Source organism: Natronobacterium haloterrestre (assembly GCF_900112205.1).
GTDB lineage: Archaea > Halobacteriota > Halobacteria > Halobacteriales > Natrialbaceae > Natronobacterium > Natronobacterium haloterrestre.
Map to the genome: position 1 here is coordinate 225,435 of NZ_FOKW01000005.1, position 55,466 is coordinate 280,900.

54 protein-coding genes and 4 pseudogenes (2 of these 58 cut by a window edge) are annotated in these 55,466 nt (G+C 67.3%); 31 read left to right on the plus strand and 27 right to left on the minus strand.

Annotated elements, in window-relative coordinates:
* Together BM113_RS11810 and BM113_RS11815 are read left to right on the plus strand one after the other, a co-directional pair.
* Positions 1-304, plus strand: partial view of a right-handed parallel beta-helix repeat-containing protein gene (locus BM113_RS11810; RefSeq protein ID WP_245758034.1) — the 3' portion only. The gene continues 1,331 nt to the left of window position 1, outside the view; only the last 304 of its 1,635 coding nucleotides appear in the window; its start codon lies off the left edge, out of view; it ends in the stop codon at positions 302-304.
* Positions 305-544: 240 nt separating this feature from the next.
* Positions 545-2,179, plus strand: coding sequence for a flippase (locus BM113_RS11815; protein ID WP_089788231.1), 1,635 nt, complete (start codon positions 545-547; stop codon positions 2,177-2,179).
* A 59-nt stretch (positions 2,180-2,238) separates the two neighbouring features.
* On the opposite strand, the gene BM113_RS11820 is transcribed toward BM113_RS11815, so the two are convergent.
* Positions 2,239-3,303, minus strand: coding sequence for a glycosyltransferase family 2 protein (locus BM113_RS11820; protein ID WP_089788233.1), 1,065 nt, complete (start codon positions 3,301-3,303; stop codon positions 2,239-2,241).
* A 69-nt stretch (positions 3,304-3,372) separates the two neighbouring features.
* Positions 3,373-4,668, minus strand: a complete 1,296-nt coding sequence (locus BM113_RS11825) for a polysaccharide deacetylase family protein (protein WP_089788235.1) — start codon at positions 4,666-4,668, stop codon at positions 3,373-3,375.
* A 184-nt stretch (positions 4,669-4,852) separates the two neighbouring features.
* On the opposite strand from BM113_RS11825, the gene BM113_RS11830 reads away from it, so the two are divergent.
* A complete protein-coding gene (locus BM113_RS11830; RefSeq protein ID WP_245758035.1) occupies positions 4,853-5,908 on the plus strand; it encodes a glycosyltransferase family 2 protein in 1,056 nt (351 codons plus the stop codon).
* Positions 5,909-6,047: 139 nt separating this feature from the next.
* A pseudogene (locus tag BM113_RS23080) lies at positions 6,048-6,182 on the plus strand (sugar-transfer associated ATP-grasp domain-containing protein); the annotation flags it as partial.
* 55 nt (positions 6,183-6,237) lie between these two features.
* On the opposite strand, the gene BM113_RS11835 reads toward BM113_RS23080, so the two are convergent.
* Positions 6,238-7,566 carry a polysaccharide deacetylase family protein gene (locus BM113_RS11835; RefSeq protein ID WP_089788237.1) on the minus strand — a complete coding sequence of 443 codons (1,329 nt, stop codon included), beginning with the start codon at positions 7,564-7,566 and terminating at the stop codon, positions 6,238-6,240.
* Between the two features lie 239 nt (positions 7,567-7,805).
* Here BM113_RS11835 and BM113_RS11840 point away from each other — a divergent pair, with 239 nt between their 5' ends.
* Positions 7,806-9,527, plus strand: a complete 1,722-nt coding sequence (locus tag BM113_RS11840; protein WP_089788356.1) for an asparagine synthetase B family protein — start codon at positions 7,806-7,808, stop codon at positions 9,525-9,527.
* 148 nt (positions 9,528-9,675) lie between these two features.
* Positions 9,676-10,200, plus strand: a complete 525-nt coding sequence (locus tag BM113_RS11845) for a hypothetical protein (RefSeq protein ID WP_089788239.1) — start codon at positions 9,676-9,678, stop codon at positions 10,198-10,200.
* 31 nt (positions 10,201-10,231) lie between these two features.
* On the opposite strand, the gene BM113_RS11850 is transcribed toward BM113_RS11845, so the two are convergent.
* Positions 10,232-10,828, minus strand: coding sequence for a DUF7344 domain-containing protein (locus tag BM113_RS11850; protein ID WP_089788241.1), 597 nt, complete (start codon positions 10,826-10,828; stop codon positions 10,232-10,234).
* A 390-nt stretch (positions 10,829-11,218) separates the two neighbouring features.
* Between BM113_RS11850 and BM113_RS11855 the strand changes: the two genes are divergently transcribed.
* Both BM113_RS11855 and BM113_RS11860 read left to right on the plus strand, forming a co-directional pair.
* Complete coding sequence (locus BM113_RS11855) at positions 11,219-12,211, plus strand: DUF1616 domain-containing protein (RefSeq protein ID WP_089788243.1); 993 nt, start codon at positions 11,219-11,221, stop codon at positions 12,209-12,211.
* A complete protein-coding gene (locus BM113_RS11860) occupies positions 12,208-12,786 on the plus strand; it encodes a metal-dependent hydrolase (protein WP_245758036.1) in 579 nt (192 codons plus the stop codon). The genes BM113_RS11855 and BM113_RS11860 overlap by 4 nt, the downstream gene beginning before the upstream one ends.
* 129 nt (positions 12,787-12,915) lie before the next feature.
* Here the strand turns inward: BM113_RS11860 and BM113_RS11865 are convergent, their stop codons facing one another.
* From BM113_RS11865 to BM113_RS11880, 4 genes are all read right to left on the minus strand, one after another.
* Positions 12,916-14,901, minus strand: a complete 1,986-nt coding sequence (locus BM113_RS11865) for a DUF2206 domain-containing protein (protein WP_089788247.1) — start codon at positions 14,899-14,901, stop codon at positions 12,916-12,918.
* Positions 14,898-15,866: a glycosyltransferase gene (locus BM113_RS11870; protein WP_089788249.1), complete on the minus strand. Its 969-nt coding sequence runs from the start codon at positions 15,864-15,866 to the stop codon at positions 14,898-14,900. Before BM113_RS11870 ends, BM113_RS11865 begins: the two co-directional genes overlap by 4 nt.
* A 7-nt stretch (positions 15,867-15,873) precedes the next feature.
* On the minus strand, positions 15,874-16,953 hold the full coding sequence (locus BM113_RS11875) for a DUF354 domain-containing protein (protein ID WP_089788251.1): 1,080 nt from the start codon (positions 16,951-16,953) through the stop codon (positions 15,874-15,876).
* A 78-nt stretch (positions 16,954-17,031) separates the two neighbouring features.
* Positions 17,032-18,465 carry a nucleotide sugar dehydrogenase gene (locus tag BM113_RS11880; RefSeq protein WP_089788253.1) on the minus strand — a complete coding sequence of 478 codons (1,434 nt, stop codon included), beginning with the start codon at positions 18,463-18,465 and terminating at the stop codon, positions 17,032-17,034.
* A 359-nt stretch (positions 18,466-18,824) separates the two neighbouring features.
* On the opposite strand from BM113_RS11880, the gene BM113_RS11885 reads away from it, so the two are divergent.
* From BM113_RS11885 to BM113_RS11895, 3 genes and pseudogenes are all read left to right on the plus strand, one after another.
* Positions 18,825-19,583 carry a helix-turn-helix transcriptional regulator gene (locus BM113_RS11885; RefSeq protein ID WP_089788255.1) on the plus strand — a complete coding sequence of 253 codons (759 nt, stop codon included), beginning with the start codon at positions 18,825-18,827 and terminating at the stop codon, positions 19,581-19,583.
* Between the two features lie 388 nt (positions 19,584-19,971).
* A complete protein-coding gene (gene glmS / locus BM113_RS11890) occupies positions 19,972-21,780 on the plus strand; it encodes a glutamine--fructose-6-phosphate transaminase (isomerizing) (RefSeq protein WP_089788357.1) in 1,809 nt (602 codons plus the stop codon).
* Positions 21,781-22,148: 368 nt separating this feature from the next.
* Positions 22,149-22,850, plus strand: a pseudogene (locus tag BM113_RS11895) (transposase); the annotation flags it as partial.
* A 186-nt stretch (positions 22,851-23,036) separates the two neighbouring features.
* On the opposite strand, the gene BM113_RS11900 reads toward BM113_RS11895, so the two are convergent.
* Together BM113_RS11900 and BM113_RS11905 are read right to left on the minus strand one after the other, a co-directional pair.
* Positions 23,037-23,897 carry a carboxypeptidase regulatory-like domain-containing protein gene (locus BM113_RS11900; RefSeq protein WP_245758037.1) on the minus strand — a complete coding sequence of 287 codons (861 nt, stop codon included), beginning with the start codon at positions 23,895-23,897 and terminating at the stop codon, positions 23,037-23,039.
* 978 nt (positions 23,898-24,875) lie between these two features.
* Complete coding sequence (locus BM113_RS11905; protein WP_342708119.1) at positions 24,876-25,211, minus strand: hypothetical protein; 336 nt, start codon at positions 25,209-25,211, stop codon at positions 24,876-24,878.
* A 400-nt stretch (positions 25,212-25,611) separates the two neighbouring features.
* Here BM113_RS11905 and BM113_RS11910 point away from each other — a divergent pair, with 400 nt between their 5' ends.
* From BM113_RS11910 to BM113_RS11920, 3 genes are all read left to right on the plus strand, one after another.
* Positions 25,612-26,214, plus strand: a complete 603-nt coding sequence (locus tag BM113_RS11910) for an AAA family ATPase (RefSeq protein ID WP_089788261.1) — start codon at positions 25,612-25,614, stop codon at positions 26,212-26,214.
* The gene (locus tag BM113_RS11915) at positions 26,211-26,624 is read left to right on the plus strand and encodes an RNA-binding domain-containing protein (protein WP_007141341.1); all 414 of its coding nucleotides are present in this window, start codon (positions 26,211-26,213) and stop codon (positions 26,622-26,624) included. The genes BM113_RS11910 and BM113_RS11915 overlap by 4 nt, the downstream gene beginning before the upstream one ends.
* An 89-nt stretch (positions 26,625-26,713) precedes the next feature.
* On the plus strand, positions 26,714-27,661 hold the full coding sequence (locus BM113_RS11920) for a CBS domain-containing protein (RefSeq protein ID WP_089788263.1): 948 nt from the start codon (positions 26,714-26,716) through the stop codon (positions 27,659-27,661).
* 57 nt (positions 27,662-27,718) lie between these two features.
* On the opposite strand, the gene BM113_RS11925 is transcribed toward BM113_RS11920, so the two are convergent.
* The 3 genes from BM113_RS11925 to BM113_RS11935 form a co-directional block, all read right to left on the minus strand.
* Entirely contained in the window at positions 27,719-28,714 is a 996-nt protein-coding gene (locus BM113_RS11925) for a hypothetical protein (RefSeq protein WP_089788265.1), read from the minus strand.
* A gap of 132 nt (positions 28,715-28,846) precedes the next feature.
* Positions 28,847-30,232 carry a signal recognition particle protein Srp54 gene (locus BM113_RS11930; protein ID WP_089788267.1) on the minus strand — a complete coding sequence of 462 codons (1,386 nt, stop codon included), beginning with the start codon at positions 30,230-30,232 and terminating at the stop codon, positions 28,847-28,849.
* A gap of 159 nt (positions 30,233-30,391) precedes the next feature.
* Positions 30,392-30,856 (minus strand): FxLYD domain-containing protein, encoded by a 465-nt coding sequence (locus BM113_RS11935; RefSeq protein WP_245758038.1) that lies wholly within the window; start codon positions 30,854-30,856, stop codon positions 30,392-30,394.
* A 285-nt stretch (positions 30,857-31,141) separates the two neighbouring features.
* On the opposite strand from BM113_RS11935, the gene BM113_RS11940 reads away from it, so the two are divergent.
* The gene (locus BM113_RS11940) at positions 31,142-31,399 is read left to right on the plus strand and encodes a type II toxin-antitoxin system HicB family antitoxin (RefSeq protein WP_007141336.1); all 258 of its coding nucleotides are present in this window, start codon (positions 31,142-31,144) and stop codon (positions 31,397-31,399) included.
* A 9-nt stretch (positions 31,400-31,408) separates the two neighbouring features.
* Here the strand turns inward: BM113_RS11940 and BM113_RS11945 are convergent, their stop codons facing one another.
* Entirely contained in the window at positions 31,409-32,365 is a 957-nt protein-coding gene (locus tag BM113_RS11945) for a TIGR03557 family F420-dependent LLM class oxidoreductase (protein ID WP_089788269.1), read from the minus strand.
* A gap of 165 nt (positions 32,366-32,530) precedes the next feature.
* On the opposite strand from BM113_RS11945, the gene BM113_RS11950 reads away from it, so the two are divergent.
* The 4 genes from BM113_RS11950 (at position 32,531) to BM113_RS11965 (ending at position 36,094) form a co-directional block, all read left to right on the plus strand.
* Complete coding sequence (locus BM113_RS11950) at positions 32,531-33,979, plus strand: dihydrolipoyl dehydrogenase family protein (RefSeq protein ID WP_089788270.1); 1,449 nt, start codon at positions 32,531-32,533, stop codon at positions 33,977-33,979.
* A 182-nt stretch (positions 33,980-34,161) separates the two neighbouring features.
* Positions 34,162-34,779, plus strand: coding sequence for an NAD(P)/FAD-dependent oxidoreductase (locus BM113_RS11955; protein ID WP_089788272.1), 618 nt, complete (start codon positions 34,162-34,164; stop codon positions 34,777-34,779).
* A gap of 2 nt (positions 34,780-34,781) precedes the next feature.
* Entirely contained in the window at positions 34,782-35,411 is a 630-nt protein-coding gene (locus tag BM113_RS11960; protein WP_089788274.1) for a VOC family protein, read from the plus strand.
* Positions 35,408-36,094 carry an alpha/beta hydrolase gene (locus BM113_RS11965; protein WP_089788276.1) on the plus strand — a complete coding sequence of 229 codons (687 nt, stop codon included), beginning with the start codon at positions 35,408-35,410 and terminating at the stop codon, positions 36,092-36,094. Before BM113_RS11960 ends, BM113_RS11965 begins: the two co-directional genes overlap by 4 nt.
* A gap of 6 nt (positions 36,095-36,100) precedes the next feature.
* Here the strand turns inward: BM113_RS11965 and BM113_RS11970 are convergent, their stop codons facing one another.
* Positions 36,101-37,501: a phosphoglucomutase/phosphomannomutase family protein gene (locus BM113_RS11970; protein ID WP_089788278.1), complete on the minus strand. Its 1,401-nt coding sequence runs from the start codon at positions 37,499-37,501 to the stop codon at positions 36,101-36,103.
* A gap of 101 nt (positions 37,502-37,602) precedes the next feature.
* On the opposite strand from BM113_RS11970, the gene BM113_RS11975 reads away from it, so the two are divergent.
* The 3 genes from BM113_RS11975 to BM113_RS11985 all read left to right on the plus strand — a co-directional run bounded on the left by BM113_RS11975 (position 37,603) and on the right by BM113_RS11985 (position 39,906).
* Complete coding sequence (locus BM113_RS11975; protein WP_089788280.1) at positions 37,603-38,229, plus strand: NADPH-dependent FMN reductase; 627 nt, start codon at positions 37,603-37,605, stop codon at positions 38,227-38,229.
* Between the two features lie 301 nt (positions 38,230-38,530).
* Positions 38,531-38,941 carry an ArsR/SmtB family transcription factor gene (locus tag BM113_RS11980; RefSeq protein ID WP_089788281.1) on the plus strand — a complete coding sequence of 137 codons (411 nt, stop codon included), beginning with the start codon at positions 38,531-38,533 and terminating at the stop codon, positions 38,939-38,941.
* Complete coding sequence (locus tag BM113_RS11985; RefSeq protein WP_089788283.1) at positions 38,938-39,906, plus strand: permease; 969 nt, start codon at positions 38,938-38,940, stop codon at positions 39,904-39,906. The genes BM113_RS11980 and BM113_RS11985 overlap by 4 nt, the downstream gene beginning before the upstream one ends.
* An 18-nt stretch (positions 39,907-39,924) precedes the next feature.
* On the opposite strand, the gene BM113_RS11990 is transcribed toward BM113_RS11985, so the two are convergent.
* From BM113_RS11990 to larB, 3 genes are all read right to left on the minus strand, one after another.
* Positions 39,925-40,188, minus strand: a complete 264-nt coding sequence (locus BM113_RS11990) for a GIY-YIG nuclease family protein (protein WP_089788285.1) — start codon at positions 40,186-40,188, stop codon at positions 39,925-39,927.
* A 119-nt stretch (positions 40,189-40,307) separates the two neighbouring features.
* Positions 40,308-40,457 carry a DUF7563 family protein gene (locus BM113_RS23085; RefSeq protein WP_449289596.1) on the minus strand — a complete coding sequence of 50 codons (150 nt, stop codon included), beginning with the start codon at positions 40,455-40,457 and terminating at the stop codon, positions 40,308-40,310.
* A gap of 108 nt (positions 40,458-40,565) precedes the next feature.
* The gene (gene larB / locus BM113_RS11995; protein WP_089788287.1) at positions 40,566-41,333 is read right to left on the minus strand and encodes a nickel pincer cofactor biosynthesis protein LarB; all 768 of its coding nucleotides are present in this window, start codon (positions 41,331-41,333) and stop codon (positions 40,566-40,568) included.
* 290 nt (positions 41,334-41,623) lie between these two features.
* On the opposite strand from larB, the gene BM113_RS12000 reads away from it, so the two are divergent.
* Positions 41,624-41,791, plus strand: a complete 168-nt coding sequence (locus tag BM113_RS12000) for a DUF1931 family protein (protein WP_005578700.1) — start codon at positions 41,624-41,626, stop codon at positions 41,789-41,791.
* A gap of 132 nt (positions 41,792-41,923) precedes the next feature.
* On the plus strand, positions 41,924-42,517 hold the full coding sequence (locus BM113_RS12005; RefSeq protein ID WP_245758039.1) for a GNAT family N-acetyltransferase: 594 nt from the start codon (positions 41,924-41,926) through the stop codon (positions 42,515-42,517).
* 19 nt (positions 42,518-42,536) lie between these two features.
* Here the strand turns inward: BM113_RS12005 and fni are convergent, their stop codons facing one another.
* Positions 42,537-43,598, minus strand: a complete 1,062-nt coding sequence (gene fni, locus BM113_RS12010) for a type 2 isopentenyl-diphosphate Delta-isomerase (RefSeq protein WP_089788289.1) — start codon at positions 43,596-43,598, stop codon at positions 42,537-42,539.
* A 128-nt stretch (positions 43,599-43,726) separates the two neighbouring features.
* On the opposite strand from fni, the gene BM113_RS12015 reads away from it, so the two are divergent.
* Positions 43,727-44,149, plus strand: a complete 423-nt coding sequence (locus BM113_RS12015) for a hypothetical protein (protein WP_089788290.1) — start codon at positions 43,727-43,729, stop codon at positions 44,147-44,149.
* A 42-nt stretch (positions 44,150-44,191) separates the two neighbouring features.
* Positions 44,192-44,614: pseudogene (locus tag BM113_RS12020) on the plus strand (hypothetical protein); the annotation flags it as partial.
* An 11-nt stretch (positions 44,615-44,625) separates the two neighbouring features.
* On the opposite strand, the gene BM113_RS12025 reads toward BM113_RS12020, so the two are convergent.
* Together BM113_RS12025 and rpiA are read right to left on the minus strand one after the other, a co-directional pair.
* On the minus strand, positions 44,626-45,336 hold the full coding sequence (locus BM113_RS12025) for a class I SAM-dependent methyltransferase (protein ID WP_089788292.1): 711 nt from the start codon (positions 45,334-45,336) through the stop codon (positions 44,626-44,628).
* A 76-nt stretch (positions 45,337-45,412) separates the two neighbouring features.
* Positions 45,413-46,123 (minus strand): ribose-5-phosphate isomerase RpiA, encoded by a 711-nt coding sequence (gene rpiA, locus BM113_RS12030; RefSeq protein ID WP_089788294.1) that lies wholly within the window; start codon positions 46,121-46,123, stop codon positions 45,413-45,415.
* Between the two features lie 126 nt (positions 46,124-46,249).
* Between rpiA and BM113_RS12035 the strand changes: the two genes are divergently transcribed.
* Both BM113_RS12035 and BM113_RS22320 read left to right on the plus strand, forming a co-directional pair.
* Positions 46,250-46,657, plus strand: coding sequence for a DUF5788 family protein (locus tag BM113_RS12035; RefSeq protein WP_089788296.1), 408 nt, complete (start codon positions 46,250-46,252; stop codon positions 46,655-46,657).
* Between the two features lie 43 nt (positions 46,658-46,700).
* Positions 46,701-46,871 carry a hypothetical protein gene (locus BM113_RS22320; RefSeq protein WP_177209156.1) on the plus strand — a complete coding sequence of 57 codons (171 nt, stop codon included), beginning with the start codon at positions 46,701-46,703 and terminating at the stop codon, positions 46,869-46,871.
* Positions 46,872-46,902: 31 nt separating this feature from the next.
* Here the strand turns inward: BM113_RS22320 and BM113_RS12045 are convergent.
* From BM113_RS12045 to BM113_RS12060, 4 genes and pseudogenes are all read right to left on the minus strand, one after another.
* Positions 46,903-47,293 (minus strand): annotated as a pseudogene (locus BM113_RS12045) (MaoC/PaaZ C-terminal domain-containing protein).
* A gap of 7 nt (positions 47,294-47,300) precedes the next feature.
* Positions 47,301-48,077, minus strand: coding sequence for an enoyl-CoA hydratase/isomerase family protein (locus BM113_RS12050; protein WP_089788301.1), 777 nt, complete (start codon positions 48,075-48,077; stop codon positions 47,301-47,303).
* Positions 48,078-48,215: 138 nt separating this feature from the next.
* A complete protein-coding gene (locus BM113_RS12055) occupies positions 48,216-49,181 on the minus strand; it encodes a transcription initiation factor IIB (protein ID WP_089788303.1) in 966 nt (321 codons plus the stop codon).
* 218 nt (positions 49,182-49,399) lie between these two features.
* On the minus strand, positions 49,400-50,197 hold the full coding sequence (locus BM113_RS12060) for a S24/S26 family peptidase (protein ID WP_143095821.1): 798 nt from the start codon (positions 50,195-50,197) through the stop codon (positions 49,400-49,402).
* 123 nt (positions 50,198-50,320) lie between these two features.
* On the opposite strand from BM113_RS12060, the gene BM113_RS12065 reads away from it, so the two are divergent.
* Positions 50,321-51,172 (plus strand): ABC transporter ATP-binding protein, encoded by an 852-nt coding sequence (locus BM113_RS12065; RefSeq protein WP_089788305.1) that lies wholly within the window; start codon positions 50,321-50,323, stop codon positions 51,170-51,172.
* Complete coding sequence (locus tag BM113_RS12070; RefSeq protein ID WP_089788306.1) at positions 51,169-52,461, plus strand: ABC transporter permease; 1,293 nt, start codon at positions 51,169-51,171, stop codon at positions 52,459-52,461. Before BM113_RS12065 ends, BM113_RS12070 begins: the two co-directional genes overlap by 4 nt.
* A gap of 180 nt (positions 52,462-52,641) precedes the next feature.
* Here the strand turns inward: BM113_RS12070 and BM113_RS12075 are convergent, their stop codons facing one another.
* Positions 52,642-53,442, minus strand: a complete 801-nt coding sequence (locus BM113_RS12075; protein ID WP_089788308.1) for a DUF5518 domain-containing protein — start codon at positions 53,440-53,442, stop codon at positions 52,642-52,644.
* Between the two features lie 81 nt (positions 53,443-53,523).
* Entirely contained in the window at positions 53,524-54,783 is a 1,260-nt protein-coding gene (locus BM113_RS12080; protein ID WP_245758041.1) for an AI-2E family transporter, read from the minus strand.
* A 101-nt stretch (positions 54,784-54,884) separates the two neighbouring features.
* Between BM113_RS12080 and BM113_RS12085 the strand changes: the two genes are divergently transcribed.
* Positions 54,885-55,466: the 5' portion of a thiamine ABC transporter substrate-binding protein gene (locus tag BM113_RS12085; RefSeq protein WP_089788311.1), read on the plus strand. The gene runs 585 nt beyond the window's last position; 582 of the gene's 1,167 nt are visible here — the first part of the coding sequence; it begins with the start codon at positions 54,885-54,887; the stop codon falls past the right edge of the window.

Below are 55,466 nucleotides of genomic sequence, written 5' to 3' on the forward strand. Positions count from 1 at the left end.
GTTCAGCCACGTGACCGTCGATCAGCCGGGCCGCAACGGCGCCGATCGGAACGGGATCGTCATCTCGGGCGACGAAACGACGGTGTACAAGGGAACCTTTCACGCGAGTCAGTACCCCTACATCGACCAGGGCGACGGGAACCACCTCCGGAACTCCGAGACGGTGTCGTACGAGGACGGCCTCGAGGGCGTTCGCCTCTACCCCGGCATCGAGGGGCCGGAGTTCCGGGTCAACCGGATCGTCAACGGGATCGACGACCTGGGAGCCAACGACGTGTTGACCTGGGAGAACACCTACGAGTAACCGATCGGAGTCGCAAGCGAGCTCTCGGAGCCGCTCGAGGGCGTCGGTCGCCGAGACCGTCTCGCGGCGAGCCCCAGTCGCGTCGGAGGGGAGAACCGCTTTCTGGGCGTTTAACACTGCTATAATAAGGACCCGTGCGGGAGACCGGGTCGATACTGTGGCGATCGTTTACGACGCCGACCGGTCGGGCGGGACGCACCGCCGGCCGTCGGCACTGAGGGGAGGACAGCGACCGTAACCATGAACAGGAGCATCGCCAGCGGCATCCTCTCGGTCGTCAGCGCGAAGGTCGTCGTATTGGTCGTGACCGCCGTCTCGACGCCGCTCCTGTACCGGTTCCTCGGCGCGTCGGGGTACGGGGACTACGCGTTCCTGCTGTCGGTGTTCGCCATCTACATGATCTTCGTCAGCTCCGGGATCACCGACGGCGTCCGGAAGTACCTCGCGGAGGATCGGTCCGTCCCCCACTGGGAGGCGTACGTCGTCGGCTTCTACCTGCGGTTGGCGATCTGGCTCGCGGCCGTCGGGACCCTCGTCATGGTCGCCGCCGCCGAGTTCGGCTACGTCGCCCTCGCGTTCGGCGATGGACTGGCGTCGTACTTCTACGTGCTCGCGATCCTCGTGGTCACGGCCCAGTTCCGCGACTTCGCCCGGAAGACGCTGATGGGGTTCGGCCTCGAGCGGTACTCGGAACCGCTGAAGATCCTCGACAAGGTCGGCTTCGTCGCGGTCGCGATCCCGCTCGTCTACGCCGGGTTCGGCGTGACGGGCGCGCTGCTTGGACACATCGTCGCGAGCGCGCTCGTCGCCGTCGTCGGGCTGGCGCTGGTCCACCGCCGGATCTCGCTGGTTTCGGTGTTCTCACACCCGAGCGCGCGGTTCCCGCGAAAGCGAATGCTGACGTTCAACTCGATGAGCATCGTCCTCGTGCTCCTTCTAATGTCGCTGTATCACGTCGACATCCTGATGCTCCAGCAGTTCCGGGAGAGCGCGGAAGTGGGCAACTACCGGGCCGCCCTCCAGCTCGCGGAGTTCCTCTGGTTCGTCCCGCTGGCGCTGCAGACGGTGTTCGTCCACTCGACCTCCGAACTGTGGTCCCGGGACCGCACCCGGAAGATCACGGAACTCGCCTCCCGCACGACCCGGTACGCGTTCCTCCTGACCGCCGTCATGGCGGTCGGCCTCGCGGCCCTCGCCGACGTCGCCGTCCCCCTCTACTTCGGCCCCGAGGCCGAACCGGCGATCGAGCCGCTCCTGCTTTTGTTGCCCGGCGCGCTCGGGTTCGCGCTCGCCAGGCCGATCCTCGCCGTCTCCCAGGGGAACGGGACGCTCCGATACCCGGTCGTCGCCACCGGCGTCGCGGCGGGGATCAACGTCGTCCTGAACGCGTTGCTGATCCCGTCCTACGGCATGCGAGGCGCCGCGGTCGCGACCAGCGTCGGCTACGGCTCGATGTTCGTCCTCCACTGCTGGAGCGCCCGGCTCGTCGGGTTCGATCCCCTGGCCGACGCGCGCCTGGCACGGACGGTGCTGACGACGGCCCTCTCCGCCGTCCCCATCGTCGCGCTGGCGGCAGCGATCGAGAACCCGTGGCTCGCCCTGACCGTCGTCCCGCCGGTCGGTCTGTCGCTTTTCGTCGCGGTCGCGCTGCTCGTCGGCGCACTCGATCCGACCGAACCGCTCGAGGTGCTGGCGGCGTTCCCGGACCCCGTCGGTTCGGCGGCGGCCGGACTGCAGGCCCGCCTCGAGGGGGTCGGGGGCACTGCCTCGGGCAACTGGCTCCAGGTCCTGCTGTTCGTCGCGGGCCTCGTCCTGCTGGTGGCGGGACTCGTCGTCGGGCTTTTGGGGATCGACGCGGGGACGGTACTGGCGTAGGAACCGAACGAAAACGGATCCGATAACCGCGGACGGAGTCGATCGAGCCGCGTCGAGGCCTATCGCACCTGCGTCTCGAGGTGTTCGCTCTGTCCCATGTCGAACACCATCGCGAACAGGAGGAAGGCGACGCCGGCGACGAGCAACAGCAGTCCGCCGACGCCGGCCACCGGCACGGCGACTATCGCGAGCGCCGACAGCAGGGCCAGGCCGAGCGCGAGGACGCCGGCCCCGGCCATCCCCGCGCCGACGAGGTAGAACAGCGCGAGGGGATGGAAGTCGAGCACGAAGTACTTCGTCTTCAGCCGCCACAGGAAGTTCCGCAACAGCATGGTCGACACCTTCGGGACGTACTCCGAGTACCGGATGCTCGACTCCTCGTCGCCGTAGACGGCCGGCATCGCCACGTCCGCGACGCGCATCCCGCGGACGTTCAGTTTCACCAGCAGGTCGTTGCAGTAGCCGTAGTACTCGTAGAGCCCCTCGAGGTCGATCGCCTCGAGGGCGTTCCGGGAGATGGCCGTGTACCCGTTCTGGGGGTCCATCGTCTTCCAGTAGCCGGCGGCGACCTTGGTCAGGAACGACAGCATCGCGTTCCCGACGAAGCGAAACCGGGGCATGGCCGCGCGGTACTCCGCCGAGAGGAGGCGGTTCCCCTTCGCGTAGTCCGCCTCGCCCTCGACGATCGGATCCAGCAGCCGCGGCATCCGCGAGAGGTCCATCTGCCCGTCCGCGTCGACCGTCACGGTCGCGTCCACCCCGTCCGCTCGGGCGGCCAGATAGCCGGTCTTGATCGCGCCGCCGGCACCGCGGTTCTCCCGGTGCTGGATCGGGACGACGCGGCCGATCCGCTCGTGAACGTACGCGCGGGACTCGAGGGCGGCGGTGCCGCCGTCGGCCACGAGACGGTCCGTATCGGGATCGGAGCGTTCGCGAGCGGGACGCCCGTCTCCGGCGTCCGCTCGCGCGGCCTCGAGGATCTCCGTCCAGGTGCCGTCGGTCGACTGGTCGTCGATCGCGTAGATGCGATCGACGTAGTCGGGCATGTCCCGGATCACGTCCCCGACGAACCCCTCCTCGTCGTAGGCGGGCAACACGACGCCGACGGTCGCGTCGCGGTACATCAGCGCCACCCCCGTATCGGGCCGAACCCGTCGGCGATGGCGGGGCCGTTCGGGCCGGTGGCGGCGGGTTCAGTCCCGATCATGGTCCAGGAATTCCGTCGCGGTGACGACGTCGACGTCCGCCCGATCGACGTGCTCGAGCAGGTCCGCGAACCGCCGCTCGGAGAGGCCGTCGTCCCCGATGTGTTCGAAGTGGAGGACCGCGAGCTGGCCGAACTCGGCCGCGCGATCCACGTACTCCTTCGTCACCTCCCCCTCCGCGCCGGAGAAGAACCCGAGGTTGTGCGGGTCCGTCAGCGGCAGGGCGTTCGGCGCGCCGCCGAAGCGAAACGCCGCCTCGTGGTGTTCCCTGACGAGGTCCATCGTGTTCGGGCCGACCACGTTCCGCGGCGCGACGAAGTGATCGGCGCCGTCCTCGAACCCGTTCGTCTCGAGGTAGGCCTTCGTCCGCCGGATCAGTTCCGCCTGCTCGTCGGGCGCGTAGTCGGCGAGCGATCGGGCCCCGGTTCGCGGCCGCGCCACCAGGTCCCAGCCTGCGTCGGCCAGGTCGTCCAGTTGCTCGCGGGTGAGCCTGCCGGAACGGATCTCGCCGACCGCCTCGGGAATGACCGCTTCGACGCCCGCGAAGCCGTACTCCGACAGTCGCTCGAGCGCGACCGAGCGGTGGCTCTCGAGGGTCCCGTCGAACAGCAACAGGACCTTCCCCGTCTCCGGCCGGTCGACCGCCCGGAGATCGTCGACCCGACAGTCGACGGGCCCGGTCGAATCGCCCCGGGGCCGGACGCTCAGGCGAATCTCCCGGACGTCAGCGAGCGACGGCTGCCCCTCGACCCGTCCGGTGCCGAAGTCGACGCGTACCCACCTGTCGGTCGGGCCGATCAGCGTCCGGCGCAACGCCACCGCGTTCCGGTGGTCGGGGGCCAGCAACTCGAGCGTGAGCTGTAACTGCTCGCGTTCGGCGGCCTTGACCGCAAGCGAGAGGTTCGACTCCCGGAGGTCGATCCCGTCCGGGTTCGTCGTGTAGACGGCCGCGTACTCGGCGTCGTCGGCCCGCAGCCGGGCCGACTGTGTCCCCGCGTACGGTTCGTCCGTCGCGGCCTCGAGCGTTCCGGCGTCGATCATCGACACCCAGTCGTCGAGCGGTTCGAAGGAGGCGATCCGCTCGCCGGGCAGATCGGGCCGCTCCGCGGCGGTTTCGTGGCCATCGTCGGAATCGCCGTCTTCCACCGAATTCGGGGACGATTCCGCCGGCGTCGATCCGTTGCCGCCGTCCCGGCCCGAAACGTTCGAGAGGCACCCGGCGCTGCCGAGCGCACCGGCCGAGACGACCGCCGTCACGAACGATCGTCGGGTTCTGTCCGTCATCACCGGCCGGAACGAACCGTGTTCCCTTTCTTATACAGGCGTTAGTCCCGCGTCGGATCGACGCGGGCTCGCGGATCGGGCGGGCGACCCTCGAGCCGAATCCTCCCGCCACGGCGGTCCGGTGACCGCGAGCGGCCGTTTAGCGACGCGATAATAATCCCGCGGGGGTTCGAACCCCCGGAAAATGACTCGCGTCAGCGTGGTTATCCCGACGTACAACCGGGCCGAGACGCTCCCGCGCGCGATCGACAGCGCGCTCGAGCAGACGATCGACGACGACCTCGAGGTGATCGTCGTCGACGACGGGTCGACGGACGGAACCGAGTCGGTGCTCTCCGCCTACGAAGAGGAAGGCGTAGGCGTAGTGCCGGTCACCCACGCCACCAATCGCGGCGCCAACGTCGCCCGGAACACCGGCATCGAACACGCGAGCGGCGAGTACGTCGCGTTCCTCGACTCGGACGACACCTGGCATCCGGAGAAGCTGGAGTACCAGCTCGAGGCGCTCGAGGGCCGGTCCGAGGAGTGGGTCGGCGCCTACTGCGACACGGCGTACGACCTGTCCGGCGCCGGCGGGACGCTCCGCTCGGCCGCCGCATCCCTTCTCGCCCGCAGCGACGCGGAGCCGACCCGGGAAGGCGACGAGCAGTTGATGGCCGAGATCCTCGCCGACAACGTACAGCCGGGGGCCGGTTCGACGCTGCTCGTCCGGACCGACGTCGCGAGGGAAGTCGGCGGCTTCGACGAGACGCTGGACCGGTTCCAGGACCCCGAGTTCTGTCTGCGCGTGCTCGAGCGTGGGAAACTCGCCTACGTCGACGAGGTTCTCGTCCGCCGGGACGAGACCGGTCACCCGCCGGCCGACGTCGTCGAGGAGGCGAGCGAGCGGTATCTCTCGGCCTACGAAGCGGAGGTCGAGCGGTTCGAGTCGGAGGGATACGAGATCCGCTCGACCCACCGGTTGCTCCTCGCGAAACGGTACCTCGCCGAGGGGCGAACGCTGCGTGCCGGTCGCCACCTCGCCGGGGCGTCGGTGTCGGCGCGACACGTCCCCGGGCTCTGCTGGACCGCCGCCGGCGGGGTCAGGCGGCGTCCGCTCCCGCTCGTCGTGACCGTCCTTCTGGCCGCAGCCGCGGGGCTGCTGTGCCGGTCGCGACTCGGCGGTCACGCTGGGACGGGAACGGGAACGGGAACGGGAACGGGAACGGGAGCAGCCGAGGCCAACTCCAAAGGGTCGTAGTCGGTACGGCCGTCGCGTTCGACCGCGTCGGCGAAACAGTCGTGGCCTCCGGGAACGGCCCCGAGGATCCGACAGGACTACGTGAGCGGCAACCATCGGCACGTGCGAACGAAACGGATCGAGGGGACGTATCGTCACCGACGGCAGGTCGTTCACCGTCATCGAGGCGAACAGCTACCCGGGGCTGAACTCGGTCCAGGTCCACGGGCCGCTGTTGACCGACGACCGGGTCCGTCGGTTTTACGCACGTCACGGCGTCTGCGAGAAGAATTGACTACCGTTTCGGACAGCACAACAGTTCGGCACGGCGAAACAGTCGGTAAACCGGCTCAGGACTGTCTCGAGGTCCGCAGTTCCCACAGGTCGTCGAACGTAATGACCTCGACGTCGGCTTCGTCGATGTGTGCAAGCAACTGCTCGTAGTCGTCTTCGGACATCGTGTTGTCCGCCTCGAACGCGTGGAAGTTCAGGATCGTACACTGGTTGTGCGCCGCCGCGAGGTCGACACAGCGTTTGGAGATCTCGAGGTCGTGGCCGATCGTCCGCGGAAGCGCCAGCGGGTCGAACCCGTGGACGCCCGTCGTGTTGACGTTGCCGGCCTGGTTGAACCCGCCGCAGTAGTGATAGCCGGTCGCGTGCTCGAGGCTCGTTTTGTCGAAGCTGTTGTGCGGGAAGACGATGTAGTTCGCCCCCTCGAACCCGTTGTCGACGAACCACCTCTTGTCCTGTCGGAGTCGCCGCTCGATCGTCGACTCGTCCTCGTACTCGTGGATCGGTTCGTGCGTTCCGTGGACGACGATCTGGTCGCCCTCGTCCTGGCGTTCCTGCAGTTCCGAGACCGACATGACGCCGTCGCGTCCCTGCTCCGTCCACCGGGGGACCGGCGCCTGGACCGTCCGGAACCCGTACTCGTCGTGCAGCGGCGACGCCGTCTCGTAGTAGTCGCGGAACCCGTCGTCCCAGGTCAGTACGACGTACCCCTCGTCGGGTTTCTCGTGACGGCGGAGGTCGTCGATCCAGACTTCGGCCTCGTCCATCGAGTGGAGGACCTGGATCTCGAGCCGGTCGAGGTGATCCATCGCGGGTTCGTGCTCGTCCTCCTCGAAGACGCCGGGGCTGGCCCGGAACCAGCCGACGTCCGGGGTCCGGTACGTGACTTCCCGGAGCGAGTGTACCCGGGCGCTCCCGAACTGGTCGACGATGCGCAGATTGACCGTCAGGTTCTGCGGGGTCGTCGTCCGAATCGCGACGGACAGGTCCGTCTCCGTCAGGTCCGTTTCCTCGAGGGACCGCTCCGCGACGATCGTCTCACGGCCGTCCGACTCGAGGTGGAAGCTCTGCTCGCCGTCGAAGACTACGTCCTCGTCGGCTTCGCCCGATCCCTGAACGACCTCCCAGGCGTCGAGGTCGCCGAAATCGTCCAGCGACTCGCCGGGCTGTCGGTACCGTTCGCGGCTGTCGTACTCGGTTTCGATCGGCGGGACCCCGTCCGCGAGCGCCGCCGGGGCCGACGGATCGTCGTCGGTCGCCTCGTTGCCGGCGTCGTCGCTGGAGTCGGTCACCGACTCGAGCCGATCCGCGCAGCCGGCGACGCCGGCGAGGCCGGCGGCACCCGACAGCGCGAGGAATCGTCGTCGAGTCGCGTTCGTTCGTGGCATTGGCGGGTCGACGCTACCGACGGCCACCCCATTATTATAGAGCCGATAGGCGGCGGCGACCGACGGCCAAGCGGGGCGCGAACCGCCTCGAGCGGCCGGCTCCTGGGCTTAACGATGGCATAGTTATTGCGGCGTCCGCCGGAGTCGAAGAGGAGCGACGTATACGGGCACCCGGCCTCCGTCTCGGACCGTCGGGTCGCCTGCAAGCGCCACAACGTGTGGCGGAGTCGACGAACACGATGAACAGGGAACTCTTCGGCGTATTCGGCGACAGAGAGGCGTTCGACCGGTTCAGAGACGACGACGAGTTCGACGTCGTCCTCACCGGATCGAGACTCACGGTCGGGATCAGGGACCCCGACCTCGGCACTACCGGCTGGACCGACGCGCACGGCGACGACGCCGGCTGCTGCGTCGTCTGGGGGGAATCGTACGTCCCCGATCGGGAGTCGAACGCGGCCCGGTGGCTCCTCGAGCGATACGAGCGCGACGGAACGACGGCCTTGTCGACTCTCAACGGGTCGTACCTGGCCGTACTCGATCACGAGGCGACCGACGAGGCGTTCGTCGCCACGGACCCGGTCCGGTCGCGGGGGTGTTTCTACACCGACGACCCCGGGGTTCGGGTCTTCGGAACCGACGCCGCCGCGGTGGCGGAGACGGTCGCGGATCCGACGCCCGATCGGGACGGCGTCCTCGAGTTCCTCCATCTGGGAGTGGCGCTGGGCGAGAAGACGGCCATCGAGGAACTGCGTCGGCTCCCGATGGACGGGCGACTCACGCCGACGGCAGTCGAGTCCCTCGATCGGTTCGTGTATCGGCCGCGCGAGGATCACGACCACGATCACGATCACGATCACGACTACGTCGGCGACCTCGCGGACCGCCTCGAGCGGGCGCTCGAGCGCCGGTCGAAACTCCCCGGCCGAAAGGGGGTGTTGCTCTCGGCCGGCTACGACTCGCGGATCATCCTCTCGCAAGTCCCCGACCTCGAGCGGAGCTACACCGTCGGCGCGCCCGACGCACAGGAAGTGATCGGTGCCAGCCGTCTCGCCGACCAGTACGGGACGGCCCACACCGCGTTCCCGCCGGACGAACGCTACCTCCGGCCCGACGAGTCGAAGGTCCGATACTCCCAGGGGATCAAGGAGTCGCTTCACATCCACCACGCCGGCTACGCCGACGAGATCGACGTCGAGACGATGTATCACGGCCTCCTCTGTGATACGTTCTTCCGCGGTCACTTCACCGCCCGCGAGACCGTCGATATCGCCGGAAAGCCCGTCCCGCTCGGGCGACTCGACCCCGACCCGGACCCGGTCGACACCCTCCTCGAGAAGTTCGGATACAGCCGCGAGGCGAGCCGCGAGCTGGCCGAGCGGACGGGGCTGGACGTCGATCCGGAGACGTTCGTCAGGCACGCGATCGACGACGAGTTCGCGTCGAACCGGTCGCGGGCGGACGGCGTCCAGAACGCCCTGACCTGCTGTGGCATCGCCAATCAGCCGTCGATCCCCTTCCACGACCACCTGTCCGACCAGTTCGTGACGTCGTTTCTCGCGACCGACCGGGAGCTGATCGACTGGCACCTCCGGACGCCGCCGGCCCACCGGACGACCGAGACCTTCCTCCGGGCCTGCGAGCGGCTGGACGACGACATTCTGCGCCACAGACCGCCCGACCGTCCACACGATACCGAGCTGTTCAACGAGATCGAGGGATTCGTCCGGCGGAAGACGCCGTTCCTCTCGTCGTTCGAACCCCCGTGGCCGGACCGCGAGACGCTGTTCGAGCGCCACGACTTCGACCGCCGCCTGCTCGGCGACCTCGAGCACGTCCACGAGTTGCCCGCGAGACACAAACTCCGAATCGTCGACCTTCGACGGTGGTTCGATCGGTGGGGCGGCCCGAAATCGCGGCTGATCCCCCTGCTCCGGCCGGCCAATCCGACCCTCGCGTGAACGCCCGATCGCGTCTCGAACGTGACGGCTATCTTATCGATACGGAATCGGCAAATGCGTCCTGAAAGACGCTCTAAGCGGCTGTTATTTCGGTTTAGAAATATAAACCGTGAAAATGCTTATATACCAAGGGAAGATAGGCCGGAATATGCGTCTGACGCCGTCGTGGTTGCGCTCTTCGTCGGACACTTCTCGGGGGGAGTGTCGCGGCGACGAGACATCCACGGAACCGGAAGTAGCCGTCTATCACGACCCGAAAGGGGAGTTCTCGAGTGAAGCGAGGGACGCAGGCGAGTTCGTTCCCGACTCCGACGAGGAGTTACTGGCCGTCCTCGAGGGGATGCAGATGCCCGCCACCGTCGACGAGGTGACCGACCGACTGGTCGAACCGGCTCAGCCGCCGATCGATACGTGGGCGGCCGTCCACGAACGGCTCCACCGAACGCGACTGCCCGCACTCGACGCGTCCGGCGACATCGAGTTCGACGACGCACAGGGCATCGTCGACCGCTCGAGATCGCGAGCGGCCGGTCGAAATCCGTTCTCTCCCGCCGTGTTCGGAACCCTGTCGATCGTGGCGCTGTTCGTCGCGATCGCTCTCGTCTGGGCGTCGGTTCTGACCGCGGTGACGGTACTGCTCGTTACGACTACGTTCGCTGCGTGGCTCGTGTAGGGGCGCGAACCGGCGAGCACGACCGTCGTCCTCAGTCGATAAAGCGGGTTATCGTGAGCATTGTAAAGAGGAACAGGATCAACGCGCTGAGCCCGAGGCCCGACAGGATCGACATGAACGGGAGTTCGATCACCGCGCCGAACACGAGGACGTAACAGAGGGCAGTGGCACCGATGTAGTAGTCGTTCCAGTTCGGCTCCGCCTCGTCGGCGTCCGACTCGTCCGTCGACTCCTCGCCGGGTTCGATCCGAAGGTAGGCGTCGAACTGATCGGCGAGCGGTTTGCGCTCGACGATGCCCCGATCCTGCTGATAGTCGATGACGCCGGCCTCGTCTAGCTTCGAGAGGTGGGACTGGTAGAGCGGAATGTAGACGCGCTGTCGCTGCTTCGACGAAAGTTCCTCGACGGTCGTATCGTGTTCCCAGGCGGCGACCTGCTCCGCGACGTCGCGCATGCGGACGGGACCGTCGGTACCGCGCAGATACCGGAGAACCATCCGACGGCGTTCGTTCTGGAGCAGGTGGAAGATCTCGTCCTTCGAGAACGCGGACTCGTCGTCGGCGGGCTCGTTCTCGAGGGGAACGTCTCGGTCGGACTGTTCTTCCGATTTGATAGATTTCGATTTCATCGCGCCGATTCCACCTAAAGAGAAGTGGGTAATAAAGGATAGAAACCGTGTCCCTCGGATTGGTTCAATTTGCGTGACTTTAATTGTCACGTGAGTATTTTTTCTTGTTTTTAAACCCTGTATTTGCTGTTTATGAGGCCTGAAAACCGATATCTCCTGATTGGAAAACCGGCTTAATTCCCCTCTAGATGGACGTCAAATATCCGTAATCTATCCCAGATTTTCCGTTAATTGCGTTCACTGGGACAGTTCATACGGGCCGAAATTCAGGTCGAGACAATCTGTATCGGGATTGTGATAGGAATCGGTCAGACGCCCGTCGAACGGCCCCGATCGAGCGGCGTTTACCGGAGCGATAATAAACCCCCATCCGCCCGTCGATACGAGCAAATGAGCGACACAGACTGGTGGTTCTTCGATCTGGCGCTCGTCGTCGCGGCCGTCGGGGGGCTCACGCTCGCCGTCGTCGCCGGCGCCGGCGGCGTTGCACGGATACTACTGACGATCCCGCTCGTCTGCTTTCTCCCGGGATATGCGCTCGTCTCGGCGATGTTTCCGGACGGGCCGACCGACGACTATCAGGCCTTCGACGAGGGGAAGACGGGCCTCGGAAACCCCCTGCTGGTAAGCGGGGGGCTCGAGGGGGTCGAACGGACCGTCCTCTCGGTCGTGTTCAGCGTCGCACTCGTCCCGGCAGTTGCCCTTTTCGCGTCCGCAACCCCTGGGGGTTTGATTGCCGATCAGGTGCTCCTCGGGATTTCGGCGCTGACAGCTGGACTCGCCGTAATCGCGATCCTCTCTCGATACCGCTGTGAGCCCGAGAGACGGTTCACTCCGTCCCTCTCGTCAGCCTCTCCGTTTTTCGACTCGCGGAGTTCGTTCTACGAGCGGCGTAACGTGGGGCCGTACAACGCGGCGATCGCGGTCGGCCTCGTGCTGGTCGTTCTCAGCGCCGGTTTCGCGCTCGCCAGTCCCCCCCAACACGACGGGTTCACCGAGTTCTCGATCGAAACGGAAGCGGTCACGGGAGAGACCGACACGATGTACGACTCGACCTACGAAATCGATTCCCAGCCCCAGGAACTCGAGGCGACGATCACGAACCACGAACACGAGGAGCGGACCTATACGACGGTGGTCTCCCTCGAGCGGGTGAGCTACGGGGACGGCGGCGACGTGACCGTCCACGAGCGGGACGAACTGGATAGACAGCGGACGACGGTTCCGGACGGCGAGAGCGCCCGGCAGACCCTCGAGGTCGAGCCGACGATGGAAGGCGACGAGTTGCGCTTGCAACTGCTCCTGTACGAGGGAGAACCGCCGTCTGATCCCACCCCCGAGAACGCGTACCGGGTCGTGACGCTCCCGATCGAGGTCGAATGATGTGGCCCTGGGAACACCTCCTCGTCGCGTACGGGCTCTACTCGCTGACGACGAACGTCCTCCTCCGGCGGTCGCCGTCCGCCGGCGAGACGATCGCCGTCGTCGTCGCCTCGCAGCTCCCGGATCTGGTCGACAAACCGCTGGCCTGGACGTACGGGGTCACGGAGACCGGCTACGCGATCGGCCACTCCGCGTTCGTCGCCCCGCTCGCCTGTCTGGCGACCCTCGTCGCGGCGGACCGATACGGGGATCGAGTCCTCGCGGGGGCGTTCTCGCTCGCGTACGGTTCGCACCTCGTCACCGACGTGTTCAACCCGATGCGGTCGGGACGACCGCCGGAGCCTCGAGTGCTCCTCTGGCCGCTTGCGTCGCCGCCTACGGGCGATCACGGCGGACTGTTCGATCACTTCGTCGTCTACTTCGTCCGGTACGCGAACCAGCCCCTCGCCGGCGGCCTGTCCGCTGCAGTGGCCCTCCAGCTCGCCGCCGGGTTCTCGATCGTCGCCCTCTGGCTCGTCGACGGCGCGCCGGTCGTCAGCGACTGCTTGCGGTTCGTTCGCGATCGGCTCCGATAAAGCCGTCTCGAGGCGGTCAGCAGTCGGTCAGCGGGCCCTGCTTTGGAAAGCAATCGCGGTCCGACGGGTCCCCGCAGCGATCGGAGCGACTCGAGAGCGGCGACGGAGGAGAAAGAGTCCGTCTAGCGATCATCCGGACGCGGGCGAGGGCGTACACATCGTCACCTCGCCGTTGGTGTAGACCGTCGCCTGGTCCGGTCGACAGAGCCGTTCCTCGGAGATCCGCTCGATCCGTCCCTCGCCGTTCTCGTCGGAGAAGTAGACCGCCGTCGACGACTGCGCGGATCGATAGACCGTGTACTCGTGGTCCGCCGCGCCGTCGTCGGGGACGGTCGCGGTCGTCGTCGACGGGTACGCCCCGGTTCGAGAGAACAGCGTCTGGTACGGATGGTCCGTGTAGAGGCGCTGATCGGGACGGATCTCGCTGCCGCTTGGGGAGCCAGTCATCTCGGCGATCGACTCCGCCGCCGCCAGTTCGGGTTCGTCGTACGCGAGTTGCTCGTGGTGGTCCGAGAACACCGGGTCGTCGATGTTACTCTCCGGGGCGAGGATCATCGCGCCCGGATAGACCAGGACGAAGAGCAACAGGACCGAGAGGGCGACCCCCGTCGTAACGTTCCCGCTGAGGGTTCGAATGCCGATCACGCCGAGCACGGCCATCGGCGCGAAGAGGAACGCGAACCAGCGGTTCGGAATGAAGTTGTGGATCCCGAACATCGGGAACCCGAGGACGAAGACGAGCATGAACGCCGACGCCAGCAGGAGGGTAAACACCGACTGCTCCGCCCGCCGCCTGTGGACGACGTACAGACAGCCGACGAACGTCGCGCCCAGCAGGAGGAGAAAGCCGAGCGCGTCGACGTAGGGGACGACCTGGTCGAGCAACGTCGAGGGTGCCGTCGACGCCGCCTCGGCCTCGGCGTCGCCGCCCGAGGACCCGCTCGCGATGTTGAGGAAGCCGGCACTGTCCTCGAGCGTCTGCGTGAAGAAGCTCAGGACCGTCGCCAGGAACGAGTCCTGCCGGTACGGCGTCAGCGACCAGACGAAGATCGTCAGCCCGAAGTTGAACACGACGAGGCCCACGAGGTTGACTGGCTTCTTCGCGCGGAAGACGCTCGTATCGAGCCGCGTGAGCCCGAGCGGGCCGACGACGAACACGATCTGGGCGACGAACGCGGCGAGCAACAGCACGAGCATGATGAACGTCGACACCTGATGCGTGAGGATCACGGCGACGCTGAACAGGACCAGCAACGAGAAGTCCCGGACGGTGTACTCGATGCGCATCACGCGGATCAGGGCGTAAAGCATCGCGAGGAAGAACAGCAGGCCGAGGCTCGTCGGGATGAGGTGGATCCCCCACATCGAGACGTGGCTCGCGAGGGCGTAGAACGCCGCCGCCAGCACGGCCCACCGCTGGGAGACGAGCAGGTTCGTGGTCGCGTAGACGAGCAGGACCGAGAGCGGCAGCACGACGCCCACGGAGAGGTACACCGCGAGGCGAATCGGGACGTCGTACAGCAGCGCCGACGACGCGACCAGGAGGTGGTAGAACGGCGCCGCGTAGTGTTTGTCGTCGGAAATCGCGCCGAGCGAGCGTTCCTCCAGGATCGCGTTCACGAGTTCCGTGTGGGTCCAGATGTCGATGCCGACGTACCCCGGCGTCGCGTACAGCGCCGTAAAGCGGAAAACGACCGCGAACAGGACGATCTGGAGCAACAACAGCCCGGGATGGAACTCCTCGTCGCGCGCGAAGACGATCTGCGCGATCAGGAGCGTGCCGACGACGCTCGCGGCCCCGAAAAAGAGGGGCGTCCGCGACCCCTGGATCACGGTCAGCGCCACGAGCGCCGCGAGTCCGGCGAGGACGACGCTGGGGAGCGCCATCGTCACGCTCGAGGGCAGCGTCGGAGCGGCCCGGGCGTCCTCTCCCTGGTACAGCGAGAGGAGATACAGCACGCACGCCGTGCCGAGGAGTATCGGGACCGTATCGAGGTAGACCTGGGACGCCAGAAACCGCAGCGGGAACAGGGCCAGGGCGATCACGAGCCCGCAGAGCGCCGCGACCGTGTCGAGCCGGAGCGGTCGCAACTCCGACAGGGACCTGTAGTTCATGCGCCTCCCCCCACTGCGGGTTCCCGTCGATCGGTTTCACCGTCGGTTCGACCGAGCGCCCGCCGATAGACGCCGACGAGACGCTCCCCGAACGAGTCGAGTCCGAGCCCGTCGATCGCTTCGCGGGCGTCGGTTCGGCCCCCGTTCGCGAGGACGCGCTCGAGGCCGTCGACGAGTTCCGCGTCGTCGTCGCCGACGACGCAGTTCGTCACGCCGTCGACCGTCTCGCGAACGAACCCGACGTCGGTCGAGACGATCGGCAGGTTACACGCGGCCGCTTCCTTGACGACCATCGGGCCGCTCTCCCGGCGCGAGGTGACGAGAAGCACGTCGCTCGCGTTCATGTAGTAAGGCATCTCCTCGTACGCGACGCCGGAGACCGGCCGGAGGTCGACGTCGACGTCCGCGCGCTCGACGATCCGTTTCGCCCGCGGGAAGTCCTTCACCGTCCGGGTGCGGTCGTACGGGAACAGCGCGATCGGTCGGTCCGACTCCCAGCCGACGCACGTGCGGGCGGTCTCCTGCGGGATCGGCCTGAACAGGTCGGTGTCGACCGCGAACGGAAGCAGTTCGTGGTCGACCTCGAGTTCGCGGGACATGGCCGGGCTCGGAACGATCGCGGCGTCGGCCCGTCGGGCGCCGAACCGGCTGAGCGACCGGAGCCACGAGTGTTCGCCCATCAGATCGGTTCCCCAGAGCGTGACGACGGTCGGCCGGACGGGTTGTGCGACCGCCAGCGGCGCGACGAGCCCGTAGTTCGCGTGTACCAGGTCGTACTCCGCCGAGCGGACCTCGGCGAGGGTCTTCGAATAGAACTTCGCGTACGCCGTCGGCGACCGCGACGAGTCGCCCTCGTGCTCGCCGGGAGCGGTGAGGACCGTACAGTCGACGCCCTGCCTCTCGAGGGCGGCGACCTGCTGCTCGAAGAACGGCCGCGGCGACGTGGCCAGCTGTAACACCTTCATACCGTGATCAGCCCGCGTTGGTCGCGGGCGTCGTCCCGTCGCTCGTACGCGTGCGAGCGAGCGATTCGACCTGACGAACGACGAACGCCGTCACGTCGATGCGCTCGTCCAGCAACCGTTCCCGCCGTCGCCGCCAGGGGTCGTCGGTTCGCTCGACGATCGAGGCCGCTCGCTCGAGCCCGCGGACGTGGCGGTTCTCGCCGTCGTGTTCGAACAACAGTCCGTACTCCGCGTCGAGTTCCGTCGTGTAGCCCAGTGACAGCGGATTCACGTAGACCGAAGGAGTCCCGAGGACGGCCGCTTCCGCCGCGGTGGTCGCGCCCTCGCTCAGGACGACGTCCGCGAACGAAAGCAGGTCGTGCAGGCGGTCCGGCGACGTCTCGAGCTGATAGGGCTCGAGGTCCGCCGGCGGCTCCCCTTCGGCCGAGAGCAGGACGTCCGCGCCGGCCGCCTCGAGGCGCTCGACGATCGCCCGGGGATCCTCGAAGCCGCCGTGGCCGACGTCGTGGGACGCTTCCCAACTGCTGAGTCGAACGACGGCGAACGGGTCGTCCGGCTCGAGGTCGACGTCGGCCTCGAGCGACTCGAGGACGGTCGGATCGGGCTCGAACCGGTCGGGGTGGAGATAGGCGAGTTCGTGATACCCCGGGTACGTCACCTGGTTCGGTCCGATCTCCTCGCGGTAACACGAGGGCGTACAGATCACGTCCGCGAAGGGGTAGCCGAGCCTCGTGATGAGCGTCGCGTGTTCGGTATCGTAGAAGACGAGGCTCTTCGTGCCCAGTACCGACGCGACGTGTGCGGCCGCGACGCCGCCGATCGCCGTGATGACGTCGGGATCGATCCGGCGCGCGTGTCGCAGCAGCCGCGCCTCGTAGGTGGCCTGGACGGCCGCCAGCGAGACTAGCGAATCCGACGAGCCGGCCAGCACCCGGTGATCGATCCCGTACGCCTCCAGCAGTTCGACCGCGACGTCGTTCTCGCGGGCGAAGACGTGGATCTCGTGGCCTCGCTCCCGCAGCTCCTCGATCGGATGCCGGAAGAAGTGTACGTGGCCCGGGTGCTGGATCGTGATCACGACTCGCATCGCGAGTCACCTCCGGGATCGACCGTCGCGTTCGGACGACGATCGACGCTCGCGGTCGCCTTGGGGGGTCGCATCGACTCACAACCTCCGGTAGACGAACCCCGCCTCGACCGCCTCCGACTTCTCGAGGCAGCCGTTCACGTCGACGAGCGCGGGATCCTCCTCGAGTTCGGCGGCGACCGCCTCGAGGTCCATTCGCTCGAACTCCGCGTGCGAGGTCGCAAGCAGGATGGCGTCGATCCCCTCGAACGAGAGCCGTTCCTGTACCTCGATGTCGAACGTCTCCCGGACGGCGTCGTCGTCGGCGAACGGGTCGAACCCTTCGACGTCGACGTCGTACTCCTGAAGCTTGTCGACGACGTCGACGACTTTCGAACTGCGGATGTCCCCCACGCCCGGTTTGTAGGAGAGTCCAAGAACCAGGACACGGCTCTCCCGGAGCGTCTTGTGACAGTCGTTGAGCGCCTTGATCGTCAGTTCGGCCACGTGGTCGGGGAGGGATTCGTTCACTTTCCTGCTCGTGCGCACGAGTTCGGGGTCGAACCCCTCCCGGGAGGACCGGTGGGCGAAGAAGTACGGGTCGACGGGGATGCAGTGGCCCCCGACCAGCCCGGGACGGTAGTCGTGGAAGTTCCACTTCGTGCCGGCGGCCTCGAGCACCGCCTGCGTGTCGACGTCCATCCGCTCGAGCGCCATGGAGAGTTCGTTGACGAACGCGATGTTGAGGTCGCGCTGGGCGTTTTCGACGACCTTTGCGGCCTCGGCGACCTCGATCGACGGCGCGCGATGAACGCCCGCGTCGACGACCGATTCGTACAGTCCCGCCACGTCCTCGAGGACCTTCTCGTTCTGTGCACCGACGACCTTGACGACGTCCTCGAGCCCGTGGTCGGGATCGCCCGGCGTCGCGCGCTCCGGGGAGTAGCCGACGAAGAAGTCCTCGCCGGCGGTCAGCCCGGACGCGTCCTCGAGTGCGGGCACGAGCACCTCGCGGGTCGACCCGGGGTAGACGGTCGACTCGAGGACGACCGTCGTTCCGGGTTTCATCTTCGATCCGACGGTTCGGCCGGCGCTCTCGACGTAACTGAGGTCCGGCTGGTCGTCGTCGTCGATCGGGGTCGGCACGGTGACGATGACGTAGTCCGCTTCGGCGATCTCGCTCGCGTCGGACGTGTACGAGATAGCGTCGTTGCGAACCGCCGCGTCGGAGAGGTCGCCCGTAGTGTCGACGCCGGACCGAAGGCGTTCGACGGTCGCGTCGTCGACATCGTAGCCGATCACGCGGTAGTTCGACTCCGCGAAGCCGACCGCAAGCGGGAGCCCGACGTATCCGAGCCCGACGACACAGATCGTCGCCTCGCGCGTCGTCGCTGCCGTCGTCTCGGTTCCCGCGTCGTGGTCCAGGGGCGAATGCGACCCCGTATCGTCCGGGACGGACCCGCTCGCGTTCCCCTTTCGGTCGCTCTCGCGCTCGTCCGCTCGGTTCTCGGTATCGCTTATTGTCGTGGTCATAGCTGAGACGTTGTGGCTGGCCGTCGTACGATCGGGTACGACGGTACGTTCTGTTTCGCCGCCCCGGATCGCCGGGGCGTTCCTCGATCCGTCCAAAACGAGGGGAGCCGTTTACTATACCGCGAATAAACGGTTGCAGCGCTCGCATCGAACGGTCGTTCCGCGCTCGGACGGCTCTCGAGGGGAGATACCGGGTGTTCGGCAGATCGGCAGTCTCGAGCGTTTAGAACGTTGTTAAACCAGTCTGTAGGGGTCCATAATGAAGAGGGAATAGCGGGAATCGCCGATGCGGTCGGCGGGCACGATCTCACGCGATCCACCCGCTCGGCCCGTCGACCGCAACGGAACCGCGACTAACGATGGTATCAAACGCCCCGACCGGAGTCCGAGCCACCCTCACGTCGTCGGCAACCACGTGGACCGACGCCGACCCGGCAGCGATTCGGGTAGACGACACCCACTGGGTCGTGTCGGTTCTCGCGAGCGGCGATCACGCCATCGGAGCCCCGTCCCGGCGGATGCCGTTCCAGTTGTTCCAGTTGGCGTCGTCGTGGGAGGCGGCCCTGATCGCGGTTCTGTTCCTTCTCATCAGCGGCCTCGTCGGCCTCCGAGCGGCGGAGCTACTGTTGGAACGCGACGTCCGCGACCCGTCGTGCTGGCTGCGGACGGAGGAAAGCGACGACTCGGGCGAGAGGAACCGCTCACACGACACGTCCGACTCACGTGACGATCATCGCTGGGGGATCGAGTACGACAACGACAACGACAACGACCAGGATCACGATCACGACCACGATCACGACCAGAACTACCACCTCCAACACTACATCTCGCCCGAAACGCCGCCGGACCTCCTGAGCGACGAAGGAAACGTCGTCAGGCTGCTCGTCGAGCACGGCGGGCGCATCCGCCAACACCGGATCGCGGACGAAACCGGCTGGTCGAAGTCGAAAGTCAGCCGCATCTGTTCCCAGATGCACGCCGACGGGCGGATCGAGAAACGGTCCGTCGGCCGGGAAAACGTCATCAGTCTCTCCGGAGTCGATCCCGCCGACGGCGACGAACCCGCCCACGATTCGGACACCGGGTCCGACGACCTCGAGAACCCGCTGACGTGAGCCCGCCGCGCGGAGGCGGGCACTCCACTCCCTATCCGTCCACTCCCTGTCCGTCGATACGCACCTGTGCACACCGGTATCCGCCTCCCACGTAGCTTCGACCCCGGCCATCGAAGCCCGCTCCCGTTCCGACGCTACTGCGGCGAAACGTTGCACGAGATGAAACTGTATTCGGTATTATACGGCCGATAGCGACGGTCTTATCGGTCGTATAGTAATGGCCGCCGTCCCTGTCGGTGTGAGTGAAGACCCGCCCGTCCCGTACCGGACGACGGCGCGGGCAGGTGACAACAATGATACGGAACGATACGCCATCCCGACGGACGGTACCGAACCGAGTCGACGCGGCAGCCGGCAGTTCGCTCCCGCGAACGGTGGTGAACGGCTAATGTGTGGAATTATCGCACGCGTCGGCTCCGGAGACGCGGCCGACACGCTGCTCTCCGGGCTCGAGAACCTCGAGTATCGCGGCTACGATTCGGCGGGGATCGCCGTCCAGAACGGATCCGGCGTGAAGGTCCACAAGACCTCGGGCGAGGTCGACGACCTCAAGTCGACGCTCGAGACCCGGCCGAGCGGGAACATCGGCATCGGGCACACCCGCTGGAGCACCCACGGCCCGCCGACGGAGGAAAACGCCCACCCGCATACCGACACCGCGGGCGACGTCGCGGTCGTCCACAACGGCGTCATCGACAACTACGACGAACTCCGGGAGACGCTGCGGGAGAACGGCCACGAGTTCGAGAGCGACACCGACACCGAAGTGATCCCGCACCTCATCGACGAGTACCGCGAGGAAACCGGCGACACCGAGGGGGCGGTCCGCCGGGCCGTCGAGACGCTAGAGGGGAGCTACGCCATCGCCGCTATCGTCGACGGCGAGGAGCGCGTGTACGCAGCCCGGAAGGGGTCGCCGCTCGTCCTCGGACTCGACGACTCGGAGTGGTTCCTCGCGAGCGACGTCCCCGCGTTCCTCGATCACACCGACGAGGTGATCTACCTCGAGGATGGCGACCTCGTCGTGCTCGAGCCCGACACCTACCGTATCACCGACCTGGAGGGAGACCCGGTCACGCGCGCGGTCGACACCGTCGACTGGGATCCAGAGGACGCCGGGAAGGGACAGTACGACCACTACATGCACAAGGAGATCCACTCCCAGCCGACGGCGCTCGCGAACACCATCGAGGGTCGGATCGAGGACGGCGACGTCGCCTTCGAGGGGCTGCCGCCGGGTTCGTTCGCAGACGTCGAGTCGGTCCAGTTCGTCGCCTGCGGCACCTCCTATCACGCCGCGATGTACGGCGAGCAACTGTTGCGGGCGGCCGGGATCCCGACCGAGGTCGTCCGCGCGAGCGAGTACGGGACGAACGCGGGGCCGGTCGACGACGGGACGCTGGCCGTCGCGGTCACCCAGAGCGGCGAGACCGCAGACACGCTCGATGCGGTCCGGACGGCGGCCAGCCGCGGTGCACGGACCCTGGCAGTCACGAACGTGGTCGGATCGACCGCTGCGCGGGAAGCCGACGACGCGATCTACATCCGGGCCGGTCCCGAAGTCGGCGTCGCCGCGACGAAAACCTACTCCTCGCAGGCGGTCACGCTCGCGTTGCTGACCCAGCGGCTCGCGGCGGACGTCCCGGACGCCACGCCGGTCGAGGACCGTGAGGGGATGCTCGAGGCCCTCGAGGAGTTGCCCCAGCACGTCGAGCGCGTGCTCGAGATGGGACGTGTCACTTCCCTGGCGCGCGAGTACCTCGACAGCGACTCGTACTTCTTCATCGGGAACGGGTTCGGCCACTCCGTGGCACTCGAGGGCGCGCTGAAGTTCAAGGAGATCACGTACGAACACGCCGAGGGGTTCGCCTCCGGACAGCTGAAACACGGCCCCCTCGCGCTCGTGACGCCGGAGACGCCGGTCTTCGCCGTCTACACCGGCGGCGACGACGAGAAGACCAGGACGAACGCGATCGAAGCCCAGGCTCGAGGCGCGCCGATCGTCGCGGTCGGTCCCGACGACCACCCGCTGATCGAGGTCGCCGACGCGCATCTGGGGGTTCCGGACACCCACCCGGTCTGGGCGGGACTGCTCGCGAACGTCCAGCTTCAGTTGCTGTCCTATCACGCCGCGAAGCTACTCGACCGACCGATCGACAAACCGCGCAACCTCGCGAAGAGCGTCACCGTCGAATGAGGACGGGACCGAGCCGGCTCACCCGTTTCTGACGCACTTTTCGTCGCGTTCCCGTTAGAGTACGGCCGCTGCTGTACTACGGCCGGTCACACGTTACCCGAGACTTCCGCACGGATACCGTTCCGGCGTTGTTCTCGAGTCCAGCGTTCCCGAAGTCTACCGAACGATCCGTCTCGAGTCCGGACGCTGGATGGCCCTACGCGAAGGGAGTTCCCGCCGAGCCACCGGTAGCTCCGGACCGCTCGCCCGCAGCCGAACGTGGCCGGGCGGAAAAGCGATGTCGGCACCACGATCGGGTTCCCACGGAACACTCGGTTCGACTGACAGCCAGACAGCGGAAGCCCACGACTTCAGTCGTGGGGGACCAATTCAGGGCCTTTCAACCAGTCACGATCGACGATTCTCGACTGGATTCAGCGCTAGCCGACGAAGCGGCTGCCCTGGATATTGGCGCGAACAACCTCCTCGCGTGTACGACGACGACCGGCAAGCAGTACCTCTACGAAGGACGCGACCCGTTCGACCGGTTCCACGAGACGACACACGAGATCGCCGATCTCCAGTCGGAACTCGAGGACGGGCGGTACACGTCGAAGCGTATCCAGCGCCCCTACCGGCGTCGGACGCGACGGCGAAACCACGCGATGGACACACTCGCCCGCGATCTCATGGAACGGCTTCACCGATGGCGTTGGGACGGTCTACGTCGGCGACCACACGGACGTCCTCGAGACCCATTGTCGGTTCGAACGAACGAGAAGCTACACGCCTTCTGGGCGTTTCGCCGATTCATCGACCGACTCGCGTGTACGGCCGAAGAGTACGGCATCACCGTCGAAGTCCGCTCGGAAGCGTGGACGGCCCAGGAGTGTCCCGCCTGTGGCTCTCGAGAGGATACGACGCGCCACCGCGAGACACTCACGTGTTCGTGCGGCTTCGAGGGACATGCCGACCTCGCCGCGCCCGAGACGTTCCTCAGGCCGTACGAATCGATAGGCAGGCCGATGGCACGGCCCGTGTGCCTCAAGTGGGACGACCACTCATGGTCGGCGTTAACGAGACGCGATCGTCTCGTTCGCACACCAGAAATCGGAGATTTCTGGGGACGTCATCACGCGCTCACCGTCTCAACGAGGAGCACAGAAACCGGAGTATCCGCGTCTAGGAGAAAGTCGCTCGCGTGGTGGTTCGGCATGAGCCGAGACCCCCAACGTGAGGAATCCCACGGCTTTAGCCGTGGTGGGGATGTCAACGTCCTAGTCGTTCTCCGCTTCCGAGAGCGTCAGCAGAACCGCCTCGTCGTCGCCGTCCAGTTCGACCATCTCCCGTGTCTCCTCGTACTCGTCTTCCGCTCCGCCGGCAGTGATCTCGTACTCGCCGTCCGCCAGGTCCTCGAACTCGACGAGTCCGTCGTCAGTCTCGGCTTCCCGCTGCTCGCCCGACCCGAGAAGCGGGTCGTCGGTCGACTCGAGTTCGACGGCGACGCCGTCGATCGAATTCCCGTCGTCGTCCTCTACGAGCACGGTTAGCGCGTTCGTTTCGTCCTCGTCCGCCGACGCGAGCGTCAACAGGACCGCCTCGTCGTCGCCGTCGATCTCGACCGTCTCGCGCGTTTGTTCGTACCCGTCGGCGTCGGCGACGAGTTCGTACTCGCCGTCCGCGAGGTCGTCGAACTCCGCCTGGCCGTCCTCGGTGTGGACCTCACGGTCCTCGTCCTCGAGTTCGACGGTCGCGTTGTCGATCGAGTCCCCGTTTTCGTCCTCGACGAACGCGGTCAGGGCGTAACGGTCGTTCTCTTCTTGCTCGTCGTCGCTATCGTCCCCGTCGTCAACGCCGTCCTGTTCGTCGCTATCGTCCCCGTCGTCGCTCCCGTTTTCATCGTCCTCTTGCTCGTCGTCTCCGCTATCGGCTCCGTCGTTCCCGTCACCGCCCCCGTCTTCATCGCTGCCCCCGGTGCCGTCGTCATCCGCCGTCTCGTCTTCGCCATCCGTGACGTCCGTCTCTTCGTCCGTTTCCGCAGTCCCGCCGCCGTCGCCGTCGCCGTCCGTACCCCATCCCTGGTCGTTCCACTCGTCGTTTACCGCTCCGAAGGCACTGCCGACTGAGGCCCCGCTCACGGCGAGGACCAATCCGGCTACCAGAAGAACGACTCCGCTGAGTGTGAGCAAAACCTGGACCGTCGACGTTATCGACCGGGTCTTCGATCGCTGTCGTTGGACGTTTCGGCGCATTATCGAACCCCCTCGGTTAGTGCCACACCGTTCGATTTCCCGTCTGGATCACCCAGTCTCGGACTCGAGCGATCGGATCGATACCCTCGTCGGATCCCGATAGCAGCGAGACACGTTTCGGGACGGGCAGCGGTGGCGGCGACCGACCGAGCCGCGTCGATTCTGCACGCCGTCGGAACCGTTGACGGTGTCTGCGGTGTGCGGATACAGGTGAGTTCATTACGTCACCGTTTCATCCCGTACCGGTTCACTATGGGCCGTATAAGCGACTCCCGCTCGTGAAAACGATCGGATCGGGAGCGGGATACTCGGGGACTGTCGGTGCGATCGGTGAGTGGCACTCGACGGTTCGCCGTCGCCTCGTTTCGCTTCGGCCGATCCATAGCGAAGGCGAACCGGTGACGGAACATCCGGACGGGAACCCGCGTCAAAAGGACGGGCTTCGGCGGGCGGAGCGATCCTCGAGCGGGAGCGATTCGCGGTTTATACTCGTGTTAAACCGCGGTCTGTGGCGCGGACGATCCCAGAGCCGAGCAACCGAAGCCGTCGAACCGGAGGGATTCTCGAGGGGACCGAGGACGTGATCGGAAACGAGACGCCGCGGAACGAACCGACGTGGGGTGCCGCGTCGGTGGACTCGGCCTGTCCGTGTCTACGTTCGCTCAACCCGCGGACGAGGGGTCAAAAGAACTGCGAGCGCACTGCCGGCGTATCTCGTCGGTAGTGTCTCCTACACGCGGCAGTTCGTGAGCGACTCGAGGTATCCACGCGGCGGTCCGTCGATCGCGGGCTCTCTCGTGGGCACGATGGGTCGAAAAATAGTCCGAAAATCGGAATTATCGATGAGCGTCGACAACAGCGGGGTTACTCCCCGGTGTCGTCTTCCTCGTTTTCGTCGTTCTCCTCGCCGTCTTCGCCGTCTTCTTCGTCACCGGAACCGTCCTCGTCGTCGGTTTCTTCTTCGTCTTCCTCATCGTCGCCGGATCCGTCCTCTTCCCCGACCGCGTCTTCCTCATCGTCGCCGGATCCGTCCTCTTCCCCGTCCGCGTCTTCTTCATCGTCGCCGGATCCGTCCTCTTCCTCGTCCGCGTCGTCACCGAACCCGCCGTCTTCGTCGTCTTCCTCCATGGGGTCGTCGGGATCTTCATCGCTGACCGGGTTGGTTTCGTCGTCCGTACAACCAGCTACTGCCGCAATCATACCGACACCGAGCGCCTTCGTGAATCGACGTCGATCGAGGATTCGTTCCGTCATAGCGCGTCCGGGGCGACGAGGGACTGGAAAATAAGAGGGAAACTCCGTTTCTACGATTGGTGCTAATTCAGACGAGTTGCCGATTATTACCGTCACGACAAGCGAACCGTTGCGTTCGCCACCGACGTTTCCCCTCGCACAACGATCCGCTCGCAGGGGAAAACGGATCTTTGAACGGCCGGAGGACCCGCTCGTGGGATCCCGCCGAGGGAGTCTCGAGGGGCACAACCGTTCGCCACAGCGAAACCGAGCCGAATCGAAGTTACACTGGCGACAACCGCGGCATACGGGACGTCGCGATCGACGAACACAGTCCTTATGCGGGTGTCGCTGCTATCTCGTCTCGATGCACGTCATCGGAACGGTGGGTCTCCCCGGCAGCGGGAAAGGCGAGGCCGCCACCGTCGCACGCGAGGACGGAATCCCGGTGGTGACGATGGGCGACGTCGTCCGCCAGGAGACGGCCGACCGCGGGCTCGATCCCGCGAAAGACCACGGAAAAGTCGCCCAGGCGCTGCGCGACGAGAACGGCCCGGCCGCGATCGCCGAGCGCTCGTTGCCGATGATCGAGGATCGCCTCGAGGACGGCGACGCGGTGCTTGTCGACGGCATCCGGTCGGGGACCGAGGTCGACGTCTTCGAAGAACGGTTCGGCGACGACTTCACCCTGATCAGTATCGAAGCGCCGTTCGAGGTCCGGGCGGAGCGGATCGACGCCCGCGGGCGGGACGCCGACGAGAACGACGGCGGCGAACCCCTCGCGGCCCGCGACGAGCGCGAGCGCGGGTTCGGGATGGACGACGCCATGGAACGGGCAGACGTCGTCGTCGAGAACACCGGCTCGCTCGAGGCCTTCCACGAGCAGGTTCGGCGGATCATCCGCGAGGGGCCGGAGGCGGTCGCCGACGAGTCCGGAACCGACGCCGAGAACACGGAGGTACGACAATGAGCGACATCTACCGCGTCGACGTCGAGATCACGGCACCGGTCTACGACACCGAAGTCACGAGTCGGGTCGCCGACGCCGTGAGAAACGTCTTCCCCAACGCCGACCTCGAGGAGGAGTTCGGCGAGATCAGGGCCGAGACGCACTCGCTGGAGCACTTCTCCGACCTGTTGCACCGCCAGGAGATCCTCGACACCGCCCGCGGCGAGTTCTTCGCGAACCGCGACGGGGACACCTTCTCCTTCGCGCTGAAGAAGCAGGCGGCGTTCGAGGACCGGGTGAACTTCTCGGTCGGCGAGCCGGACGAACTGGGCGAGATCAGCGTCCGCGTCCGCGTCGAGGAACCGACGGTCGAGGAGTACATCGACCAGATCGCGCCGCCGACGGAGGACGGGCGGCCGGTCGACGGGTAGCGCCGGGAGCCGTTTTCCGTCCTGTCCGAACGCCGACCCGACGACCGGAGGGTGGGTCATAATAGGTCCCGATCGTGTAGGACGGTACCATGCACGACACGATCCCCGCCGCCGAGATCATGGTCACCGACGTCGTCACGGCCCCGCCGGACGCGAGCGCGACCCGGGCCGCGACCCTGATGCGCGACGAGGGCGTCAGCTCGGTCGTCGTCTGCGGCGGTCGTGACGACGGACCCGTCGGCATCGTCACCGAAGGCGACTTCGCGACCCAGCTGTGCGAGCGGACGGACCTCGGCGACCTCGCGCTCGAGTCGGTCATGTCCGAACCCCTCGAGACGATCACCGAGGAGACGTCCATCGTCGACGCAGTCGCCGCCCTCGAGGCCGAAGGAGTCGAGCACCTCCCTGTGGTCGACGACGACTCCGGCGACCTCGTCGGCATCGTCACCACGACGGAGCTCAGCTACTTCGTTCCCCACCTGCTCCACCGGGGTCGCCCCGGGGCGATCGAACTCGAGGACGGTCCGCAGCGACGGCAGGTGCGTACCGACACCCAGTACGAGCGCGACGACTGGGAGTTCGAGTACCGCGGCGAGGACGAGTCGACCGTCTCGGTCGGTGACGTCGCGCGCTTCTCGAAGGTCCTCTCGGACGAGGACGTCGAGGCGTTCGCCGAGGTCAGCGGCGATACGAACCGGCTTCACCTCGACGACGACTACGCCCGCGAGACCAGGTTCGGGGAGCGGATCGTCCACGGCGTGCTCGCGAACGGGCTGATCAGCGCGGCGCTGGCGAGGCTGCCGGGATTGACGATCTACCTCTCCCAGGAGAGCAGTTTCCACGCGCCGCTGTCGATCGGCGACCGCGTCACCGCCGCCTGCGAGGTTAGCGAGGACCTCGGCGGCGAGAAGTACCGGATCGAGACGGTCGTGACCGACGAGGACGACACCGTCGTCCTCGAGGGCGATGCGGTCGTGTTGATCGACGAGATCCCGGCGGTACCGGCGACGGGGGAAGAGTCGGCGACCGCGGAGTGAGTAAATCGCCTCGGGGTCAAGCCCCGTGGCATCCGCCTCGATTCTTCTGTGAACGAGTCAGTCCGCGCAGTCGTTTGCGTCCTCGAGCGCGTCCTCGGCCTCGTCCCGGTGATCGCGGGCGTCGATCACGTCGCCGTCGGCGGCGGCCGCGGACGCCGCCGCGAAGGAGCCGGCCGCATCCGAGAAGTTGCGACTCTGGCAGAGCGCGGTCTCGAAGTACGACACGAGCCCGTCCGGCGCGTCTGCTTTCCCGCCGTCACCGGTGAGCGTCCCGGTCGCCGCCTCGAACGCTTCCTCGGCCGCGCGGAACGCGTCCTCCGCTTCTTCGTGGTTCCGCTCGTCGGCCTCGTCCTGCCCGCGCTCGAGGTGTTCGGCCCCGTCCAGGATCGACTCGTAGCCCCTGCCGAGCGTCCGAAGCGAGTGCAGGACCGTACCGAGCCGTTCCGCACCGGCCTCGACTTCGTCGAGATCGACGATCGAGAGTTCCTCCAGGCGATCGGCAGAAAGCGCCTCGAGACCGGACATCGCCTCGTCGTACCGGTCGGCCGCCGCCCCGAGGTCGGCCGTCCGTTCGTCGAGGATACCCCTGGCCGTCTCGATGTCGCTGTCCTCCTCGCTCAGGGCCTCGTTGACCGCGTCGATGTCCGCCTCGAGGCTGTCGTCGGCGATGGTCGCCGTCACCTCGATCAGCGCCGCGAGGACGTCCGCGTACCGCCGGAGCGCCTCGATATCGTCGTCGCGGTCCTCGAGTTCCGCCTCGGCGGTCTCGAGGTGGTCGCGGGCCGTCTCGAGGTGGTCACGGGGCTCTGCGGGATCGAACTCGAGGTCGTCGGGGTCGTCGACCTCGCCGACGTCCAGGGCGAGCGCGGCGTTGTTCAGTTCCCCGACCGCGCGATCGAGCGCGCGTTCGCCCGTTCGGTCCGGGACGTCGGCCTCGCCGCCGTCGTCGCCGCCGGGGTCGTCGTCCGCGAGTTCGTCGAGACACCCCGCGAGCGACACCGCGCCGAGGGCGACGCCGGAGCGAACGAGATACTGTCGACGGTGCATACTCATGGTACTCGAGGCTTGGTCTAGCCGTTCTTGAAGGTGGCGGGCGGAGACCTGTCGGTAGCGTGTAACGATCGGGGAGCACTCGAGACGGGAGCGCAAACGCGAAATCGCGAAACGACCGGGGAGCAGCCGTCGTCAGAACGGGCCCATACCGCCCATGCCGCCGCCACCGCCGCCCTGTTGCATCTGCTTCATCATGCGTTGCATCTCCTGTTCGGAGCCCATGCCCTGGAACTGCTTGATCGTCTTCTCCATCATCTTGTACTGCTGGAGGAGTTCGCGGACGTCCTCCTCGTCGGTCCCCGAGCCACGTGCGATGCGCTCGATCTGGCTCGCGCCGATGGCCTTCGGGTACTCCTTTTCGGCCTCGGTCATCGAGTCCATGATGACCGAGAACTTGCGCATCCGCTCCTGGGTGACGTCCATCGCGTCGTCGGGCAACTGGTCTTTGATCCCGCCGCCGAAGCCGGGGATCATGTCCATCACCTGGTCGAGCGGCCCCATGTTGTTCATCGCCTCCATCTGTTTCTGCATGTCGTTGAGGGTGAACTGGCCCTGCAGCATGTCCTCGGGGTCCCAGTCGTCCTCCTCGATCTCCGTCTGCTGCATGGCCCGCTCGACGCGCTCGGCGAGCTGGGAGAGGTCGCCCATCCCGAGCAGCCGGGAGATGAAGCCGTCGGGCTCGAACCGTTCGACGTCCTGGACCTCTTCGCCGGTCCCGAGGAAGGCGATCGACGAGTCGGTCTGGTCGACCGCCGTCAGCGCGCCACCACCCTTCGCCGTCCCGTCGAGCTTCGTGATGACGACGCCGTCGATGCCGATCGATTCGTCGAACTGCTGGGCCTGGTCCTTCGCGCCCTGACCGATCGCCGCGTCGAGCACGAGCAGCGACGTGTCGGGTTCGACGACGTCCTCGATCTCCTCGATCTCGTCGATCAGGTCGTCCTCGAGGGCGTGGCGACCCGCCGTGTCCACGATGTGGACGTCGGCGTCGCTGGTCTCTTCCAGCCCGTTGCGGGCGATCTCGACCGGATCGTCGTTGTCCGGGTTGCCGTAGAAGTCGACCTCGGCGCGCTCGGCCATCTCCTTGGCCTGGTCGTACGCGCCGGGCCGGAAGGTGTCGGTCTGGATGACGGCCGGACGCAGCCCCTTCGTCGAGAACCACCAGGCCATCTTCGCGGCGGAGGTGGTCTTCCCGGACCCCTGCAGCCCCGCGAGGAGGATCGTCTGCTCCTCGAGGGGCAGTTCCGTGGAGTCGCCGATGAGTTCGACCAGTTCCTCGTAGACGATACGGAGGACGAAGTCCCGCGCGGGGGTACCGGCGGGTGGCTCCTCCTCCATGGCGCGTTCCTTGATGTTGTCGGACAGCTCCTGCACGAGCGAGATTTCGACGTCGGCGGAGATCAGCGACCGCTGGATCTCCTTGACGATCTCATCGACGTCCTCCTCGCTAATTCGTGACTTCCCGCGGAGCTTGTCGAGGCTGCCCCGCAGAGAACTGCCGAGATCGTCGAGTACCATTTACGGGAGTTACGGGACGACGGCGTTAAAGGCTTTTTCTACGGGGACCCGGATTCGCAAGCACGGGATCGGCGGGACGGCCGTTCGCTCGAGATCAGCCGAGATCATCCGAGATCGAACCGGGCATCGCTGGCGGCGTCGCCGTCGCCATCGCCGTCGTCACCACCTGACACCCTCGAGCGAGAGATCGTAGTCCGCTACCACGTCCGTGTCCTCGTAGATCATGATCTCGAACTGTCGGGAGGACCCGGGAGCCAGTTCCCGGACCGTCTCCTCGTACTCGTTCAGGACGGTCCCGTCGCCGTCGAAGACTCGCACTCGCAGGTCGGCCCTCGAGAGCCGGGAAGCGCCGCGGTTCTCGAGGGTACCCCGGACGTAGAGTTCCTCGATCACCTCGCGCCCGCTCCCGGTCGCTTCGTCGCCAACGCCGCAGGCGGAGACGCGAAAGTGGTGCGTGACGAGGTCGTCGTCGGCGATCACGAGGTCTGGATCGGGACTCACATCGGGCGAAGCGTCACCGTCGCTCGTTTCGTCGTCCTCCCGTCCCGAATCGGCAGTCGTACAGCCCGCTACCGCGGCCGCCACCGAGACGCCGGTCGTGCGCAACAGCGTGCGTCTGTTCATGGATCGGAAACGTCGAACGGTCCGAAGCGAGGTCTCGACCGACTTCGAGGCCGAGTCGGTATACCCCTCGTGCCGTCGAGGCCGGGGCCGTCCCTACCTCTCCCGTCGAGCGATCGAGCCCTGCGTACGGTACCGAATCCCGCGCGTCGGACGGTAAAGGGACTGGTTCGATCGTAGAACGTGTCCGGCGAATCGAACGTCGGCCGAAGTGCCACGCGACAAAGTGCCGTATCGCCCGCGGTCCGCGTCGGTGCGTATTTCACTCGAGGGGGACTAGACCGGGACATGAGCTCCGAGGACTCCGCGGAACACGAGCCCGTCGACCTCGAGGACGTCGACGCCGATCCGTCGGCCTACGACGCGCTCGAGGACGCCGAGGTGGCGATGCGCGTCAACGAACACGGTCTCTACATCGTCGACGACGAGGAGACCGGCGTCTCGAGCCAGGGGGGGACCCCCGAGGAGGCGGTCGCGAACCTGGCCGAAGCCGTCGCCTCACACGAGCAGGCGATGTCGGGCGGTTCGGGCGACGACTGGCTGTAGATCGGCGCGTCAGTCGATCGCCGGGACGACCTCGTTCTCGTAGAACTCGACGAACTCGGCCTGGTTCGGCCCGATCTGGTGGATCGCGACGTGATCGAACCCGGCGTCGACGTACTCCCGGATCGCGGCGACGTGGTCCTCCGGATCCGGGCCGCAGACGACCAGTTCCGCGACGTCGGACTCCGAGACGGCCTCGGTCGCCTGCTCGAAGTGGGCCGGCGTCGGGAGCTCCCACATGAGTTCGCCCGGCAGCGCCGCTTGCGGCCAGATCTCGTGGGCCGTCTCGATCGCCTCCCGCTCGTCCTCGGCGTAGCAGACGTCGATCTCGGCGTACCGCGGGTCGTTCGTGCCGCCGGCCGCCTCGTACGTCTCGACCAGGCCGTCCTCGGGTTCGACCGCGACGAGTCCGTCGCCGATCTCGCCCGCGGCCCGCGCCGCGTTCGGCCCGTCCGCGGCGACCGGGATCGGCGGCGGCTCTTCGGGCACCGTGTACAGGCGCGCGTTTTCGACGGTGTAGTAGTCCCCGCGGTAGCTGACGGTCCCGCCCTCCCACAGCGTCCGGATGATGTCGACCGCCTCGCGGAGCATCTCGAGTCTGACCGCGTGTTCGGGCCAGCGGTCGCCGAGGACGTGTTCGCTCAGCTGTTCCCCGGTGCCGACGCCGAGGAAGAATCGGTCGGGCAGCTGTACGGCAGCGGTCGCGGCCGCCTGCGCGACGATGGCCGGGTGGTAGCGGATGATCGGACACGTGACGGCGGTGCCGAGCGTGAGGTCGTCGGTCGCCGCCGCGATCGCCCCGACCACGTTCCAGACGAACGGGCTCTCGCCCTGCGTCGACGTCCAGGGGTGGAAGTGGTCGGAGATCATCGCGAACTCGAACGACGACTCCTCGGCGAGGGTCGCGTACTCGACGAGGTCGCGCGGGCCGTGCTCCTCGCAGATGAGTTTGTAACCGATGTCGGTCATGGTAGGTACTGGGTCGAACGCCGCTGGCGTGGCCGCACCGACGCCGACCGTGCGCTTAGTGGTCCCACTTGCAACCGCACCGCTCGAGTCGCGACACCTCGCGTCGCCTTGCGGGCGGCAACGCCACGCGCCCGTTTTACGATCCAGTCCGTCGTGACACGCGGCATGGAGACCCACGAGTACGACCTCGTCGTCGTCGGCGGCGGGTCGGGTAGCCAGGTCGCGACCGCCGCCGCCGACCGCGGCCTCGAGGCGGCCGTCGTCGAACGCGGCCCGCTCGGCGGCGCGTGTATCACCCGGGGCTGTGTCCCGTCGAAGGCGCTCATCCACCGGGCGGACGTCGCGGAGACGGTTCGACACGCCGAGCGCGCGGGCCTCGAGGCCTCGCTCGACCTCGATACCGTCGCCTACGGCGAGATCACCGACGCGATCCACGAGTTCGTCTACGAGAAGGCCGATCGGCAGGCCCAGAGCCTCGAGGACGCCGACCGGATCAGCCTCTACAGGGGCGAGGGGAAGTTCGTCGACGACCGCGTCCTCGAGGTGGAGCCAGTCGACGCCACGGAGGCGGATCGGGTCCGCCGAATCGAGGGCGAACGGGTCGTCGTCGCCGTCGGCAGTCGGCCGATGACCCCGCCGATCGACGGCCTCGAGGAGGTCGCCTCCCTCACCAGCGACGACGCGCTCTACCTCGACGAGCGACCGGACGAACTCGTCGTCGTCGGAGGCGGCTACATCGGGGCCGAACTGGGCTACTTCTTCGGCGCGCTCGGCACCGAGGTGTCGATCGTCGGCCGCAGCGACCGGCTGGTCCCGCGGGAGGACGACGACGTAAGCGAACAGATCACGGCCGCGCTCGAGTCGTCCTGCGACCTCTACACCGGCCACGAGGCCGCCGGGGTGGAGGGGACGGACGACGGCGTCGTCGTGACCGCGCAAGCGGGCGACGGCGAGACCGTCGATCTCACCGCCGACGAACTCCTGGTCGCGACCGGCCGAGTCCCGAGCACAGACGCGCTGAACCTCGAGGCGACGGGGATCGAGACCGACGACGCGGGCTACGTCGAGACCGACGCGACGCTCGAGACGACGGTCGACGGCGTCTGGGCGCTGGGCGACGTCGTCGGCGACCAGCCGTACAAACACGCCGCGGACTACGAGGCCCGCGTGGTGGCGGCCAACGCCCTCGATCTCGCGGACGGCGAGCGGACGGTCGACTACGAAGCGATGCCTCACGCGATCTTCACCTCGCCCCAGGCGGCGAGCGCCGGGGCGACGGAGGGAGAACTCCGGGAACAGGGCCGATCCTACGAGTCGGCGACGGTCCCGTTCGACGTCTCGCCGCTCGGGACGATCCGCGACGCCGACGGCCTGGTCAAGGTGCTCGCCTCGCCGGGCGGCGAGATCTTGGGCTGTCACGTCGTCGGTCCGGAGGCCTCCGCGCTGATCCAGGAGGTCGTCGTCGCGATGGATCGCGGGACGGGCACCGTCGCGGACGTCGCGGAGACGGTCCACGTCCACCCGGCGCTCTCGGAGTCGCTCGAGGCGGCGTTCGAGGAACTCGCCGACCCCGAGGTATCGACGGCACCGGACTGGCGGGACGTCGGGGAGTGATACGGGTTGCTGTCCCGATGTACCGGCGCAACCGCAACCCGGGCGGCGATTGCGCCGGAACTGACGCACAGTAACCCGTATGACGGCCCCGTCAGGTCGGCTCGAGGCCGGTAACAGTGGTGTCACGTGATTGGTTCCGGGTCCCTGCTAGGTTGATACGGCTGCGGTAACATAATGTAACCGTGAGCAACGATACTGACGACACGGCGTCCGAAGACGCATCGGTCCTCGTCGTCGGCGGCGGCCCCGCCGGCCTCAGTGCGGCCCTGTTCGCGGCGAAGAACGGCCTCGAGACGACCGTCTTCGACGGTGACGACACCTGGATGCACAAGGCCCACCTGTTCAACTACCTGGGGATCGGTTCGGTCGGCGGCAGCGAGTTCATGGCGACCGCCCGCCAGCAGGTCGACGACTTCGGCACGGACCGACGGCAGGGCGACGAAGTGACGGCTGTAGGCGAGACCGCCGACGGCTTCGCGGTCGAGACCGACGGGGGCGAGTACGAGGGGGACTACCTCGTCCTCGCGACGGGTGCGAACCGCGACCTCGCCGAGGAACTCGGCTGTGCGTTCACCGAGGAGGGCGTGGTCGACGTCGGCGTCGACATGGAGACGAGCGTCGACGACGCCTACGCGACGGGGGCGATGGTCCGACCCGAAGAGTGGCAGGCCGCCATCGCGGTCGGCGACGGCGCGGCCGCCGCACTGAACATCCTGTCGAAGGAACAGGGCGAACACTACCACGACTTCGACGTCCCGGCCGACGCCGAGCGCCTCTTCGGCGAGGAACTCGCGGAGTGACCATGACCGGAAACGACTCGAACGCCGACGAGGCGCCGGTCACGCCCGATCTCCCCGACAGCCCGTTCCACACGACGGGGACCGACCACATCACCATCTGGGGAAGCAACGAGGAGGACACGATCGAGTTCTACCGCGACCTCCTCGGAATGCCGCTGGTGCTTCGCCAGCCGAACCTCGACGACCCCTCCCAGACGCATCTGTTCTTCGACACCGGTGACGGTCGGATCCTGACGTTCTTCGTCGGCGACCGTCCATCCGCACGCGGCCAGCGCGGCGGCGTCGGGGCCGTCCACCACCTCTGTTTCAGCGTCGATCCCGACGAGTACGAGGACGTGATGGCCTCGCTCGAGGAGGCCGGTCACGGCTACAACGTCTTCGACCGGGGGATCTTCCACTCGATCTACACCAAGGACAACAACGGGCTGGTGATCGAACTCTCGACGGACAAGTACGAGATTCCCGACGACCGCCGCGGCGAGGTGCTGGCGAAGGCCCAGGAACTCCGCGAGGCAGACGGGGCCGACTACGCCAAGGACGAACACCTCCGGGGAGCGATCGAGGAACTCGGCCTCGAGGTCGTCGAACACGACCTCCCCGAGGCGAGCGCGGGCGTCGGAGGCGTCGAATGAGCCGGCGCGGTCGGGGGCCCACGGGACACCGGGGGGAGGACCCCCACGGCGACCAGCCGCTGGTCACCGCCGGCACGGCGCTTTCCGACGCCGAGGCCGCCGTCGTCCTGGCCCACGGCCGCGGCGCGACCGCGCGGGGCATCGTCGGGATGGCAGACGAGATCCACCGCGAGGGCGTCGCCTTCCTCGCGCCGCAGGCGGCCGGCAACACCTGGTACCCGAACTCGTTTCTCGCGCCCGTCGAGCGAAACGAGCCGGGCCGGACCTCCGGCCTGGGAGCGATCGAGGATGCGATCGACGAGGCCGCCGACGCCGGGGTTCCGGCCGAGCGCGTCCTCGTGCTGGGGTTCTCCCAGGGAGCCTGCCTCGCCAGCGAGTTCGTCGCGCGCAACCCCCGCCGGTACGGCGGCCTCGCCGCACTGAGCGGCGGGCTCATCGGCGAGGAACTGGACGACCCCGACGCGTACGCGAGCGAGGGGAGCCTCGAGGGCACACCCGCGTTCCTGGGCTGCAGCGACAGCGACCCCCACATCCCCGAGGAACGCGTCCACGAGACGGCCGCGGTTCTCGAGGAACTGGACGCGGACGTCACGACGCGAATCTACGAGGGGATGGGCCACGGCGTCAACCGGGACGAACTGGCCCGCGTCAGCGAGCTGGTCGCGGACCTGCTCGAGCGGTAGCCGGCATCAGACGAGCGGGTCGACCAGTTCCTCGCCGACCTCGAGCAGTTCGCCGACCCGCTTCTCGTCGGTCGACTCGGCGTAGACCCGCAGGACCGGCTCGGTCCCGCTCGGGCGGACCAGCAGCCACGAGCCGTCCGACAGGAGGAGCTTGAACCCGTCGGCCGTGTTGACGTCCTCGACGTCGACGCCGGCGACGGCGTCCGGGATCTCGTCGCCCAGGTCGTCGATCACCCGCGCCTTCTCGTGGTCCGGACAGGGGACGCTCGTCTTGTCCTGGACGACGGTGCCGTGTTCCTCGAGGAGGCGGTCGATCCGGGCGTCGAGCGGTTCGCCGGCGTGCATCGCGGCCGCCAGCAGCGCCAGCAGGACGCCGTCCTTCTCGCGGACGTGACCGCGGATCGTGAACCCGCCGGACTCCTCGCCGCCGACGAGGGCGTCGCCCTCGGCCATCGCCTCGGCGACCCACTTGAACCCGACCGGCACCTCCCGGACCGACTCGCCGTGAGCCTCGGCGACGCGGTCGATCAGGTACGTCGTCGACACCGTTCGGACCGCGGGACCGGTGTCGTCCTCGAGCAGGTAGTCGTACAGCGCGGCGAAAAACAGGTTCTCGTCGAGGTAGCCCCGATCGGGCGTGACGACGGCGATCCGGTCGGCGTCGCCGTCGTTTGCGATCCCGAGGTCCGCGTCGCCGCTCGTGACGCGGTCGATCAGCCCCTCGAGGTTCTCCGGCGCGGGTTCGGGTGCGCCGCCGCCGAACTCGGGGTCGCGCTCGCAGCGCAGTCGCTCGACCGCGAGGCCGGCGCGCTCGAGGACGGCGTCGGTCGTCCCGCGGCCGCTGCCGTGCATGGCGTCGTAGGCGACGGACAGGTCGGCATCGGAGAGGTCGGCGGTTCCGGTCACCGACTCGACTAGGTCGAAGACGGCGTCGGCGTGGGGCGTCGCGAGGTCGACCTCGCGGACGGTACCGTGTTCGCTCTCGGGGAGGGGGTCCGGCTCCGCGAGTCGGTCCGCGATGGCGTCGGTCACCTCGGGGAGCGCCGGCGCGCCGTCGTCGGGGATGAACTTCACGCCGTTGTACTCCGGCGGGTTGTGCGAGGCGGTGATCGCCAGTCCGCCCGCGAGGTCCCGCTCGACGATGGCGTGGGCGACCAGCGGCGTCGGCCGGTCGCGCTCCGGGACGAGGACGTCGAACCCGTTCACACACAGCACCCGGGCGAGTTCCTCCGCAAAGCCCCGCGAACTCTCGCGGGCGTCGTACCCGATCACGACCGGCGCGTCGGCCCCCTCGTCGGCGAGGTAGGTCGCGACCGCCTGGCCCACCATCCGGACCCGCGGCGTCGTGAACTCCTCTAACGTCGCCCGCCAGCCGTCGGTACCGAAACTGATCGTCTCCGTCTCCATACCCGTTCATCACCGCCCGGTTCGAAAAAACCGACGCCCTCGGATCGCCGACGGCGACGGAAAGCGCCGCCGATTTCCGGATCGATCCCGTACCGGGTGGCATGACGTCCCCTGAATCTCCCGCCTCGCCGCCTTCCGAGCCTCCGACAGTCGTCGCCGTCAGCGGCAGCCTCCGCGAGGGGAGCTACACCCGGACCGCCCTCCAGTACGCGCTCCGGGCCGCCGCGGACGCCGGCGCCGAGACCCGCCTGCTCGACCTCCGCGAGTACGACCTGCCGGTCTACGATCCCGACCGCGAGGACACAGAGCAGGGCGACGCCCTCGAACTCCAGCGTCTCGTCCGCGAGGCCGACGCCGTCGCCCTCGGGACCCCCGTCTACCACGGCTCCTACTCGGGGGCGCTGAAGAACTTCCACGACTACTGCGGCTGGGACGAGTACGAAGACACCACCGTCGGCCTGCTCGCGACCGCCGGCGGCGGGAGCTACGGGTCGACGCTGGATCATCTCCGGATCACCGTGCGAGGGGTCCACGGCTGGGTGCTCCCCCACCAGGTCGGGATCCGCAACGCCTCGAGCCGGTTCGTCGACGACCCGGAGGCGATCGACGGCCGGACGTTCGAAGAGGAGGACCTGCAGGAACGCGTCGAGAAACTCGGCCGAATGCTCGCGAGGTACGCGTTCATCGATCCCGACGTGAGTTCGGCTCGAGCCGACGCCGACGACTGAACGGCGATCGACCCCGACCCCAGAACGAACTTCCTCGATACGAACTGTCGCCCACAGCGCCCCGTATCGGTGGGCCCCGGCCCCAGTATAGCGGTACGAGGGGCCGTGCATCCTGATTTTGATGCGTTCGGGAACGACGAGCTACCTCACCGCCAGATTAAAGTTATATCGGAGAATACCGATTTGTATGTCGCTCATCGATCGCGTCCTCGGCACGGAGAAGGGAGAGAAAGGCGAAGAAACGGACGAATGCTGTGACGTTCAGATCGAAGAAATCGAATCCGACGGAGACTGATCGACCATGTCCGATCTACCATCGAGCGGTTCGACCGACGGAACGGAATCGGCAAGCGGCACGCTCCGGCGGCTCGAGAGCGACGAGGCGGGCGACAGTTGCTGTGACGACCCGATCCTGGAGACTCGCCGTGCAGACGACGAAACCGTCGCCGCCGAACTGGCGGTGTTCAAGACGCTGGCGAACGAGAAGCGGCTCCGAATCGTCGAGGCCCTCCGTGGCGGCGAACTCTGTGCCTGTGAACTGGAGGCCATCCTAGACGCGCCCCAGTCGACGGTCTCGTCACACCTCTCGCGGCTCCGGGAGGCGGGGATCGTCAACACCCGGAAAGAGGGGAAGTGGACCTACTACAGGATCGCCGACACGGCCAGCCTCCAGTTGCTCGATCTGGCCGCGGCGCTGGGTGACGACTCGTGATCCCCCCCGGTTACGAGACCGCGCTGCTCGAGTCCTGGGAGTACTTCATCCACCTGGCGATGGTGCTCGCGCCGCTGTTTATCGCGGCGTCGTTCGTGGTCGGACTCGCACAGGAGTACCTGCCGCCCGAGCGCGTCGAGGCGGTCCTCCGGTCGCGCGACACGGGGAGCGGGAACGTCCTCGCGGCCGTGCTGGGCGCGATAACCCCGTTCTGTTCGTGTTCCACGGTTCCCGTTCTCGCCGGCCTGTTGGGAGCCGGTGCGCCCATCGGTACGTCGTTTTCGTTCCTGCTCGCGTCGCCGATCGTCAACTGGATCGCGGTGTTCCTGCTCGTCGGCCTCTTCGGCGCGAACGTCGCGATCGCCTACGTCGTCGCGGCGCTTCTCGCAGCGATCGTCGGCGGCCTCGTCATCGGCAGCCTCGACCTCGAGCACTACGTCAAAGAGGTCCGAATTACCGCCGGCGGACGCGAGATCACGACCGACGGGGGAACGGCGACGGCGTGTGGCTGCGACGGGCCGACGACGGCGGAGGGAACCCATCGCGAACGGATCACCGCTGCCGCACGGGGTGCGCTCTCCTTTTTCCGGGACACGTTGCCGTACATCCTCGTCGGCATCGCGATCGGTGCGCTCATCCACGGTGCAGTGCCGGAAACCGTTCTCCAGCGCATCGCCGGACCGGAGAACCCGCTTGCGACCCCGCTTGCCGCGCTCGCGGGTGCGCCGGTGTACGTGAGCATCAGCGGGATGCTCCCGATCGCCCACTCGCTGGCCGAACAGGGGATTCCGATCGGAACGGTGATCGCGTTCGTGATCGGCGGCGCTGGAGTCAGTATCCCGAACCTGATCCTCCTGAACAAGCTCTTCGAGCGTCGGTTGCTCGTCATCTACGCCGGGACAGTCGTCGCGATCGGCGTGGCCGTCGGCGTCCTCTTCAACACCGTGCTAGCCGGCGTAGTGTGAACCGCCTCGCGAACGCGGTCACGCCCTCCCGGAATCGAGTCCGACCAGCCGTTCCTTCTCCCGGCGGCTCAGTTGCTTGATCTCGTACTCTCGAGACATCGCCGCCGAACGGGTCTCGTACCGTTCGTGATGGACCAGTTCGACCGGCGTACGACCTCGCGTGTACTTCGCCCCGTCGCCGGCGTCGTGTTCCGCGACGCGTCGCTCGAGGTCGGTCGTGTATCCAGTGTATAGGGAGCCGTCGGCACACTCGAGGACGTAAACGACGTAGTCGTCCGCCATCGGACCGCCGTACGGCGGCCGTCATCAAAAGCATCCGGATCGGGCGGACGAACGGGGGCGCGTGATCGTCGTTGTCGCGATTTTGCGCGATCGGTTTCGGTCGGACGGTACAGCGGAGATCAGGCGCCGCGAACGCGTTTTCTCGCGGCTTCCGCGATACCAGCGTTCGCGGAGCAGCTTACACACGCGTGAATTTCGCCGTGCTCGTCGGCGAAGACACGTGCGAAGCGTTCGGAGACATGCGCGCCGCAGTGGTCACACTTGGGCATTGGGCACACCGGCCGAAGCCGGTACCTGCTGGTATTCGCCGTGTGCTTAAAAACGCTTTCCCAAACGAAGTTTGGATTTCCGAATCAGAATAATATCTTGGCGGTGCGTTAATCAGATCGGTCGCGTGCCGAATCGACCGTTCGGGCGATCAGGGTAGCCTGACCCCCAGCGACGAACCCCGCATCGACGTTGACGGCGGACATGACCGTACACGACTGGAGCATGCCGTACAGCGCCGCCTCACCGTCGCCGCCGTAGCCGTAGCCGCTCGAGACGGGGAGGCCGATGACCGGCGTGTCGACCAGCCCCGCGATCACCGTCGGTAACGCGCCTTCGCGGCCGGCGGCGACGATCAACACGTCGGCCTCACGGAACCGATCGGCCTGATCGAGTGTGCGGTCGAGCGCCGCGACTCCCACGTCGTCGACCCGGTCGATCGTCGCGCCCGCGTCGCGACAGACGAGCTCCGCCTCGTCGGCGACCGCCTGGTCTACGGTCCCCGCGGTGACGATCCCAATCGTCGCTGACAGCGAGGGTCGCTCACGGTCCGGCGTCTCGATCAGTGCGGCGTCGCTTCGGCGTTCGACGGTCGCGTCGGGGAACGACTCGCCGATAGCGGACTCGAGGGAGGCGATCTGTCGGTCCGAGAGTCGCGTCAGGAGGGCCCGATCGGTCGTCTCGAGAGCCGTCTCGGCGAGTTCGACTACCTGTTCCGGGGACTTCCCCTCGGCGAGAATCGCCTCGGGGATCCCGCGTCGGTGCTCCCGGGCTGCGTCGAACCGGCCGGCATCGCCGGTCACGTATCCCTTGAGTTCGGCCTCGGCCTCGGCCGGCGACAGCGAGCCGTCGGCGACGGCGTCGAGGAGTTCGCGCATACCACACGTCGTCGGCGGACGTATTCGAATCCGTCGACTACCGATCGATCGGTCCGGGCGAACGCGAGAGCGGTCCCCCGTCGCGGCGGAACCCGCGCGAGCGGCCATCCCTGGCGCGCGCGAGCCGGAATAGCCGATTTCGTGGCCGGGGATCCTGGCCGCGCGATTCATCGGACATATACTTTCCGGTCACAGCGGCCGTCGAAACCGACGAATCAACCCCTACAACCCCAGTATTTCCGCTGATAACCACAACCTTTATACAAGGGAAAGGGAAACCGATACATCGTATGGCAGACCTTATCGTCAAAGCCGCTGTCAAGGAAGCGCTCGATGACAAGAACGTCGCTTCGGACTTCTACGAAGCACTCGACGAGGAAGTCGACGAGCTTCTCGAAGACGCCGCCCGACGCGCGGAAGCCAACGACCGGAAGACGGTCCAGCCCCGCGACCTGTAAGGAGTCGGACTGCCGTTTTCGTTTTTTCGTGCCGAACTGTCCCACTCGATCCCCGTAGTCGCCCGTATCGCCATTCCTGACAACTGGGAACGGTCCCCTGGACGTATCGGCCGGGAGCGCGACGTATCGTGTATGACGAGCGTCCACTACCCCCCGTCGGACGCGTGGGACCCCAGCCGGTGTACCCGAACGGAGCACTGTCCGCCCCGCTGTCCCCGGTTCGTCGACAAGGAGGGCCGCGCCATGCTGGTTCGTCGCGTCGAACCGGGCGACCGTGACCGGCTGCTGGCGATGTACGAGCGGTTCGACGACTCCTACCGGGCCCAGGGGCTCCCGCCGACGTCGGCGGACCGCCGCGAGGGGTGGCTCTCGCGGATGCTCGAGGAGGGACGGAACTTCGTCGCCGACCTCGAGGGAACGCTCGTCGGCCACGCGTTCTACACGCCGGCCGACCACGCGGAGCCGGAACTGGCGGTGTTCGTCCATCAGGACTATCACGGCCGCGGGATCGGGACGGAACTGTGCAAACGCATCGTCGCGAGCGGCGCGGCGACCGACCGTGACGCGATCGTCCTCGAGGTCGAGCGAAGCAACCGCGTTGCCGTCCACGTCTACCGGAAACTGGGGTTCGAGACGGTCAGGGACGGCCGCGAACTCTTCATGCGGCGCTCGCTCGAGGAGGAGTCGGAAAACCCGTTCCCGCGGCCGTCGCCGGCCGGAGTCTGACGGCGACTCGACGCAGAAACTACCCCGAACGGGACTCGAGATACTCCTTCGTCCGCCCGAGGACGACGTGGTCCGCCTCTCGCAGGTCAGCGACCGACGCCGAGCCCGTGACGAACATCGCCGTCCGCAACTCGAGTTCGAGGGTCTCGATCAGGTCGACGACCGCCTCGGTGCCCTGCCCGGCCGGGCCGAGGAACGGCTTCGCGAGGCCGCCGGCGCTTGCACCCAACGCGATCGCTTTCGCGATGTCCAGCCCCGAGCGGACGCCGCCGCTGGCGATGACGGTGTCGTGTTCCGACGCGGCTTCGACGGTGCTGACCGCGGTCGGGACGCCCCAGGCGCGAAACAGTTTCCCGATCTCCTCCTGGCGGTCGGCCCCGACCGCCGCGGCGCGGTAGGACTCGATGCCGGACCACGTCGTCCCGCCCTGGCCGGCGACGTCGACGGCGTCGACGCCGGCGTCGGCGAGTCGCCGCGCCGTATCGCGGGCGATCCCGTTGCCCGTCTCCTTGACGATCACCGGCACCGACAGCCCGTCGGCGACCCGTTCGATCGCCTCGAGACAGCCCCGCGCGTCGACGTCGCCCTCCGGCTGGACGGCCTCCTGCAGGAAGTTCAGGTGGACCGCGATGGCGTCGGCCTCGATCATGTCGACGGCCGCCTCGACGTCCTCGAGGTCGTACTCGAGCAACTGGGCCGCACCGACGTTGCCGTAGAGGAAGGCGTCGGGCGCGACGTCGCGGACGACGGTGTAGGACTCGAGCAGGTCCTCGTCGTCGAGTTCGAGGCCGGCGCGCTGGCTGCCGACGCCCATCGCGACGTTCGTCTCCCCGGCGGCCTCGGCCAGCGCCCGGTTGATCTTCGTCGTGTTCGGGTGGCCGCCGGTCATGCTCTCGATGACGATCGGGGCCGCGAGTTCGTGCCCGAACAGCGTCGTCGTCGTGTCTATCTCGTCGCGGTGGACCTCCGGGAGCGCCTCGTGGACGAGTTCGACGTCGGCGAAACCGGTCCCCGACGTCTCGACGTCTTCTTCCTCGATGATGCGGATGTGATCGTCTTTCCTGTCGGATGTCTCGGGCATCGAATCGTCTCCACCGGAACTGCGAGCGACGGGGTTGAAAAGGTTTCACTGTCCGTTCGCGTCGGTCCGGCTCGAGGCGATTGCACCTGCGAGCCCAGGTTTTTCCGATCCGACGGTGACGTTCCTCCATGCTCCGCCCGCTGCTGATCGCCTTCGGCCTGTACGAGATCGCCAAACCGGAACCAGTGATCGACGCCTGCGAACGGATCGGCCTGGCGAACCCCGAGGACGTGGATCGCCGGTCGTGGGCGCTGTGGGGCGCTCGAGCCGAGGGCCTCGCGTTCGTCTGGCTCCTGGCCCGCCGGGAATCGGGGTCGCGGATCGTCAACGCCGCGCTCGCGCTCGCCGGCGCGGTGCTCGTGTTCGTCCCCGATCCCGTCATCGAACTCAGCCAGACGCTCGTCTACGAGAACACCGAGGACCTCGAGTTGAAGCCGTGGGTGAAGCCGGCGGCCCGCCTGCTGGGAGTGTTGTACCTCGTCGTCGTCGCCCTCTCGGCCCGGAGCGGACCGGACGAGGTCGAGAGCGAGGGGGCGGCCGAACCGGAGTGACGCGCCCGGCGACTTTTTCTCCGGCACCGTCGAAGGGAGCCCATGCTCCGCCCGCTGGCGATCGGCTTCGCCGTGCTCGAGATTCTCGCACCGGAACGGATCGTCGGCCCCGCGGAACGGCTCGCTTTCGAGAACCCGGATGACGGACGGCTCCGGCCCTGGACGCTGCCGATTGCCCGGCTCGAGGGGCTGGCGTTCCTGTGGCTGCTCGTCCGGCCGAATCGGGACCCGAACCGGAATCAGGACCGGGGGCTCTCGGGACTTCAGTCCCCCCTGGGCGCGTTCGGGGCCGTGCTGGCACTGGCACCGCGAACGACCCTCGAGTTCTTCCTCGACGTCGCCTACGAGAACGCCGCGGATCTCGAGGTGAAACCGTGGGTGGTGCCGGCGACGCGGCTGCTCGGTGCCCTGTATCTGGCCGTCGGGCTGTTCGCCGCCCGCGCCGACGCTCCGGAGGACGACCGAGAGAAAGGGAACTACCCCGCGAGCGTCGAGAGCCGTGCCCGGATCGTGTCGACGATCGACTCCTGGGACGGCCGGGCCTCGATCAACGTGAGAATGCCCAGCGCGCGCGTCTCGGCCTCGCGGACCGGCAGGCCGGTCCGCAAGACGAGTTTCAGCGGCTCCTGGTTCCACCGACAGCCCGCGGAAGCGTAGTGGACGTCCGCGAACCGGTCCTGGAAGCGAGCGATCGGCCCCACGTCGCTGCGTCCGTGTTCGAACAGCAGGATCCGTCCCCCCGGCCGACACACCCTGTCCATCTCCTCGAGGGCCGCCACGGGGTCCGGGAACGTACAGGTCGACAGCGACGAGATCACGGTGTCGAAGCTGTCGTCGTCGAACGCGAGGTCCCCGGCGTCCATCCGGCGAACCGTCCCGTCGACCTCGAGGTCGTCGAGTCGCTCGCGGGCGCTCGCCAGCATCTCCGGGCTGATGTCGATCCCCACGAGGTCGACGTCCGACGGGAGATAGGGGAAGTTCACCCCGTTCCCGCAGGCGACGTCGAGGACGCGCCCCGACGCGTCGCCGAACAGTTCGCGGCGATACCGGCCGGTGAGCCGCCGGTCGAGCCAGTCGAACCGATCCATCCACGGGGCACAGTCCGCGTACGACTCGCGGATCTCCTCGAGCGACATGGGACGCGGGCCGGCCGGCTCCCCCGCCGATCCGGTCGTGTGCGAAGCCATAGCACGACCTTCGATTTCGACGACAAAAGAGCCCCAGGCTCGTTCTCGGCGACCGCGATTCGATAACGAGGGCGCGTCAGTATTCCCGAACCTCGAGCCCCTCCTCGCTGCCGACGTACGCGGTGTCCGCCAGGTCGACGAACAGCCCGTGTTCGACGACGCCGGGAATACTCGAGAGCGTCGACGCGAGCGCCCCGGGATCGTCGATCGGTCCGAACTCGCAGTCGAGCACCAGGTTCCCGTTGTCGGTGACCACCGGCCCGTCCTTGCGCTCGGCCTCCCGCAACGAGGGCTCGCCGCCCGCCTCGCGCACACGGTCGGCGACGACCGGGCGGGCGTCCGGCAACACCTCGAGCGGGACCGACCGCTCGAGTCTGTCGGTCAGTTTCGAGGGATCGGCGACGACGACGAACCGTTCGGCCGCCGCATCGACGAACTTCTCGCGGGCGTGGGCCGCGCCACCACCCTTGATCAGCGCGCCGTGGGCCGCCTCCGGGTCGTCGGTGTCGACGACCTGATCCGCCCCGTCGATCGCCAGGTCGACCGTCTCGACCGCGTCGAGCGTCGTCAGCGGAATCCCCGCCTCGAGCGCGAGTTGTCGGGACTGGAACGAGGTCGGGATCCCCTGTACCTCGAGGCCGTCGGCGACCGCCTCGCCGATCGCCTCGATCGCGTAGGCCGTCGTCGACCCGGTTCCGAGGCCAACGACGTCGCCGTCCTCGACCTCCTCGGCCGCGCGTTCGCCCGCCCGGCGCTTCGCTGTCTCGGTGCCGCCCTCGGTCTTCATGCGTGATCGAGCGGGCGGCGACGGCAAAAACGTTGTACCTCGGCTCGAGATCCCGGTCGGCCCCTCGTTTCCCAGTCCGTACGAATCGTCGACACCGCTTTTCGTCGGTTGCCGTTACCGCCGGGTATGGACGAATCGGAACGACGGGAGCTACTCGAGGACGTCAATCGCCAGAGCGCGACCGTCGGTCGATCCATTCCCGACACGCTCACGATCGGCGACGAGGAGTTACCTCTCGAGGAGTTCCTGATCGAGACCCGAAAAGTCGAAGGGATCCCGGACGACCTGAAGCCGCTGGTCAGGGACACCCAGCGAAAGCTGTCCCAGGAACGCGAACGGCTCGTCGAGCGCCTGGAATCCGAACCCCTCGAACGCGAGGCGGCCGAGGAGATCGCCGACACGATCGTCGGCATCGACCGCGCCCTGAACGCGCTTCGGAGCCTCCGCGGGGACGGGTTCGCCGCCGAGACCAGATCCGCCTCGCTGGACGACCACAAGCGATGGGTCGAGTTTATGCAGTCCGTTCGCGGCTGATGGAACCCGTACACCGAAGACGACAGCCCCCGTAGCCCCGGTTATGAACGGGGAGAACGAATCCTTCGAGTGCGAGGGCTGCGGTACGGTCGTCCCGTTCGAGGACGCCCGACGTGCCGAGACGATGGGCGATCTCGATCCGACGAAGTGGCAGACGCTGTGCTGTCCCCGCTGTGGGAGTCGACTGAAAACGGTGTTCGTCGGCGACGAATAACGAGAAACCGTTACACCCCGGGTCGGCTCCGCTACACGTCGTCCTTCCAGACGATCCCTTCGACGTCGCCCGTCAGGACGGGCGTCCCCTCCTCGTTCGTGCAGACGAACGAACACTCGAGAACGTACCGATCGTCGGCTTCGTCGACGGCGTCGGTCGTCCACTCACAGGTGATCTCCTCGCCCGTGTAGACCGGCGCTCTGAACTCCTGTTCTCCGGGTCGCAAGCACCTCGAGATCACCGCCGATCGCCGTCGGCAGCGTCGCCGTGAGCAATCCCTGGACGACGAGCCGACCCTCCTCGTCGGGATCGGTGTGGATCGGCTGCTGGTCGCCCGACAGCTCGCCGAACTGGCGGACCTCCTCGGTCGTAACCGTCCGTTCGTACGTGTAGACGTCGCCCGCTTCGGGAGGCGAGGTCATCGACGGATCACTCGAACTCGGGGTCCCGATCGTCGAGGAACGCAGTCATCCCCTCGCGCTGGTCAGCCGTCCCGAACAGCCCCGCGAAGGCCTGTTTCTCGTACTCGAGCCCCGCGGGCTGGGTACTCTCGTAGCGACGGTTGAGCGCGCGCTTGGCGGACTGGACGGCGAAGGCCGGCTGGGCCGCGATCCGCTCGGCCAGTTCGGCGACGACGTCCTCGAGATTCCCGTCGGGGACGACTTCGCCGACCAGCCCCGCCTCCGCGGCGCTGTCGGCGTCGAGGCGCTCGCCGAGGAAGATCATCCGCCGGGCGGTCTCGTCCCCAACCAGCCGCGGGAGCCGCTGGGTCGCGCCCCAGCCGGGGATGATCCCCAGGTCGACCTCCGTGTTGCCGATCACGGCCGACTCGCCCGCCACCCGTAGATCACAGGCAAGCGCCATCTCGCAGCCACCGCCGAAGGCGTAGCCGTTGACGGCCGCGATCGTCGGCGCGGGGAACGCCTCGAGCGCGTCGGCGACGTCGTGCCCGAGTTCGCCCCAGGCCTGGGCCTCCTCGGTCGAGAGGTCACGCATGTAGCCGATGTCAGCGCCGGCGATGAAGGCGTCGCCGGCACCCGTCAGGACGAGCGCGCGGGCGTCTTCCTCGGCGGCGGTCTCGATCGCCTCGCCCATCGCCTCGAGCGTCGCCACGTCGAGCGCGTTGAGGGCGTCGGGCCGGTCGACGATCAGGGTCGCGACGGTTTCGTCGTCGTTCCACTCGAGTCGGACTGTGTCCCACGACATACCCGAACGGTCGGGGGCGAGTGACAAATCGATTTGGTGTGTAGTCGTAGTGTGTAGTGTCTCTACGCAGGGCGACTCACAGGCCGAGGGCTCGAGGGTCGAGGGGTCGAGCCAGGGGACCCACAGCCGCCGAATACCTCAGTAGACCCCCATCGCCTCGATCTGCTCCTGGTACCGGTTCCGGATCGTCACCTCCGTCACCTGCGCGACCTCGGCGACCTCGCGCTGGGTCTTCTTCTCGTTACACAGCAGCGACGCCGCGTAGATGGCCGCCGCCGCGAATCCCGTCGGCGACTTCCCGGAGAGCAGCCCCTGCTCGGCGGTCGTGTCGATGATCTCCGTCGCCTTCATCTCGACTTCCTCGCTGGCCTCGAGGTCGGAGCAAAACCGTGGGACGTACTCCTTGGGGTCGACCGGCTTCATCTCGAGGCCGAGTTCCTTCGCGACGTACCGGTACGTGCGTCCGATCTCCTTTTTCTCGACGCGGGAGACTTCCGCCACCTCCTCGAGGCTCCGCGGGATCCCCTCCTGGCGACAGCCGGCGTAGAGACAGCTCGTGGCGACCCCCTCGATCGACCGGCCGCGGATCAGGTCCTCGGTGAGCGCGCGCCGGTAGATCACCGAGGAGACCTCCCGGACCGACCGGGGGACGCCGAGTGCCGACGCCATGCGGTCGATCTCCGAAAGCGCGAACTGGAGGTTGCGCTCGCCCGCGTCCTTGGTGCGGATGCGCTCTTGCCACTTGCGCAGCCGGTTCATCTGGTTGCGCTTCTCCGAGGAGAGCGATCGTCCGTAGGCGTCCTTGTCCTTCCAGTCGATCTGGGTGGTCAACCCCTTGTCGTGCATCGTCTGGGTCGTCGGCGCGCCGACCCGGCTCTTGCTCTGACGTTCGCTGTGGTTGAACGCCCGCCACTCGGGCCCGTGGTCGATGTTCCGTTCCTCGATGACGAGACCACAGTCCTCACAGATGATCTCGTTACTGCCGTTGCTGGTGACCAAGTCGGCCGACTCGCATTCGGGACAGGCCCGTTCCTCGCTCTCCGTTTCGTCGGCGTCCGTCGCCGACTCCTCGTCGCGTTCTCGCTGCCGGGGTGACCGAACCATGAATAGCCGTTCGACCAACGGGGCGGAACGCCAATAACGGTTTGTACTCGGCCGTTTACATGTGTCCCCATGGCTACTCTTCTCGCTACCGGGCCAGCGACGGCTCTGGCCCCTCTTCTACTGCGTCGTGGTTAGCCCGACGACCGATCCGTGCCCAGTAGTACTCGAGACTCGAGTCGAAACGAGAGACCGCAACGGGAACGACCGCTCGAGTGGGGTCACCCGCGGACGGACCAGCCGATACCGAACGCCGCAAGCGGGCCGAGCGTTCCGAACAGAGACTCGGCTGCCAGTCGGACGTACCCGAGCCACGGGATCCGGAACGCGGCCTTGCCCCGAATCCAGTCGGGGGCAACCACAGTCGTTTCGGCGAACCTGTCGTCGCTGAGTTGGTCGTACGCACCGTTGGCGTCGCCTTTCGTGACGAAGCCGTCGTGGGGTGCGGGGCACGAGGGCGTCTCGTCGCAGCCGTACCCGGCCAGATGGGACGCATCCGCGTTCGTCTCGACCCAGTTCTCCCCTTCCTCGACCCAGAAGTGGGCCCGATGGATCACCGGCGTCGCCATCGGATCGCCGTCGGGTGCAAACACGATTACATCGCCGGGTTTCCCGAGCGACTCCCCATCACTCCCCGCACGGGCGGTCTCGAGCGTGACGATTCCGGTACCGTCGACTGCGTCCTCGGCGGCGTACCGATCCGCCTCGACGACGAAAACGAGGTCGCCGACGTTGGCGTTTGGCTCCATACTCCCGCTCTCGATAGCCACGAAGGGGGGCCAGACGCCGCTGACTGCGAACAGGAGGACGGCGACGACGCCGACGACGACGCCGACGACTGCGACGACCGAGAGAACGTCCCGAACGAGAGAGGGGCCGTCACCGGCGGTCGTCCTGCCGTCGGCTGCCGCCGGTCCGCGCTCGGATCCAGATCCTGTTAGCGGGCTTCGAGTGCCGTCATTCGGAATTGACTCGTCGGTGGAGGAGCAAGAGGGACCGTCAGAGGGGCGATCCGTCATCGCGCCACAGTACGAAAGGGCGGCCAGTCAAAGTACCGCCTCGAGTCCACTGCGATCGAGCCGTCCACAAACTGTCGCTCAGTTTGGCTGAACCTTTTTCCCCGCCAGCGTCGTCGACCCTCTATGCCTACGGGTACCGGGACCGACACCGGGACTGGAACGGAGACGGGAGAGGGGACCGCAGTCACCCTCGAGAACGTCCGCAAGATCTACCAGCTCGGCGAGCCGGTCCACGCGCTCGACGGCGTCTCCCTGTCGATTCCCCGTGGCTCTTACACCGCGATCATGGGGCCGAGCGGCTCCGGCAAATCGACGCTGATGAACCTCGTGGGGTGTCTGGACACGCCGACCGAGGGAACCGTGATCGTCGACGGGAAGGACGTGACCGCCCTCTCCGAACGCGAGCGGACTCGCCTGCGGGGGACCCAGGTGGGATTCGTCTTCCAGACGTTCAACCTGATGCCGCGGCTGACCGCCCTCGAGAACGTCGCCCTGCCCCAGACGTTCCAGGGCGTGGGCAGGGACGAGCGCCGCGAGCGGGCCCGCGACCTGCTCGCCAGGGTCGGACTCGCCGACCGGGAAGACCACCTGCCGAGCGAACTCTCCGGCGGCCAGCGCCAGCGGGTCGCGCTGGCCCGGGCGCTCGTGAACGATCCCGCGCTCGTGCTGGCCGACGAGCCCTCCGGGAACCTCGATACCGACACCGAGGCCGACGTGCTCGACCTCTTCGCGGAGTTCCACGACGCCGGGACGACGATGGTCGTGGTCACCCACGAGCGCCACGTCGCCGAACGGGCCGAGCGGATCGTCCACCTGCTGGACGGGCGGATCGAGCGGATCGAAGAACTCGAGGGGGTCGGCGTCGAGGCGGGGTCCGGAACCGCGTCCGGTTCCGGGCCGACTACCGACCCCGAACGGAGCCGCGAGAGCCGGGACGGACGCGAGAATCGCGAGGACTCGGCCGACCGATCATGAACCCGCTCGAGTACCTCCGGATCGCCTGGCGCTCGATCGAGGGGCACAAACTCCGCTCCGGCCTGACGACCCTCGGCGTCGTGATCGGAATCGCCGCCGTCATCGCGTTCGTCACCCTCGGCGCGAGCCTGCAGGCCGGTATCATCGGCGACATCAGCCCCGACGACCAGCGCAACCTCTACGGCTGGGCCGCCGATCCCGACACGGAGGGCGGCCCGCTGGCCGGAGCCCAGCCGATCTTCAGCGAGTCCGATCTCGAGACCGTCGAGGACCTCGAGGACGTCGACGCGGCCTACGGCTACGCGACGATCCAGAGCCAGGCGGTCTCGAACGGCGAGGAACGGGTCGCCCAGGGGGACGGGGTGATCGCGGCCGGGCCCTCGTACGTCCGGAACAGCAGCCTCGAGGAGGGCCGGCAGTTCGAGATGGGCGAACGCGAGGCGGTCATCAACCCGGCCGCGGCCGACCAGTTCGAGGACAACGTCAGCCTCGGCGACGAACTCGAGCTGGCGTTCCTGGGCGGGCAGACGGCGACCGTCGAGGTCGTCGGGATTACCGACACCTCGGAGGGACTGAGCCCGTTCGAGGGGTTCGAGTCCTCGCCGCGGATCTACGTGCCGACCGATCCATATTACGCCGAGCAGGCGGCTGGATTCGGGTTCGGCGACGAAGGGGACAGCGAGGGCGACGGGGACGGGAACGGCGACGGTGAAACCCGCTTCCTCGCGATCGTCGTCGAAGCCGAATCCGCCGCCCAGGAGGACGTCGACGCCGCCCGCGACGCCGCGACGGCGTACCTCGAGAGCGACGATTCCGACGCGAGCGAGTTCCTCGACGACGACCTCGCGATCACGTTCCAGACCAGCACCGAGTTGCTCCAGCAGTTACAGGACGTGCTCGATCTCCTCCAGAACTTCATCGTCGGTATCGCGGCCATCTCGCTGATCGTGGGTTCGATCGGCATCGCGAACATCATGCTGGTCTCGGTGACCGAGCGGACCCGGGAGATCGGTATCATGAAAGCCGTCGGCGCGCAGAACCGCGACGTGCTCGGCCTGTTCCTGACCGAGGCGATCGTCCTGGGCGTGATCGGGGCGATACTCGGCACGGCGCTGGGTCTCGTCGCGGGCTACGTCGGCGCGTGGTACATCGACCTCCCGCTGGTCTACCCCTACGAGTACGTCGCGCTGGCGGTCGCCGTCGGCATCCTGGTGGGCGTCGCCTCGGGGCTGTACCCGGCCTGGCGGGCCGCCCGGACCGATCCGATCGACGCGCTCAGACACGAGTGATATTGCCGGACAAAACAATGCACACACCGATCGCACTCGAGACGCCGTCGCGTTCCGCGACAGGCGTCGAGACGCGATCGAGCGGTTACTGACTTCTGTCCAGGAGCATGAGAGTGGGATCGCTCGCGAGGATTTACTCCGAGAATCGCCGAGGACGGGAGGCTATCGGAACGTCCCGCTCTAGGACTCTCGGTCCTCCCGTCGTTGCCCTTCCGACTCGAGGTTCGGCCGATCGGTGTCCGATTCGGGGTCTGCGTGGTCCGGGTGGTCCGGGTGGTCCGAATCCGAATCCGAATCCGAATCCGAATCCGAATCCGGATCCCGCTCTTCCTCCGCGTCCTCGTGCCAGCGCACCGCCTCTCGCGGAGCGTCGGTACGATCGTTGCCGTTCTCGTCGTCGCGTCGATCCCGACCCGAACGCCTCGCGCCGTCGGTCGCCTCCCGGCGTCGGTCTCCACGGTCGGGTGCCTCGGAGTCCGGGTCCCCGTCGAACCGGCCCGTCTCCCTCGAGCGGTTCGACGGGGCATCCGTTCCGCGCGACCGACTCGAGGGCGATCGATCGCGCCGCGATTGCGTCGCCGCCCCCAGCGAGCGACGGGTCCGGGCGTGCTGGCGGGGGTATTCCCGCGCGAGGAAGGCCCCGAGATAGCCACCAAGCGCGGAGAGTCCCACGGTGTAGAGGAACACGAGCGTCGCAAACGCAAGCACCGCGAGCGCGACGAACGCGAACCCCTCTGCCGGGAGGGCGGCGACCCCGAGCGCGAAGCCGAACACGCCGAGAGCGACGAACGCGATCGCGGCGACTGGAACGAACGCGATCAGCCCCGCCAGCGCGCCGACGAGCGCCCCGTCGCGGCCGTCCGGCCCCTCGAGAAAGCCCGCGGCTGCCCCGCCGACGATCGTCGAGAACGGAATGAACGAGAGCACGATCCCGACGACCGCTCCGATGAGTGCGTGGACGATGGTTCGGCCACTGTCCATACTGTGTGAACAACTGCCACGAGCAAAAGTGTCGGTGACCGTCCGCCGAATGTGGGTCGGGGAAACGCGACGATTCCGGGGTTAGTGGTTCGCTACCTGCGACCCGACGGCCGCGTCGGCGTCCTCCTCCGCCTCCGCGGCGGCGTCCGATTCGGGGGTCGAGTCGCGGTCCGGGGACGAGGGTGCCTCGCTACTGGCGTTGGCGGCGTCGACCGCCGCCAACTCGGCGAACCGGACGTCGCCGTTGACCTCGTCCGCGAGGAGGTCGACCGACTCGACGAAGACGGCGACGATCAGCGGACCGACGACGATGCCGATCGCCCCGAGGGTGAACAACCCGCCGGTAAAGCCGACGAAGTAGAGGCTTCCCGGGAGCCCGGCCGAGCGACGGGCGAGCCGCGGGCGGACCGCGACGTCGGGGAACCAGCCGACGAACGCGATGCCGAGGACGCCGACCAGGGCGGCCGCGACGATCTCGCCCGCGGCGACGTGATAGAGCGCGATCGGGACGATCAGCAGGCTCGGGCCGATGATCGGGACGAACTGCAGGATCGCCGCGAACAGCGCGAGCGTGAAGGCCATGTCGTACCCGAGCGCCCAGAACAGCGGGTAGCTGATCACGAGCGTCGCGACCGACGTCGCGAGCTGGAGCACGTAGATCGCGTACAGCGTCTCGCGGGCACGACGCGCCAGGGCGTAGACGACGTCACGATAGGCGTGGGGCACGGGCGCGATCGCCGCTCGACCGGCCGCGTCGCCTTTCAGCAGGATCGCGAACAGCAACAGGACGAACAGCGCGAACTTGATCGCCAGCACCGGCAGCGAGGAGGCGATCGAGACGGCGACCCCCTGGAGATAGCCGATCGCCTCGGCTTGGACCTGGGCCGCCTCGAGGGTGTAGGTCTCCTCGAGGACGGTGACGGAGAACTCGCGGGGGAGGTCCTCGACGACGGCGATCACCTCCTCGAGCCTGAAATACAGCGTGACGAAGATCGGCGAGAAGACCGCGACCGCGCTCACGAACCCGATGAGGGTCGCGACGATGGTCGCCGTCCACTCGGAGAGTCGCCGGCGGGTCAGCCAGCGCTGGACCGGCATGAGCACGTACGCGACCGTCAGCGCGAACAGGATCGTCCCGAGCACCTCGAGGAGGATTCCGCCCGTGAGGATCCCGAGCGCGGCGACGACGCCGCCGAGCACGTACCGACGGGTTCGGTCGCGGGCGGGGGAAGGGGTGCGAGCACGGTCGTCCGCGCCCCGGGAACCGGTGGCTGGCCCCTCCTTCCCGTCCGCGTTCCCGGTGCTCCCGGTGCTCCCGTTTCCGTTCCCGTCCCCGTTCATCGTAGTCACAGCGGTGACTATCAGCGAACGGATAAAGTCTTTCGGACGGACCGCCGGTGCAGGGCACGACCCTTATGCCGTCGCGCCGTGAGTCTCGAACGATGAGACGACGGGCGTTCGTCAGGAGAGCGGGCGTCGGCTCGGTCGCCGGGATCGGCGGCCTCGGCGCGTTCGCCGGCTGTCTCACGCGAGACCCCGAAGAGGAGGAAGAAGAGGTCGTTCGGGACGAGAACGAACTCCGGATCGCCACCTACTCCTCGATGGTCACCGGCGAGACCCCCGCGGGAGCGTGGCTCGCCGAAACGTTCGAGGCGGACCGCGAGGACGACGTCGAGATCGTCTGGACGGTCCCCGAGTCCGGTATCGAGAACTTCGTCCGCCGCGCCCAGGTCGGCGCCCGCATCGAGGCCGATCTCTACCTCGGGCTGACGCTGCCCGAACTGGTCTACGTCGACGAGACGCTCGAGGACCGACTGTTCGAGACCCTCCAGCGCGACCGCCTCGAGCGCGACGAGCGCGTCCGCCCCGAACTCACAGACGCCGTCGAGGAGCCACACAACCGGTTGCTGCCGTTCGACACCGGCTACGTGACGCTCGTCGCCGACGAAACGGAACTCGAGCCGGAGACCGACGACGACAGCGACGGGGATCCTCCCGAGGCGGTCCCCCGGCCGGGGGTGCCC

Coding starts and splice junctions, on each gene's coding strand:
- BM113_RS12060 (WP_143095821.1), bottom strand. CDS start 50,197: ATGACGGATCGCCCCTCTGACGGTCCCTCTTGCTCCTCCACCGACGAG.
- BM113_RS11935 (WP_245758038.1), bottom strand. CDS start 30,856: ATGAACAGACGCACGCTGTTGCGCACGACCGGCGTCTCGGTGGCGGCC.
- BM113_RS11940 (WP_007141336.1), top strand. CDS start 31,142: ATGAGCTCCGAGGACTCCGCGGAACACGAGCCCGTCGACCTCGAGGAC.
- BM113_RS11860 (WP_245758036.1), top strand. CDS start 12,208: ATGATGTGGCCCTGGGAACACCTCCTCGTCGCGTACGGGCTCTACTCG.
- BM113_RS22320 (WP_177209156.1), top strand. CDS start 46,701: ATGAACGGGGAGAACGAATCCTTCGAGTGCGAGGGCTGCGGTACGGTC.
- BM113_RS11840 (WP_089788356.1), top strand. CDS start 7,806: ATGAACAGGGAACTCTTCGGCGTATTCGGCGACAGAGAGGCGTTCGAC.
- BM113_RS11835 (WP_089788237.1), bottom strand. CDS start 7,566: ATGCCACGAACGAACGCGACTCGACGACGATTCCTCGCGCTGTCGGGT.
- BM113_RS11830 (WP_245758035.1), top strand. CDS start 4,853: ATGACTCGCGTCAGCGTGGTTATCCCGACGTACAACCGGGCCGAGACG.
- BM113_RS11885 (WP_089788255.1), top strand. CDS start 18,825: ATGGTATCAAACGCCCCGACCGGAGTCCGAGCCACCCTCACGTCGTCG.
- BM113_RS11945 (WP_089788269.1), bottom strand. CDS start 32,365: ATGACCGACATCGGTTACAAACTCATCTGCGAGGAGCACGGCCCGCGC.
- BM113_RS11920 (WP_089788263.1), top strand. CDS start 26,714: ATGCACGACACGATCCCCGCCGCCGAGATCATGGTCACCGACGTCGTC.
- BM113_RS11815 (WP_089788231.1), top strand. CDS start 545: ATGAACAGGAGCATCGCCAGCGGCATCCTCTCGGTCGTCAGCGCGAAG.
- BM113_RS12065 (WP_089788305.1), top strand. CDS start 50,321: ATGCCTACGGGTACCGGGACCGACACCGGGACTGGAACGGAGACGGGA.
- BM113_RS11990 (WP_089788285.1), bottom strand. CDS start 40,188: ATGGCGGACGACTACGTCGTTTACGTCCTCGAGTGTGCCGACGGCTCC.
- BM113_RS11825 (WP_089788235.1), bottom strand. CDS start 4,668: ATGACGGACAGAACCCGACGATCGTTCGTGACGGCGGTCGTCTCGGCC.
- BM113_RS23085 (WP_449289596.1), bottom strand. CDS start 40,457: ATGCCCAAGTGTGACCACTGCGGCGCGCATGTCTCCGAACGCTTCGCA.
- BM113_RS11875 (WP_089788251.1), bottom strand. CDS start 16,953: ATGCGAGTCGTGATCACGATCCAGCACCCGGGCCACGTACACTTCTTC.
- fni (WP_089788289.1), bottom strand. CDS start 43,598: ATGCCCGAGACATCCGACAGGAAAGACGATCACATCCGCATCATCGAG.
- BM113_RS11870 (WP_089788249.1), bottom strand. CDS start 15,866: ATGAAGGTGTTACAGCTGGCCACGTCGCCGCGGCCGTTCTTCGAGCAG.
- BM113_RS11930 (WP_089788267.1), bottom strand. CDS start 30,232: ATGGTACTCGACGATCTCGGCAGTTCTCTGCGGGGCAGCCTCGACAAG.
- BM113_RS11850 (WP_089788241.1), bottom strand. CDS start 10,828: ATGAAATCGAAATCTATCAAATCGGAAGAACAGTCCGACCGAGACGTT.
- BM113_RS11865 (WP_089788247.1), bottom strand. CDS start 14,901: ATGAACTACAGGTCCCTGTCGGAGTTGCGACCGCTCCGGCTCGACACG.
- BM113_RS11960 (WP_089788274.1), top strand. CDS start 34,782: ATGACCGGAAACGACTCGAACGCCGACGAGGCGCCGGTCACGCCCGAT.
- BM113_RS12035 (WP_089788296.1), top strand. CDS start 46,250: ATGGACGAATCGGAACGACGGGAGCTACTCGAGGACGTCAATCGCCAG.
- BM113_RS11950 (WP_089788270.1), top strand. CDS start 32,531: ATGGAGACCCACGAGTACGACCTCGTCGTCGTCGGCGGCGGGTCGGGT.
- BM113_RS12070 (WP_089788306.1), top strand. CDS start 51,169: ATGAACCCGCTCGAGTACCTCCGGATCGCCTGGCGCTCGATCGAGGGG.
- BM113_RS12055 (WP_089788303.1), bottom strand. CDS start 49,181: ATGGTTCGGTCACCCCGGCAGCGAGAACGCGACGAGGAGTCGGCGACG.
- BM113_RS11915 (WP_007141341.1), top strand. CDS start 26,211: ATGAGCGACATCTACCGCGTCGACGTCGAGATCACGGCACCGGTCTAC.
- BM113_RS12050 (WP_089788301.1), bottom strand. CDS start 48,077: ATGTCGTGGGACACAGTCCGACTCGAGTGGAACGACGACGAAACCGTC.
- BM113_RS12080 (WP_245758041.1), bottom strand. CDS start 54,783: ATGAACGGGGACGGGAACGGAAACGGGAGCACCGGGAGCACCGGGAAC.
- BM113_RS11820 (WP_089788233.1), bottom strand. CDS start 3,303: ATGTACCGCGACGCGACCGTCGGCGTCGTGTTGCCCGCCTACGACGAG.
- BM113_RS11980 (WP_089788281.1), top strand. CDS start 38,531: ATGTCCGATCTACCATCGAGCGGTTCGACCGACGGAACGGAATCGGCA.
- BM113_RS11925 (WP_089788265.1), bottom strand. CDS start 28,714: ATGAGTATGCACCGTCGACAGTATCTCGTTCGCTCCGGCGTCGCCCTC.
- BM113_RS12015 (WP_089788290.1), top strand. CDS start 43,727: ATGCTCCGCCCGCTGCTGATCGCCTTCGGCCTGTACGAGATCGCCAAA.
- BM113_RS11965 (WP_089788276.1), top strand. CDS start 35,408: ATGAGCCGGCGCGGTCGGGGGCCCACGGGACACCGGGGGGAGGACCCC.
- BM113_RS12025 (WP_089788292.1), bottom strand. CDS start 45,336: ATGGCTTCGCACACGACCGGATCGGCGGGGGAGCCGGCCGGCCCGCGT.
- glmS (WP_089788357.1), top strand. CDS start 19,972: ATGTGTGGAATTATCGCACGCGTCGGCTCCGGAGACGCGGCCGACACG.
- rpiA (WP_089788294.1), bottom strand. CDS start 46,123: ATGAAGACCGAGGGCGGCACCGAGACAGCGAAGCGCCGGGCGGGCGAA.
- BM113_RS11880 (WP_089788253.1), bottom strand. CDS start 18,465: ATGACCACGACAATAAGCGATACCGAGAACCGAGCGGACGAGCGCGAG.
- BM113_RS11855 (WP_089788243.1), top strand. CDS start 11,219: ATGAGCGACACAGACTGGTGGTTCTTCGATCTGGCGCTCGTCGTCGCG.
- BM113_RS11910 (WP_089788261.1), top strand. CDS start 25,612: ATGCACGTCATCGGAACGGTGGGTCTCCCCGGCAGCGGGAAAGGCGAG.
- BM113_RS11975 (WP_089788280.1), top strand. CDS start 37,603: ATGACGTCCCCTGAATCTCCCGCCTCGCCGCCTTCCGAGCCTCCGACA.
- BM113_RS12005 (WP_245758039.1), top strand. CDS start 41,924: ATGACGAGCGTCCACTACCCCCCGTCGGACGCGTGGGACCCCAGCCGG.
- larB (WP_089788287.1), bottom strand. CDS start 41,333: ATGCGCGAACTCCTCGACGCCGTCGCCGACGGCTCGCTGTCGCCGGCC.
- BM113_RS11970 (WP_089788278.1), bottom strand. CDS start 37,501: ATGGAGACGGAGACGATCAGTTTCGGTACCGACGGCTGGCGGGCGACG.
- BM113_RS11905 (WP_342708119.1), bottom strand. CDS start 25,211: ATGATTGCGGCAGTAGCTGGTTGTACGGACGACGAAACCAACCCGGTC.
- BM113_RS12075 (WP_089788308.1), bottom strand. CDS start 53,442: ATGGACAGTGGCCGAACCATCGTCCACGCACTCATCGGAGCGGTCGTC.
- BM113_RS12000 (WP_005578700.1), top strand. CDS start 41,624: ATGGCAGACCTTATCGTCAAAGCCGCTGTCAAGGAAGCGCTCGATGAC.
- BM113_RS11845 (WP_089788239.1), top strand. CDS start 9,676: ATGCGTCTGACGCCGTCGTGGTTGCGCTCTTCGTCGGACACTTCTCGG.